Origin of the sequence: Sandarakinorhabdus sp. AAP62 (genome assembly GCF_000331225.1) — a bacterium.
Classification (GTDB): Bacteria; Pseudomonadota; Alphaproteobacteria; order Sphingomonadales; family Sphingomonadaceae; genus Sandarakinorhabdus.
In genome coordinates this window covers 162,982-209,125 of sequence record NZ_ANFY01000011.1, presented here as the reverse complement: position 1 = coordinate 209,125, position 46,144 = coordinate 162,982, and the positions used below count along the sequence as shown (strand labels likewise).

Genomic DNA, 46,144 nt, shown 5'->3' with positions numbered 1-46,144 from the left:
CCCCCCGCCTGCGCGAAGCCGAAGCCGCCGCCAGTGCCGCCGCCACGGCCGAGCGCACGGCGCGCCAGGCCCGCGATGCTGCTGCCCGCCTGCTGGGCGAAGCGCGCGGCCGGCTGGCCCAGGCCGAAACGGCCGCGGCCCGCGCCGCCGGCGAAGAAGCCAGCCTGAAGACCGCCACCGCGCAAGCACAGGCTGACCGGGAACGCCTGGTGGCAGAGGCCGAAACCGCCCGCGCCGCCGTGCCGGCCGACGATGCGCTGGCGGCTCTGTCGGCGGCGCTGATTGCGGCGCGTACCGGCAATGAACAGGCCCGCGCCGCGCTGGCCTCCGCCCGCGCCGCGGTGGATGGCGCCGCCCGCGACCTTGATGCCGGCCAGCGCCGCCGCAGCGCCATCGCGGCAGAGCAAGCCGATTGGCAGCGCCGCATCGACGCCAGCGCCGGCCAGCGCGCCGAACTCGCCCGCCGCCGTGAAGCCGCCGAAGAGGATCGCGCCGGCCTCGCCGCGCGCAGCCGCGCCATCACCGCCGATCTGGCCGGCCTTGCCAGCACCACGCAAACTGCTGATGCCGCCCGCGCCGCTGCGGCCGATCGGCTGGCCAGCGCGGAAGCGGCCATGAACCAGATTGCGGCGCGCGCCCGCGCTGCGGATGCCGATGTTGGCGAAGCCCGCGAGTTGCGCGCCACCGCCCGCGCCGAGGCCGAGCACCAGGATAGCGCCCGGCTCGATCTGGAACGACTGTGCGGTGAGCGTTTCCAATGCCCGCCGCCGCTGCTGCCCGGCCGTTTCGGTTTCGGCATCGAACCCGGCGATCCGACGGCACTGGCCGAATCCCTCGATGCCCTCACGGCCGAACGCGACCGATTGGGCCCGGTGAACCTGCGGGCCGATATCGAGCTGAAGGAACTTGAAGAACAGGCCCTGCTCACGGCATCGGAAAAGGCCGAACTCGATACCGCCATCGCCCGCCTGCGCGGCTCCATCGGCAGCCTCAACCGCGAAGGCAGGCAGCGGCTGCAGGCGGCGTTCACGGCGGTTGATGGCCATTTCCGCACCTTGTTCAGCGATCTGTTCGGCGGTGGCGAGGCGCAGTTGGCGCTGATCGAATCCGATGATCCACTCGAAGCCGGGCTGGAAATCATGGCGCAGCCGCCGGGCAAGAAGCTGCAGTCGCTCACGCTGCTTTCCGGCGGTGAACAGGCGCTCACCGCGACGGCTTTGATCTTCGCGCTGTTCCTCGCCAATCCGGCGCCGATCTGTGTGCTCGACGAAGTGGATGCGCCGCTGGATGATGCCAATGTCGAGCGTTTCTGCGACCTGCTCGACCGCATGGCTGCGCAGACCGCGACGCGCTTCCTGATCGTCACCCACAATGCGGTTTCGATGAGTCGCATGCACCGATTGTTCGGCGTCACCATGGGCGAACCCGGGGTCAGCCAGCTGGTGAGTGTCGACCTGCAGACCGCCGAGCGGCTGGTGGCCATGGCGTGACGGCGAGTGCTTCCTGCTTGAAGACCAGAAACCGCTCATGCCTTGTTCCAATGGGTGACTTGCCAAGGTTGCACTGCACAATAGTTTGGACCCGGGCGGTTGACATGCCCACCCCCCGCCTCTAGGACGCGCGCCATGTCTTGCCGGCTTCGCTGGTGGGGCCGTCTGCCATACCCGGCAGGCGAAAGTGACAACAGGGATTTGCGCCTTGGCCAAACCACCCACCGACGAGGACAGCCTCGCGCGCCGCATCGCTGCGGCCCGGGCGGCGGAACCAAGCCGGAAGGATGGCGCCAAGCTGCAGGAAAATCAGGGCTGGCAGGCCGCGTCGGAATTCATCGGCGCCATGCTGGCCGGCGGTTTCATCGGCTGGTTCATCGACCGGCAGGCCGGAACCGGCCCCTGGGGTCTGATACTGATGTTGATGCTGGGGTTTGTGACGGGCTTGACCCAGTCGCTGCGCCGGCAGAAGCGGCTGGATGACCAGCCCGCTGAACGCGATGAGGATTGAACGGCCGTGGCCAACCCGATGGAGCAGTTCAAGATCGAAACCATTGCGCCGCTGAGCGCCGGTGGTTTTGACCTGTCGTTCACGAACAGCTCGCTTTGGATGCTGATCTCGCTGCTGGCGATTTCGGCGTTCCTGTTCATCGGCACCGCCCGCCCGCAGCTGGTGCCGGGCCGCATGCAGGCCGCCGTCGAGCTGCTCTATGATTTCATTCGCGACATGCTGCGCGAGAATGTTGGCAAGGATGGCCTGCGCTATGCCCCGCTGATCTTCGCCATCTTCATCTTCGTGCTGTCGTGCAACCTGATCGGCATGGTGCCGTTCGTGCACAGTTTCACCCCCACCAGCCACATCGCCGTCACCTTCGGCCTGGCCATGATCGTCTTCGTTCTGGTCGTGATCGTCGGCTTTGCCCGTCATGGCCTGCACTTCTTCTCGCTGTTCCTGCCGGAAGGCACGCCGCTGTTCGTGGCGCCGCTGGTGGCCGCCATCGAATTCCTGTCCTTCCTGTCGCGCCCGTTCACGCTCGCCATCCGACTGTTTGCCAACATGACTGCCGGCCACGTGCTGATGAAGGTGTTTGGCGGCTTCGTGGTGTCGCTGGGTGCCGTCAACATCGGGCTGGGCATCATCCCGCTGGGCGTCAATGTTGCTTTGACCGCGCTGGAACTGCTGATCGCCGTCGTCCAGGCCTATGTGTTCGCACTGCTGGCCAGCATCTATCTCAACGACGCCGTCAATCTTCACTAATCAATCCAACCACTAGATCACCGTAGAGGACGAACAATGGAAACTGTTGCTGCTTACAAGCTGATCGGCGCCGGCCTGGCCGCCATGGGTGCTGGTTTCGCCGCCATCGGCGTCGGCATCATCTTCGGGATGTTCCTGCAGGGCGCGCTGCGCAATCCCGCCGCTGCCGACAAGCTCGGCGCCCGCCTGATCTTCGGCTTCGCCGTGACCGAAGCTCTGGGTCTGATCGCCGCCGTCGTCGCGCTCGCGCTGGCGTTCGGCTGATTTCGGTTCCGGCGCCCGGCGGTCCTCGCCGGGCGCTGAACCCTTCTTGGCTCAAGCCGGGGACGATCCGTGCCGCAATTTGATCCTGCCACTTTTGGTTCGCAGCTGTTCTGGTTCGGCGTGATTTTCACGCTGCTCTATTTCGTTGTGATCCGGCCAACCCTGCCCAAGGTGGGCAAGGTGATCGATGCGCGTGAAACCCAGGTCGCATCCGATCTTGATCGTGCCGAAGCGGCCAAGGGCAGCGCCGATGCGCTGCGCGCCGAGCACGAAGCTGCGATGAAGGCTGCCCGTGACGCGGCCCAGGCCACCGTGGCTCAGGCCCGCGAGGCCGCCGCCAAGGCGGCTGATTTGCAGCTGAAGGCGGTCACGGCCGGGCTTGATGCCGATGCCGAAACGGCTGCCGCGTCGCTGGCTCTGGCGATGACCAGCGCCCGCGCCGGTCTCGAATCGACGGTTGCCGAACTCACCAGCGAGGCCGTCGCCAGGCTGGCCGGCATTGCCGTCACCCCGGCTGACGTGTCGGCGGCGCTGGCCCAGAACTGAACCGGGGCGCTGAGGATTGACCAATGGCTGAAGATCAGGCTCACACTGCAACGACGGTGGCCGAAGGTGGCCATCATGCCGAACCCACGCTGCTTGGCCTGGGTGCCGAAAGCTGGGTCTATACCGGCGTTGCCATCTTCATGGTGCTCGCCGTGGTGGTGGGCAAGGTGCCCGGCCTGATCGCCAAGGCGCTGGACGAGCGTATTGCCGGCGTCCGCAAGGCTCTCGATGAAGCTGCCGCGCTGCGCAGCGAAGCCGAAGCCCTGCTCAGCCAGGCGCAGGCGGCCAAGGCTGCAGCCGAAAGCGACGCGGCCGCCATCCGTGCCCGCGCCGAAACCGAAGCCGCTGATCTGGTCAAGGCCAGCGAAGCCGCCGCTCGCGACGCCATCGCCCGCCGCACCGCCGCTGCCACCAGCCGCATCGCCGCCGCCGAACGCACCGCCGCGGCCGAACTGAAGGCCGAAGTCGCCGCGCAGGTGACGAAAGCCGCCGCAGCGATCATCGCCGCCCGTGCCGACAAGGAACTGCAGACCCGGCTGACCGACGAAGCCATCGCCGGCCTCGACCGCCGTCTGCACTGATTTCATCCCTTCATTGCATGTTCCGGAACCGGCTGATAAAACGCCGGTCATGATGCATCTGCTGAGACTTGGCCGACGAATCTGACACTGTGCCCTTGATGGTGCAGTGCCCGTTCGTGTTTGTTGTCCCGTCTGCAGAAAGTTTCCCCTTCCGTGTTCACGATCATTCCGCTGGTGCCATCGCATCAGCCCGCCATCGACTCCCTGCTGGATGACCGGTTCGGCCCGGCGCGGCGCAACCGCACCGCCTATCGCCTGCGTGACCGCACCGAGCTGCTGCCGGCTTACAGCTTTGTCGCGCTTGATGGCGATCAGCTGGTGGGCAGCCTGCAATGCTGGCCGATCCGGCTGAAGAGCGTGGGCGGTGCGCGCCTGCCGCTGATCCTGCTCGGCCCGGTGGCGGTGGCGGCCAATCGTGAGGGTGAGGGCATTGCCTCGGCGCTGATGCGCGCCAGCCTGGCGGCGCTTGATGCCGACGACAGCCCGCCGGTGCTGCTGATCGGCGATGCGCCCTTCTATGGGCGCTTCGGCTTTTCGGCGGCGGCAACGCGGCACTGGGAACTGCCCGGCCCGGTCGATCATGATCGGCTGCTGCTGCGCGGGCCGACCACCGGCCTGCCGCGCATCGCCTGGGTGGAGGCTGCTGCCAGCGGCAACCCGTCCCGCCCGGCCAAGGTTGCCTGAACCACCACTTGCCCTATCTAGGGCGCGTGACTGCCGAATCATCTGATCGCTTTGCCGAACTGCTGGCCCTGTCGCGGGCCGGCAAGCGGCTGCCCGTGGAACAATGGCACCCCAGCCATTGCGGCCACAGCGACATGCGCATCGCGGCCGATGGCACCTGGTTCCATGCGGGCACGCCCATCGGCCGCAAGGAACTGGTGAAGCTGTTTTCTTCGATCCTGCGCCGCGAGGCCGATGGCAGCCATGTGCTGGTGACGCCGGTGGAAAAGCTCGACATCGATGTGGAAGATGCGCCGTTCATCGCCGTCGATGCTGATTGGGAGGGTGAGGGCGAAGCAAGGCGCATCCTGTTCCGCCTGAACACCGATGATGTGGTGGCGGCCGGCCCGCACAACATGCTGGACGTGCAGATCGGTGGCGATGGCACCCCGCGGCCCTATCTGCACGTGCGGGGCGGGCTCCATGCGCTGGTCAACCGCGCCACCTTCTATCGCCTCGCCGATCTGGCGTTGGCCGAAGGTGGTGATCCGCCGGGTCTGTGGAGCGATGGGGCCTATTTTCCGTTCATGCAGGGCATCGACGATGCCGCTTGATCGCGTGCGCTCCCTGCTGAGCGGGCCGTTCACCCCGCACCCGCACGGTGATTGGGATCTGGACCGCGCCGGCCCGCCGCCGGTTGATGCGCTCACGCCCGCCTCCGTGTTGATGGCGATTTCGGACGAGGCCGCGCCGCAGTTGCTGTTCACCCGCCGCACCGCCAATCTGAAGCGCCACCCCGGGCAGGTCGCGTTTCCCGGCGGCCGACAGGATTCCGAGGATGCCGATGCCGTGGCCGCGGCGCTGCGCGAAGCCGAGGAGGAAGTGGCCCTGCCGCGCAGCCAAGTGGAGGTGTTGGGCACGCTTGATCCCTATCGCACCGGCACCGGCTATCTGGTGACGCCGGTGGTGGGCGTGGTGCCGCCCGGCCTGACTCTGCGCGCCCATCCGGATGAGGTGGACGAATTGTTCCATGTGCCCCTTGCCCATGTGCTCGATCCCGCCAATCATCTGCGCCAATCCGGCCAATGGCAGGGCCAGACCCGCCATTACTGGTCGATCCGCCACGATCGCCATTATATCTGGGGTGCGACTGCCGGTATGATCGTGGCGCTCTCGCGCCGGCTGGAGACGCTGTGAGCTTGCCCGAACATTTGCCAGCACAGGCCTGGACCACCACGTCTGCCGGCGCGGCACTGCTGACGGCACTGGAGGCTGATGCGGGCGAGACTCGGCTGGTGGGCGGCGCGGTGCGCGATGCGCTGCTGGGGCTGGATGGGGCGGACATTGATCTGGCAACGCGTTTTGCGCCCGAAGAAGTGATGAAGCGGGTGAAGGCCGCCGGGCTGAAGGCCGTGCCGACCGGGATCGCCCATGGTACGGTGACGGTGGTGGGCCATGATCTGGTCGCCGAAGTCACCACGCTGCGTCGCGACGTGCAAAGCTTTGGCCGCCACGCGCAGGTCGCCTTTACCGATGACTGGCGCGCGGATGCGGCGCGGCGGGATTTCACCGTGAACGCCCTCTATGCCGATCTGCCCGGTGGCGCACTGCATGATTACTGGGGCGGGCTGGATGATCTGTCGGCGCGCCGCGTCCGCTTCATCGGCGATCCGTTGCAGCGCATTGCCGAGGATCATTTGCGCATCCTCAGGTTCTTCCGCTTTTCCGCGCGTTTTGCCGCCGCGATCGATGCCGATGGACTGGCGGCCTGCACCGCCCGCGCCAATGATCTGATGGCGCTGTCGCGCGAGCGGATCGCGATGGAATTGCGGCTTCTGCTCGGCTTGCACGATCCGGTGGCGACACTCGCGCTGATGCTGGAAGCCGGCATTTTCCGCCCGGTCTTGCCGGAGCTGGCGGCAAGCCGCCTGCCGGTGCTGGCGGGGATGATTGCCGCGGAAGCCAGCGCTGGCCTGGCGCCGGCGTGGGAGCGGCGACTGGCGGCCCTGCTGCCGGCGGCCGACACGCGTGTCGCCTATGAAGTCGGCGCGCGGCTGAAGCTGTCCAACGCGCAGCGCATGCGGCTGGTGGCAGCGGCGCAGCCGACTGGCCCGGCACCGCATTGGAGCGCCGCCTGGCGCGACGGCAGTGAGGCGGTGATCGACCGACTGCTTGTTGCAGGCGATGCGGCGGCGGCTGTGCCATTGATCGGCTGGCAGCGCCCGAAACTGCCGGCGAGCGGCAAGGACATCATCGCCCGCGGCGTGGCGCCCGGGCCGGAGGTGGCGAAGCGGCTCGGCGCGTTTGAGCGCAGCTGGGTGGCGGCGGGCTTCCCCGATGATGCGGGCACGGTCGCCGCGTTGCTGGATGCCGCCGTTCAGTCTTGAGTTGGCGGCCGCCCGCGCCTGGGCCCCGGCGTCACCGCCACCTTCACGCCGCGTCTGGCCAGCGCCTCGCGCAGCAGCACTTCGATCTGCGCGTTGAGGCTGCGCAGATCGGCCGCTGCGGCCCGTTCCAGCGCCTCGTGCAGAGCCGGATCAAGCCGCAGCGGGAAGGGCTTCTTCGCCGTCATCACCGCATCAATAGAGGCTGCCGGCGTTGACGATGGGCTGGGTCTCGCGTTCGCCGCACAGCACCACCATCAGGTTGGACACCATGGCCGCCTTGCGCTCGTCGTCGAGCTCGACGACGTTCTTTTCGGAAAGCTGCGCCAGCGCCATTTCGACCATGCCGACCGCGCCAGCCACCAGCGTTTCGCGGGCAGCGACCACGGCGGCGGCCTGCTGTCGGCGCAGCATGGCGCCAGCGATTTCAGGGGCATAGGCAAGATGGGTGAAGCCGCACTCATCCACCGTGATGCCTGCCACGCTGAGCCGGTTGATCAGTTCGGCGCGCAGTTCGCCTGACACGCGTTCGTGATCGCCGCGCAGCGTGACTTCCTTGTGCTCGAAATCGTCATAGGGATAACGTGCGCCGATGGTGCGCACCGCCACTTCCACCTGGGCGGTGACGAAGCCGCGATAATCATCGACGTCGAACAGCGCCTGCGCCGTATCGGTGACGCGCCACACCAATTGGGCGGCGATCTCGATCGGGTTGCCACGCAGATCGTTGACCTTGATCTGCTGCGAAATCAGGTTGTTGGCGCGCAAGCTGATCTTCTGCTTGCCCATCCACGGCCAGGTCCAGCGCAGGCCGTTGACCCGGTCGGTTCCCTTGTAGTCGCCGAACAGGGTGATGGCCGCACCTTCATTGGGCTGCAGCATGTAGAAGCCTGTGGCGATGAAAGCGAAGGTGAGCGACAGCGCGATCACGCCCAGCACCGCCGACGGCTCGCCGCCGACCAGCGCCAGCAAGGCTGCGCCCAATGTCACCAGATTGATCAGCAACAGGAACAGCATGGCGATGCCATTGCTGCCAACGCCGGCCCGTTCAAGGCTGGGCTGGCGCGCCGGATCGTGGGTCGTCACATCGGTCTCCTCGGTTTAAATACGATATCATAATTATATCGATTCGAACCGAACGGGCAAGCGGAATCAGTCGTTGCTGCTGTCGCTGCCGGCATCGCTGCTGTCGTCATCCCAGTCGCCGCTGGCGCCGCCGCCGCCGAAATCGCCACCTCCGGGCGCGAACGGCGCTTCGTCACTCATCCGTTCGTCGGAACGCTCTCGCTCTGGCAGCGAGTCCGGCCACGGCAAGATCAGGGGGTCAAGGCCCGGGTCGATCATCCGATCAATCGGGGGGTCCCGGGGCAGCCGCTCAGGTGGGCTGGACGGGCGGCTGGCAACGACGATCAGGATCAGCAGCAACAGGCCGCCAATGATCAGCAGCGCGGTCACTGTGTCAGCGCCGCCCGTTCACGGCCAGGTAGCCGCCGCGTCAATCGCCCCCACCACCGCCATCGCCATCACTGCCAGCATCATTGACCACGCTGTCGCTGGCGCGCTGCTCCAGCCGCTTCAGGCTGGTGTCCTTGCGGGAATCGGTGAGCATGATGAAGCCGGCGACGCCCAGCGACAACAGGATGAGGATGACCACCACCATGCGCGTCAGGCCTGCGGCGGCTGGTCATCGCCAGCCGGCGGATTATCGGCCGGGCGCCGCCGCTTGAACACGTTCGAAGGGTCCTTCGCCGCCAGGTAGAAGAACCAGCTGAACATGGCGACGTTGAGCACGGCGATGAGGATGACACCAATCATGGTGCCTCCTTAACCTGCCGGGCCGAAGCTGGCCATGCGTCAGGCACTGAACTTGTTGTCACGGGGGAAGCCGTTGGGCGGCATGCGGCCCGCGCTGGCGCGGGTGCCCTTCCAGAAGGTCAGATCGGCTTCGGTGCGGGTGCGGCCACTGTCGCCACCCATCGGCCAGCTCAGGCCATCGGCCATCAGGAACGTGCGCACGTCGGCCATGCCGCCATCCTTGTATTTCTGCAGCGCCACCCCCTGGCCTTTCTGCATCTGCGGCAGTTCGTCGAGCGGGAAGACCAGCAGTTTGCGGTTCTCGCCGATCACCGCCACCATGTCGTCGGCGGGCGCGATCCAGCGCACCACGGCCAGGCGGGCGCCTTCGCGTGGGTTCATCACGGCCTTGCCCTTGCGGGTTTCGGCCAGCAGTTCGGCGCTGTCGATCTGGAAGCCGCGGCCGTCGCTGGCGGCGAGCAGCAGGCGGCGATCGGGCTGGTGGGTAAACAGGCTGACAATCTCCGTCCCCTCGGCCAGATCGATCATCAGCCGCACCGGTTCCCCCAACCCCCGCCCGCCGGGCAGGCGATCGGGCGACAGCGTGTAGAAACGGCCATCGCTGGCCGCCAGCACCAGCCGATCCGTGGTCTGCGCGTGGAAGGCATAGGCCGGGCCATCGCCTTCCTTGAACTTCAGCGCTTCGGTGCTGGCCAGATCGACATGGCCCTTCATCGCCCGGATCCAGCCCTTGGCCGAACAGATGATGGTCAGCGGTTCCTTCTCGATCATCGCCTCGATCGGCACGAAGGTCACTTGCGGCGCATCCGCAATGCTGGTGCGGCGGCGGCCGAGCAAGGTCGCCGGGCCATAGGCGGCGCGCAACGCGGCCAGATCGGTGGCCAGCCGCTCGGTCTGCTCGGCTTCGCTGCTGATCAGGCCGCGCAGGCCCTTGGCTTCCTCGGTCAGCGCCTTGTTCTCGCGGGTGATCTCGATCTCTTCCAGCCGCCGCAAGCTGCGCAGCCGCATGTTGAGAATGGCTTCGGCCTGCACGGCCGTCAGATCGAAGGCGGCGATCAGTTCTTCCTTGGCGTCGTCGGCCTCGCGGATGATGCGGATCACCTCATCCAGGTTCAGATAGGCCTTCAAGAGCCCGCCAAGCACTTCCAGCCGCGCATCGATGCGGCCGAGGCGATAGCGGGAGCGTGCAACCAGTACTTCGCGTTGGTGCATCAGCCACTTGGCGATCACCGGCTTCAGGCCCAGCACGCCCGGCCGGCCTTCATCCAGCACGTTCATGTTGAGCGGGATGCGCACTTCCAGATCGGTCAGCTTGAACAGGCTTTCCATCAGCACATCGGCATCAACATTGCGCGATTTGGGTGTGATGACGATGCGCAGCTGTTCGTCGCTTTCGTCGGCGACGTCAGCGAGGATCGGCAGCTTCTTTTCGGTGATCAGTTCGGCCAACTGCTCGATCAGCTTGCCCTTCAGCACCTGATAGGGGATCTCGCTGATGATGATCGTCCAGGTGCCGCGGCCCTGGTCTTCCACGCTCCAGCGCGCGCGCAGGCGGAAACTGCCGCGGCCCGTCAGATAGGATTCGGCGATGCTTGTCCGAGGTTCGACCAGCACGCCGCCAGTGGGGAAATCCGGCCCGGTGACGAACTGCAGCAATTCGGTGTCCGCCGCGTCAGGCGTGCGCAGCAGGTGCAGGGCGGCATCGACGATCTCGACCGGGTTGTGCGGCGGGATGCTGGTCGCCATGCCGACCGCAATGCCGGCGGCGCCATTGACCAGCAGGTTGGGGAACAGGCCGGGGAACACCTCCGGCTCTTCCTCCTCGCCATTATAGGTGGTGCGGAAGGGGACGGATTCTTCGTCCAGTCCGTCCATCAGGCGGATGGCGGCATCGGTCAGCCGCGCCTCGGTATAGCGCATGGCCGCCGCATTATCGCCGTCGATATTGCCGAAATTGCCCTGGCCATCGACCAGCGGCACCCGAAGCGCAAAACTCTGCGCCAGGCGCACCATCGCGTCATAGACCGACTGATCGCCGTGCGGGTGATATTTGCCGATCACGTCGCCGACGACGCGGGCGCATTTCTTGTAGCCCTGATCCGGGTTCAGCTTCAGCAGCCGCATCGCCCACAGCAGGCGGCGGTGGACGGGCTTGAGGCCATCACGCAGATCGGGCAAGGATCGCGCCGTGATGGTGGAGAGGGCATAGACCAGATAGCGTTCGCCCAGCGCGGCGCCGAACGGGGCTTCGAGGATATTGTCGCTCTCGGGAAGTGTGGCCATGGCGCTGGGTTAGCGATGGCGGCGAATGCCCGCAAGCGGTTCAGCGCAGCAGCAGACCCAGCAGCCGCTCGCGCGCCGTCCAGCAGCGTTTGGCCGCCGCGCTGTCCCGCAAGACGTCGCGGCCCAGGAAATGACCGGTCAGCGCCAGGCCGTCGGCGATGGCGGCGGCGTCGGCCTCACCCAACCCGAGCAGAAAGGCCGGCAACGGCAACAATCTGTCGGCCCAGGGCAGGCCGGCGCCGCGCGACACGGCCTGCCTTGATTTGGGGGAGACGTAGGCGAGATCGCTGGTGGCGCCAGTGGCGGCGCAACTGGCCAGATCAAGCCCGGTGCCCAGTTCCGCCAGCAGCGCCAGTTCCAGCCGCACCAGGGCCGGGCCGATGTCGGCGACGCCGGCCCCGGCGGCGGCGCCGCCAAACAGGGCATCGAACAGCGGGAACAGCCGCGACTGGGCCTCGCCCTCGGGCAAGGTGGCGGCGGCCAGGCTGGCGAGATAATCAACCAGCGCCAACGCTGCGGACCCATGCAGCATCGCCATGTTGGTGCTGAGCGGGTGGATGGTGGCAAAGGCCAGTTGCCCGGCGCTCCTGCTGACCAGATCGAGCGCGACGCGATTGCCGATCTGCAGCACCGGCCGCAGCTTGCGCCCGCGCCCGCCCTGCACATAGGCCGCTACAAGCCCCTGATCTGCCGACAGGAATCGTGCCACCACGGCATGTTCGCCGTGGGGAGCCAAGGCCACCACCAATGCCGGTTCAACGCGGATCATGGTCGCCATCATAGTGGCAAGAGGGCCGGCTGCAGCAAGGAAGTGCGTTAACCGAAAAATTGCAATGGATTCAGAGACGCGAATCGATTATCACTTCATTAGTAATGAGGTGTTAATGATTATGAACATTTTTGCGTTCGCTTTGGCTCTGGCCCTTGTGGCAACTCCGGCTTTTGCTGCCGTGTCCGTGCCGACCACGCCTGCGCAGTTCGCCGCGCTGAACGACAGTGTGTCGCTGAATTTCGGGGATGGTTATCTCAGTGGTGTGCAGCAGCCCGGCCTGGAGGCCGCCGCCACGTTCCGGCTGAGCAGTCTGTCGGGCGGCGACGGCACCAGCAACTGGACCAGCTGGACCTTCACCATCGACAATCTCGCCAACAACAGCAGTGGATCGGTGACGGCCTCGCGCCTGTCGTCGTTCGGCTTTGACGTGAACCCCAATGTGTCGGGCGCGTCAGCAACCGGCATGTTCGATCTGAGCACCCGCAACAGCAATATCTCGAATGGCATCAGTGTCGAAGTCTGCTTCCGCGATAGCGGCGGCCAATGCAACGGTGGCGGCAGTGGCGGCCTCGAGCTCGGCCAGTCCATCCCCAACGGCGCGTTCCCGAACAACACGTTCACCCTGCTGTTCTCGCAGGCTCAATCGTCGATCAACCTCGATCGCTTCGTGGTGCGCTACCAGAGCATCAACACCCTCGGCGGTGTGATGGGTGGATCGGGTGTCGGCATCGTAGGCGAGGGTCCGATCGATCCGTTCGGCAATCCGGTGCCAGAGCCTGCCAGCTGGGTCATGCTGATTGCCGGTTTTGGCCTGGTGGGCGCGGTCGCCCGTCGTCAGAAGCCGGCGCTGGCGCGCGTGACAGCCTGATCGGCATCATGCCGACGAAAAAGGCCGGGCGGTGGTGAGCCCACTGCCCGGCCTTTTCGTTTCGCAGCCACTTCGATTCCCGGCCGGCTTCAGTCGACGAAGTCCAGCCCGACTGCATTGTACAAGCTGCGATCATCGCCCCAATCGGCGCGCACCTTGATGTGCAGGAACAGATGAACCTTGCGGCCCATCAGTTCGGCCATGCCGGCGCGCGCCGCGGCGCCGATTTCCTTGATGCGGCTGCCGCCCTTGCCCAGCACGATGGCCTTCTGGCTGTCCCGTTCGATGATGATCTGCTGGTGGATGGCAACACTGCCATCGCGCCGCTCTTCCCATTTTTCGGTTTCGACGGTGGCGGCATAAGGCAGTTCGGCGTGCAATTGCAGATACAGTTGCTCACGCGTCAGTTCGGCTGCCATCAGGCGGGTGGTGGCATCGCTCAGCTGGTCTTCGGGATAATGCCAGGCGCTCAGCGGCAGGCGGTTCGCCAGCGCCGCCTTCAGTTCCGGTACGCCGTCACCGGTGCTGGCCGAAATGAAGAAAATCTCCTCGAACGGCAGCAGCGCGTTGCAGCGGCTGGCCAGATCGAGCAGCCGCTCCTTGACGCAGATATCGACCTTGTTGAGCACCAGCAATTTCGGCTCGCGGCGGTTCGCCAGCGCTGCGATGATGTCGGGCACATCGCCCTTCAACCCGGCCTTGGCATCCAGCACCAGCACGATCACATCGGCATCGGTGGCGCCATCCCAGGCGGCCTTCACCATCGCCCGGTCCAGCCGGCGGCGCGGGGCGAAGATGCCGGGCGTATCCACAAGCAGCATCTGGGCAGACTCGTGCACCGCGATCCCCACCAGTCGCTGACGGGTCGTCTGCACCTTGGGCGAGACGATGGCGACCTTCTGGCCCACCAGCGCGTTGACCAACGTGGACTTGCCGGCATTGGGGGCGCCGACCACGGCGATGCTGCCGCAGCGGGTAGTGATGGGGGTGCATTCGGTAGTCATGATTCCAGGCTCTTCAACAACAGGGTGGCGGCGGCCTTTTCGGCTTCCTGCCGGGATTTGCCGCTGGCTTCGGCCGGCGGTTGGCCACGCACCATCACTTCCACGGTGAACACCGGCGCATGATCAGGGCCATCGCGGCCCACCACCAGATATTCGGGCATGCCGAGCCGGCGTTTCAGCGCCCATTGTTGCAGGGCGCTCTTGGGGTCGTTCAGGAATGGCTGGTCCGATTGCATCATCGGGCCCCAATGGCGGGTGACAAACGCCGCCGCCGCCGCCCAGCCGCCATCGATGAACACCGCTGCCGTCACCGCTTCGGCCACATCGCCCAGCACATTGTCACTGTCGGCCAGGCCCTTGCCGCGGCTCACCGGCTCCATCGCGATCAGCGGGCCGGCATTCCAGCCACGCGCCACGCGGGCATTGGCCGGGCCTTCCACCATGGCATGCAGCCGCGCCGTCAGCCGGCCTTCGGCTTCGTCGTGCTGGCCATAGAGCAGGCTGGCGACCACGCAGCCCAGCACGCGATCGCCCAGGAATTCCAGCCGTTGGTAACTGGCGCCGGGCTGCCGAGTGGCGCTGCCGTGGGTAAGCGCGCGATCGAGCAGCGCCAGATCGGCAAATTCATGGCCAAGCACGTCGCGCGCGAACGTCGCCAGCCGCTCCATTCGGTTGGCACGGGCCAGTTCGGGGCCGGGCCCCGGATCGGGCATTGCCTTGCGCTTGCGAGTCATCGGCTTCGCCGTGGGCCGATTGCGCCAGCCGGTCAAGCCTGACGCGGAGATAGAGGCTGGACTCCGCGCGCCCAAGGCAGGAAAACGGCGCCCATGGACCATCTTGCTGCCATTCGCGCCGCCGGGGCTGCCCCGGTCGATATCCGCGCCCTGTTCGCGGATGAGCCTGACCGGCTGGCCCGCCTGACCGCCAGCGCCTGCGGCCTGGCGCTGGATCTGTCCCGCCTCGCGCTGCCGCTGCCGGTGCTCGATCAATTGCTCGTCGCCTGCACGGCCGCCGATCTGCCCGGCTGGCGGGCGCGGCTGCTGGCTGGCGAAATGGTGAACCCATCCGAAGGCCGCGCCGCCACCCATTGCGCCGAACGCGGCGTGGGCAGCCCCGCCGATGTTGCCGTGGCGCAGGCCGCTGCCCATGATGGTAATCGCATCGCCAGCCAGTTACGCGCCGAAGGCGTCACCGATGTGATCCTGATCGGCATCGGCGGCTCGGCGCTGGGCCCAGCGCTGCTGAACGATGCGCTGGGCCGCGATGGTGACGGGCCGACAGTGCATGTCGTCGCCAACATCGATGGCGAAGCGCTGCACCGGGCGCTGGCCGCCTGCACACCGGCGACAACGCGCCTGCTGGTCGTCTCCAAGACCTTCACCACCGCCGAAACCATGACCAACGCGCAGACCTCGCTGGAGGCGCTGGCCGCCGCCACCGGGCGCGATCCGGCCGCAGTGAAGGCTGAAGCCGTCGCCATCACCGCCCGCCCCGACCGTGCCGCCACCTGGGGCGCCAGCCACATATTGCCCTTCGCGGAAAGCGTGGGCGGGCGTTACTCGCTCTGGTCTGCCGTCGGCCTGCCGCTCGCCATCCGCTGCGGGCCAGAGGCGCTCAGCCAGTTGCGCGCCGGCGCTGCTGCCATGGACGCGCATTTCCGCGACACCCCGCTGGCGCAAAACCTGCCGGTGCTGGCCGCGCTGGCCGATGTGTGGGCCGCCCATGGCCAGGGCCAGCAGACGCGCGGCATCTTCGCCTATGACGAGCGGCTGCGGCTGCTGCCGGCCTATCTGCAGCAGCTGGAAATGGAATCGAACGGCAAGGGCGTTGGCCGCGATGGCAGCGCGTTGGCCGGGCCAACCGCCGCCATCACCTGGGGCGGCACCGGCACCGATGCCCAGCACGCGGTTTTCCAGCTGATCCACCAGGGCACGTGCGTGGGCCCGGTGGAGTTCGTCGCCGTGCTGGAACCCGCGCATGATTTGCCCGCCACCCACCATCGCCAGCTGCTGGCCAATTGCTTCGCGCAAGGGGCGGCATTGCTGAAGGGCCGCAGTTTCGAGGCGGCGCTATCGCAATCGGGTGGCGATGCCGCCCTGGCCCACGCCAAGACGTTCAGCGGCAACCGGCCATCATCGACGCTGCTGCTCGATCGCCTTGATCCGGCCACGCTGGGGGCACTGATCGCCTTTTACGAACATCGCACCTTCACGGCCGCCGTGCTGCTCGGCATCAACCCGTTCGATCAATGGGGCGTGGAACTGGGCAAGGAACTGGCCAATGCCCTGCTGGCCGGCGAGGATCTGGGCTTTGATCCCTCCACCGCTGCCCTGGTGGCGCGGGCAGGGTTGTAAACGAAAAACGGCGGCCACCCTGGGGCAAGGGTGGCCGCCGCAAGACCTGCCGGTGGATGAGGGGCCGGCAGGCGGGTTTCAGCCCGGGATCTCAGCGACGCTCGGCAAGCTGGACGGTGCTGCCCAGCTGGGCACGGGCGGCGGCGAACTTCCTGGCCGCTTCGTGGGTGTTGCCTTCCGCGCAGATCATCTCGGCCGTCTTCACGGTGCGCAGCACCTTGGCGGCATCCTTGGACTGCGCCGCGCTGATTTCCGTGCGCAGCTGCTGGGCTTCAACGGCGCACTGGGCGGTGCCGGCCTGGGCCGGGCTCAGCGCTGCGAAGGGCAGGATGGCGGTCAGTGCCAGGGCGGCGATGGTCAGGCGGTCGATGGCGAAACGGGTGATCATGGTCTGGGTCCTTTCAGTGGTCGGCGGCAGTGGCTTGCCGATGACTGGGTTTTAAGTCACACTCAGACCCAAGTTAATCCACGCAATGATTGTTGCCCCATGAAGAACAGCTACACAATCCCGCGCAACCTGCTCGATGGCCTCGAAGCCTTCCTGCGCGTTGCCGAACGCAAGTCCTTCCGCGAAGCCGCCGAGGATCTCGGCGTCTCCCCCTCCGCCATCAGCCAGACCGTGCGCCAGCTGGAAGACCGCATCGGCGTGCCGCTGTTCATCCGCACCACACGCTCGGTGGGCCTCACCGAAGCCGGCGCGCTGTTCCACGCCCAGGCCGCCCCGGCCTTCGCCAGCCTGGTGAACGCCTGGGAAGGCGCACGCACCTACGGCGGCCGCCCGGCCGGGCTGCTCCGGCTCAACATGCCGCGCTCCGTTGTGCCGCTGCTGATCGAACCCATCATTGCCGATTTCTGCGACCAATATCCCGATGTGGATGTGGAAGTGACCGGCGAAGACGCCCTGATCGATCTGGCCGCCAGCGGGCACGACGCGGGCATCAGGGTGGGCGAACTGCTCGAAGCCGACATGATCAGCGTCCGCCTCTCCCCACCCTTCCGCTTCGTGGTGGTCGCCACCCCCGATTATCTGAACCAGTACGGCCGGCCCCAAAGCGCCGCCGATCTGAAAAGCCACAACTGCATCCGCCAGCGCATCTCCAACGGATCGGTGATGCCGTGGCGCCTGATCGACGGCAACCGCATGGTGGAAATCGCCATCAAGGGCCGCGTGATCGTCAACGAAAACACCGCCGTGGTCTCGCTGACCAAACGCGGTCTTGGCCTCGCGCAAGTGAGCGAACCGCTGGTGATCGACGACATCCGCAGCGGCGCCCTCGAAGTGGTGCTCGGCCCGCTCTCCCCCTCCAGCCCGGGCCTCTTCCTGCACTACCCCGGCCACGCCCAGGTGCTGCCCAAACTGCGCGCCTTCATCGATCATGTGAAAGCGGCACTGGCGACGGGAATGCTTGATCGGCTGATTCCGCCGGAGGCCCCTTCTACTCCACGTCCCGCCACTGGCCGCCGATCAGCGCTTCGACCGGCTTGAACTTCGTCTTGTAGGCCATGCGCGAACAGCCTTCGATCCAGTAGCCCAGATACACGAACGCCAGCCCGGCGCGGGCGGCGCGGGTGATGTGATCGAGGATGATGAAATTGCCGAGCCCCGAGCGGTCGGCGAGATCGGGGTCGTAGAAGCTGTAGATCATCGACAGGCCGTCGGCTTGCTTGTCGGTGAGACAGCAGCCGACGAGGCGGCCGAGGCGGCCATCGGTGCTGGGCTCGCGATATTCGACCATCACCGTGTCCACCGGCGATTGTTCCACCATGTCGGCGAAATCATGGCTGTCCATCGCGGCCATGCCGCCATCAGGGTGGCGGGTGGCGAGGTAGCGGCGGAGCAGTGCCCATTGTTCCTCGGTGGCCCAGGGTTCGCAGGCGTGCACGTCCAGATCGGCATGCTGAGCGAGCAGTTTCTTCTGGCTACGGCCAGGTTTGAAGCGCGCCGTGGGCACGCGCACCGAGATGCAGGCGTTGCAGCCATCGCAGCTGGGGCGATAGACGACATTCTGGCTGCGGCGAAAGCCGATGCGGCCCAGCGCTTCGGCCATGGCGGGGGCGTCATCGCCTTTCAGTTCGGCAAAGACCTTGCGTTCGGTGCGGCCCGGCAGATAGGGGCAGGCCGAAGGCGCCGTCACGAAAAAGCGCGGAAACCGATAGCTTTGATCCGTCACCCGTGAACGCCCTTACCTCGCCAGTGCCCAGCGGCACCTTGTGGACCGCGCTACCCCCCGATAACGGCGATGCTAGCGCGGGATTGCGCGGCTGGCCAGTCCGGTTGAGGGTAAATCAGTCCGCTTCGACCAGTCGCGTTTCATAGCCGGCGGCGCGCAGGGCTTCGACCAGCCGATCGAGGTGATCGCGATCGCGGGTTTCGCATTCGATGTCGGTGATCAGGCCCTTGGCCGGCAGATTGGTGAACACGCGCTGGTGATAGACTTCCAGGATGTTGACCTGCTGCTGATCGAAGATGCGAGCGACTTCGAACAGCTGGCCGGGCCGATCCTTGAGGCGGATGCGCAGGCGCGCCAGCCGCCCGGAACGGGCCAGATCGCGCAGCAGCACGTTGGCGAGCAGGCGCGTATCGATATTGCCGCCGCACAGCACCAGGCCAACCTTGGCCCCCTTGAAGCGGCGCGGGTGGGCGAGCAGCGCCGCAAGGCCAGCGGCGCCGGCGCCTTCCACCACGGTCTTTTCAATGGTGAGCAGCAGCGAGACGGCGCGTTCCAGATCGCGCTCACCCACCAGCACGATATCATCGACCAGCGCGCGCACCACTTGGCTCGTGAGCACACCGGGGTTCTTGACGGCAATGCCTTCAGCCAGCGTGTCGCCATCGCAGGCCGCCGATTGCCCTTTCATCGCGGCATACATCGATGGGTAAAGCTCGGCCTGCACGCCGATGACGCTGATATCCGGGTTGCGCGCCTTGGCGATGGTGGAGATGCCGGAAATCAGCCCGCCGCCGCCGATCGGCACCACCAGCGTATCCAGTTCCGGCACGTCCTCCAGCATTTCCAGGCCCACCGTGCCCTGGCCTGCCATCACCTGGGCATCGTCGAACGGGTGGACGTAGATAAGCCCCTTCTTGACGGCCAGTTCCAGCGCGTGGGCGCTGGCATCATCATATTTCTCGCCGAACAGCACGACATTGGCATCGTGACTTTCGGTCTGCTGCACCTTCACGATCGGGGTGAAGCGCGGCATCACGATGGTGGCCGGGATGCCGAGGCGGCGGGCGTGATAGGCCAGGCCCTGCGCATGGTTGCCGGCCGAGGCCGCGATCACGCCGCGGGCGCGCTCTTCGGCGTTCAGGCTGAGCAGGCGGTTCAATGCACCGCGTTCCTTGTAGGCGGCGGTGAACTGGAGATTCTCGAACTTGAGCCACACCTGCGCGCCGGTCAGCGTGCTCAGCGTTTCCGATTTCAGGCAGGGCGTGCGGATCACCTTGCCATGAATGTTGGCCGCGGCGGCCTCCACATCGGCATGGGTGATCGGCAAAGCCTGCAGGGATTGCAGTGCCGGCGAAACAGGAGTGGTGGCGTTCATCCCTGCTCCATAACGCCGCAGGGCGGGCTGCGCTACCCGTAGAAGGGGGCGAGATAGCGGATGATGAGGTCGATCACTTCGCGGGTGGTGGCGGGCAGGGCGGTGTCGCGATCGGGGCCGGCGGCGGCCAGGGTGAGCAGGGCCTGGGCGGTTTCCACCACGACATGGGCGTGGCGGTCCCGATCGGCGGCCGGCACCTTGGGGGCACGGGCGGCAAAGATGGCGGCGAAGTGCGCCGCGCCGCCGTCCAGCATGGCTGCCGCCGAACCGCCGCCGGCGCGGGCGGCCAGATAAAGCTGCGGGAAGGCAGGGTGGGCGGCCATGAAGTCGGCCAGCGCCGTGACGCCGCGTGCCACTTCCTCGCCCAGGCTCCAGCGGGCGGGATCGGGATCGGCCGGCATCACCAGCGTGGCTTCGAAGGCGGCGACCTGGGCCTGGGCCAGCGCCGTGAGCAGGGCGGTCTTGTCAGGAAAATATTGATAGACGCTGCCAACCGCTATGCCGGCGCGGGCTGCGAGATGATTGGTGTTGAGCGCAGCAGCGCCGGCTTCGGCCACCATGTCGGCGGCCGTGGCCAGGATCAGATCAAACCGGGCCTGGCTGCGGGCCTGCGTGGGCAGGCGTCGCAATGGCGAATGCTGTTGGCGTGATTGACCCATCGGGCTGCCGCATTGGGCGCAGGGTTGGCCGCCGTCAAGACTTGACCAAAGGCCAGGAACATGAGCAATTCATCATGTTTCTTGCGAAGGGATTCGTGTTCGATGTACCGGCATGACGTAGCGGTGGTGCCGGCAGACATTGACCATATGGGGCATGTCAATAATGCCGTGTATCTGCGTTGGGTGCAGGATGCGGTGGTTGCTTATTGGCAGAACACCGCGCCGGCTGACGCGGTGGCCGCCCATCTGTGGGTCGCGCTGAATCACAACATCAGCTACCGGGCGCCGGCGTTCCTGGACGATGATGTTGTGGCCAGCGTGGTCGCCGAAGGCGTGCAGGGCGCGCGCGCCTTTTTCACCACCATGTTCAGGCGTGGTGAACAGGTGATCGCCGAAGTGAAGAGCACCTGGTGCTGCATTGATGTCGCCACCATGCGTCCGGCGCGTCTGGCCCGCGACGTGGTGTCGTTGTTCCTTCCCGGCTGATTGCGCCGCTGCGGTGCTGGCGGTAGAGCCGGCCCATGGGCAGAAACATCGCATATCTGGGGCTGGGCGTGATGGGCGGGCCGATGGCGCGCCATCTGGCGGCGGCCGGGCACAGCCTCACCGTTTACAACCGCACCGCCGAAAAGGCCGCCGCCTGGGTGGCTGCCCATGGTGGCCGCGCCGCGCCAACGCCGGCGGCGGCGGCAGACGGCGCCGATGTGGTGATCGCCTGCGTGGGGGCCGATGCTGATCTGGAGGCGGTGACGCTGGGCCCAGATGGCGCCTTTGCCGCCATGGCGCCGGGCACGCTGTTCATCGATCACACCACGGTTTCCGCCGCGATCGCCCGCCGGCTGGCCAGTGAGGGCGACGCGCACGGCCTGCACGTGGTGGATGCGCCGGTTTCTGGCGGCCAGGCCGGGGCGGAAAATGGCAAGCTCACCATCATGGTGGGCGGCACGGAGGCGGCATTTGCGGCGGCCGAACCGGTGATGAGCGCATATGCCCAGCGCATCGGCCACATGGGCCCGGCGGGCAGTGGCCAGCTCACCAAGATGGTCAACCAGCTGTGCATCGCCGGCATATTGCAGGGGCTTTCCGAAGGCCTGGCGCTGGGCATGAAGGCCGGGCTGGACATGGATGCGGTGGTGGACGTGATCTCCAAGGGCGCCGCGCAAAGCTGGCAGATGGACAATCGCGCCCGCACCATGACGCGCGGCCAGTTCGATTTCGGTTTCGCGGTGGACTGGATGCGCAAGGATCTGGGCCTCGCGCTGGACGAAGCCCGCCGGCTGGGCGTGCCGCTGCCGATGGGCGCGCTGGTCGATCAATTCTATGCCGACGTGCAGGCGCTTGGCGGCAACCGCAACGACACCAGCAGCCTGATCCGGCGGTTGGTGAAATGAGCGTCTACTATCGCCCGGCCCGCCTGCCGGATGATGAAGCCCTGCTGATCGACCTCAACGAAGAATATTTGCGCTTCGTGTTCGAAGGCGTCGCCGCACGCTTTGGCGTCCCACTGGCCGACATTTTCCCCGGCGGTGACATCCGCGCCTATCTGCCGGCTGTTCTCCCCAAAACGCTCGGCCCCGGCCCGCCCGAAAGCTGCTTCCATATCCTCGAACAGCAGGGCCAGCCCATCGGCATGGGCGGTGTGCGGCGGGTGCGCGACGGCGTGTGCGAGATGAAGCGCGTCTATGTGCGCGATGCTGCCAAGGGCCAGGGGCTGGGCCGCGCGCTGGCGGAGCGGTTGATCGCTGATGCGCGCGGCTTTGGCTATCGCACCATGTTCCTTGATACCTCGCCCACGCTGGCAACGGCGATTGGCCTTTATGAGCGGCTGGGATTCGCGCGCATTTCGGCCTATCCGGAAGTGGAAGTGCCGGAAATCATGTTCCCGCACTGGGTGTTCATGGCCAGAGACCTTTGAAAACAGGGGAAAACCCGAAATGAAGAAACTGATCCTTGCCGCACTGCTGGCCACTGCCGCGCCAGCGCTGGCCGATACGCTCTACACCAACGCCAATGGCTACACGCTCGACAGCAAGGGCGAACTGCAGCGCTTTCAAACGCTGGTGGTGGATGATGCCGGCAAGGTGAAAGCGACGCTGAAGGCTGGTGCCGCGCTGCCCGCCGGTGCAAAGGTGGACATGGCCGGCGCCACGCTGTGGCCGGGCCTGATCGATGCGCACGGCCATGTGATGCGGCTGGGCGAGCTGAAACTGGTGGTCGATCTGCGCGACACCGCCTCCATCCCCGAAGCGCTGGGCCGGATCAAGGCCGGCATTCCGGCGGCTGGCTGGATCATGGGCCGCGGCTGGAACCAGGAACGCTGGTACGCCGATGGCAAATTGATCAACCGCTTTCCCACCGCTGCCGAGCTGGATGCCGTCACCGGTGATCGTCCGGCGTGGTTTGCCCGCGTCGATGGCCACGCCGGCTGGGCCAACAGCGCCGCCTTGAAAGCCGCCGGCATCACCAAGGATACCAAGGCGCCCGATGGCGGCGAGATCATCCGCGATGCCGCCGGCAACCCCACCGGCGTGTTCGTGGACAAGGCGATGGCGCTGATCACCCGCGTCATTCCGCAAGATGACGAGCAGCGGCTCGACCTGGTGCTGGAAAAGTCGCTGGAAACCATGGCCGAGGTCGGCCTGACCGGCGCGCATGATGCCGGCATGGACAAGCCCACCTGGGATCGCTACGTCCGCTTCGCCAAGGCCGGCAAGCTGACGGCGCGCATCTATGCGATGGCTGGCGGACCCGATAACCGCAAGGCGATCGCGCCGGGTGGCCCGATCCCGTGGAGCCACGGCGACCTGGTGGCCATGCAGTCGATGAAGCTGGTTTCCGATGGCGCGCTCGGCAGCCGCGGCGCCTATCTGATCGCGCCTTATGCCGATATGCCGAATACGCGCGGACTGGAAATCACCCCGGCCGACAAGCTCAAGACCTTTGTCACCGAAGCCAGCCGCGAAGGCTTCCAGGTCAACACCCATGCCATCGGTGACCAGGCCAACCGCTCGACCATGGATGCCTATGCCGCCGTGCCGCTGGCCGAGCGCCTGGCCCGCCGCCACCGCAACGAACATGCCCAGATTGTCGACATGGCCGATCTCGGGCGCTTTGCCGATCTCAAGGTCATCGCTTCCATGCAGCCCACCCACGCCACGTCTGACAAGGGCATGGCCGAAGCCCGCGTCGGCGAAGCGCGGCTCAAGGGCGCCTATGCGTGGCAGCAGATCAAGAAGAGCGGCGCCGAACTCGCCTTCGGCAGCGATTTTCCGGTCGAACCGCCCGATCCGATGTTCGGCCTGCACGCCGCCGTCACCCGCCAATCGCGCGACGGCTTGCCGGCTGGCGGCTGGCGCCCGTGGGAAAAGGTCAGCCTTGTCGATGCCTTCGCCGGCTTCACCACCTGGGCGGCTCGTGCTGGCCACAATGAAACCAAGGTCGGCACGCTGGAACCGGGCAAATATGCCGATTTCATCACCCTGGAACGCGATCCCTTCACCGCGCCTGAAGGCGATCTGTGGAAGATCAAGGTGACGGCAACCTGGCTGGCGGGCCGTCAAGTGTTCAAGCGGAAGTAGAGCCTCTGGCGGACTGGGTCGCAGACCCTGCACCCGTTGGATTTCGGGCCGCTCTTCTCCAAAATGCCTTCGTCATGCTGGCGCAGGCCAGCATCCACTGTGGCATGGATACCAGTTGCGGCGCGATGGATGCTGGCCTGCGCCAGCATGGCCAGACTGTTGCCGGCGAGCCCAGACTGAATCGAACGGGTGCAGGGTCTGCGACCCTGCCCACGTCATCCCGGACTTGATCCGGGACGGAGGCAATTTCCTCCCTTGCTCCCGCCTTTCTGCACTGCCGACCTCTCTACCCGCAGCGCGCTGATTCAATCTTGCATAATTTCCTAAGAAAGCGTTAACTTTCTTCGATCGGGTGTGCGAGTCGCCTGTAGTTGCCGATTGGTGGCTTTTTGAAGGGGGTTTGTGATGCGCAGTGGGGTTATTGCCGTCGCCGTGGCCGCGTTGATGTCCACATCAGCCAGTGCCGCAATTCAATGGACCGACTGGACCAGCGTCGCCGGCGGCACTGCCACCGGCACGATCGCCGGTGCCACGGTCACCATGAACGGCCCGTTCGACACCTTCCAGGTTTCCGGCGGAACCGATTACTGGCGTACCGGCGGCAATCCCTGGGCGGCCTATGACGCGCTGTCCAACCTGCCCGGCAACAATGATTTCGTCGCGCCGTCGGGCGATGGTGTGGTGCACACCATCAATTTCTCCAAGGCGGTGCGCAATCCCTACATCGCCATCATCAGCTTGGGCCGACCCAACATCCAGACCAGCTGGACCTTCGGCGCGCCCTTCACCCTGATCGATCAGGGCCAGGGATTCTGGGGCAATGGTGTTTTCACCATCAACGGCAACACGATCAGTGCTGGCGAAGCCCATGGCGTGATTCAGTTCACCGGCAATTTCACCAGCCTGACCCTGACCACCAACCGGACAGAGAACTGGTCTGGGCTGACCATCGGCACTTCGGGCGTCGTCCCTGAACCGTCGAGCTGGGCGATGCTGATCGCCGGCTTCGGCCTTGTCGGCGCTGCCGCACGCCGCCGTCGCCAGACCGTTTCGGCCTGATCTGAACTGATCGCAGGCGGGCAGGGGCGTGGCCTCTGCCCTCCGGCCATTCGCGCACGGCAACGAAAGCCGGTGCAGGGGCTCAGCCCCTGCCCGCCGGAGGCTCCTTCTTTCCTCTTCCCCGCCCATCGCTCCCATGCCAACCTTGGTGAAACGACAAGGGAAGCACAGCCATGGCCGATTTCACCCTGAACCGCCGGCATTTGCTGGCCGGCGCCGTGGCAGCGACCGCCTTGCCGGCGCGTACGGCCGCGGCTGCGCCTGATGATGCCATGGGCCTCGCCGCGCGCATCCGCAGTGGGGAGGTGAGTGCGCGCGAAACGGTGCTGGCGGCGCTGGAGTGGGCCGAGGCGGCGCAGGCGAAGCTGAATTTTGCCACCCTGATCGATCGGCCGCGGGCGATCAGTGCGCTGCCCGCGGATGACCGCAAGCCGGTCATACCCACCTTCATCAAGGACTTGAACGACTACAAGGGCTGGCCGACCCGCAACGGCAGCCGGGCGTTTGAGAAAGCACCACCGGCGACCGTCAACGAACGTTTTGTCGATGCCTTTGCCCAGATGAACACCCTGCCGCTGGGCAAGACGGCGACGCCGGAATTCGGCCTGATGTGCGTGACCGAGCCGTTAAGCCACGGCGCCACCCGCAACCCGTGGAATCCGGATTTCTCGCCGGGCGGCTCGTCGGGCGGCAGTGCGGCGGCGGTCGCGGCCGGCGTGGTGCCGATTGCCCACGCCAATGATGGCGGCGGCTCGATCCGCATTCCGGCGGCGCTCTGCGGCCTGTTCGGTTTCAAGCCCAGTCGGGGCCGCATGGCGGGGCAGAAGACGGCGGATGATCCCGGCGAGATCGCGGTGGATCATGTGCTCACCCGGTCCGTGCGCGATGCGGCGCTCACCATGGCGGCGCTGCAGGGCCCCGGGGCCGACGGGCTGGGCGCTGCGGTGCCGCGCCTGGCTGGCCCGGTGGGAGAGCGCCTGCGGATCGGAGTGATTACCGTCACCGCCGATGGCAGCCAGCCAGATCAGGAAGTGCTGGCCGGCATTGCCCGCACCCGCACGCTGCTTTCCGGCATGGGGCACACGGTTTCCGATGCCCGCTGGCCGTTCAACGCGGCGGATTTCGGCCGGGATTTCCTCAGTTTCTGGGCGTTCAGTGCGGCGCAGTCGGTCGCGTTCGTCAGCAAGGCGCTGGGGTCCGATGGCGTCGCCCAGCTGGAACCGCTCACCCGCCACCTGGCGGCGCAGGGTGCCGCCTTGTCGCCCGCCGATTTCCAGGCCCTGATCGGCCGGCTGCTGGCCTATCGCGCGGCCTATGATGCCAGTTTCCGCGATTATGATGTGCTGCTTACACCGGTGCTGAGCCGCCATGCCGTGCCGATCGGCACTTTGTCGCACAGCCGCCCGCCCGCCGATGTGGTGGCCGACATGATGCGGCTGGTGGCCTACACACCAGTGCAGAACATGGCTGGTGCCGCCGCGATGAGCGTGCCGATCATGACTGCCACCAACGGGCTGCCCTTGGGCATGCATTTTGCCGGGCGGCGCGGCGATGATGCGCGGTTGTTGGATCTGGCATTCCAGCTCGAAGCAGCGGCCCCGTGGGCGCAGCGGTTACCGCCAATCTGGTTTGGTAACCGCCGCTGATACCGCCATGATGGACCCGGTCTGCCGCGCTGGCGGCGGGCCGGTGTGGCACATTCTGCCCTGTGAGCAAGGGTTGAGGTGTCGGCGTGGCGAGGGATTGGGCTTCGGGGCAGGGTGGTTCATTGGCTGCGGCGCGCCCGCGCTCGGATGCGCCACCAAAACCCGCTGTGAAACGGTCCGATCTGGTGTTTTCCGTGCGTCCGCGCTCGCCGCTGGATGCGCCCGTCACCAACAGCGGTGTGGCGCTTGGCCTGGGGCCGCCGCCGCCGCCGGGCAGTGACCGCATTGCCCGCCGCCTTGGCCTCGGGGTGATCGGCATACTGGCCACCTTCTTGTGGATGTGGAGCCTGGTGCCGCCCCCGCTCTGAGCCATCCACCTCGATTGGTGGCTGCCCCGCGCCCCTGCATGCGGCAGCCACCAAGGCCCTGAAGCCGGCGGACCGGAAGCCGCCCGCTTCAGGCGCTTGCACCCTGCGGCCCGGCGAATGTTTCCGCCGGGCCGCAGGGCCACTTGCCAATACCCGCCCGCCGCGCTTGATGGGCGCAGGAAAGGGCTGGCCATGTGCAATCTCTATGCGCTCACCAAGGGCCAGCAGGCCCTGCGCGATCTCGCCCGCGCGCTGGACCTGGGCGCGGTGCACGATCGGCTGGGCAATCTGCCAGTGCTGAGCGGCCTTTATCCCGATGCCGAAGCGCCGATCATCGGCCTGGCCCGCGGTGAAGCCCCCGGCCCCACGCTCAGCCTCGCCCGCTGGGGCATGCCCAGCCCGGCCTTTGCCCTGGAAGGCAAGACGGTGGATCGCGGCATCACCAATATCCGCAACACCGCCAGCCCGCACTGGCGCCGATGGCTGGCGCCACAATATCGCTGCCTGGTGCCGTTCACCTCGTTTGCGGAGCATGTGAAGACAGATACGGGCTTCCAGCCGTTGTGGTTCGCGCCCACCGATGACAGCCTCACCTGCTTCGCCGGCCTCGCCACCCGCTGGACCGGGGTGCGCAAAAGGGCCGAAGGCGAAGTGACCCTCACCGTCTTCGGCTTCCTCACCTGCGAGCCCAACGCCGATGTCGCCCCGCATCATCCCAAGGCGATGCCGGTGATCCTGACCACGCCCGATGATCAGCGGCGCTGGCTCACCGCCGATTGGGCCAAAGCCGCCGCCCTGCAACGCCCGCTGCCCGATGGCGCCCTGCGCATGCTGGGTTTTGCGGGGGAGGCCTGAACAGCCTCTTGCCACCCCACCCGCGAACGGCGCACAATTCGTCCATGGGTCGCACCAGCGGCAGCGCCAACCGGCCTGCCGTAACCGGGGATGTTGCGGCCATGGCGCAGTTCAAGATCAGCAGCTGGAACATCAAGCACATGCACGACGCGATCGCGCCGGGCGGCAAGGATGCGGCGCGGCTGCCCTTCATCCGCGAACAGATTGCGCAGATGGACCCGGACATCCTGTGCATCACCGAGGCGACGCCCGATCTGCCGCTGCTGCGGCAATGGGCGGCGACGCTGCACGTGCCCTATGTGGTGCCCACCATCCCCGGCACCGATGCGGCGCTGGCAGCGCTGCCGCACAATCCGCGCAAGGCGCTGTGCGGCCTGTATGGCTATCCAGATAATGTGCTGTCGGGCAGCCAGTGGATCTGGTTCCTGGTCAAGGCCGGGCACAATCTGGGCGCCGAACTGCAGGACCCGAAGATCTGGCGCCGCTTTGCCGCCAGCCAATATACCGATGCCGCCGATCAGGCGCGCAGCGACGGCAAATGGGGCCTGTTCTACTGGGCGGAGCGCAAGGCCGGCACGTGGGGCCACGTCCGCCAGCCGCAGGTGCTGGTGGCGACGATCGGTGGCGCGCGGGTGGAGCTCATCGGCGCGCACCTGCGCTCAAAGCTCAACCGCACCAACCCGAAAGACGTGTGGACCGACGACACAAGCAGCGAATTTGCCGATCCCTTCCTGCGGGAGGTGATGAACGACCGCATCAAGCTCGCCACCGAAGCCGAGAATATCCGCAAATATGTCGACGCCCGCTTCGCCCAGGATGCAGCACCGGCGGTGATGCTGATGGGCGATCTCAATGACGGGCCGGGCCGCGAGGTGTTCGAACGCAAGCATCTCTATTTCGATCTGATCGGCAATCTGCAGGGCAGCATCTTCGAGGCCGAACGCTTCCTCAATCACGCCCTGTTCGATTATGGCGCGCCCGCCAGCGGGACAGGGGCCGGGCTGCGCTGGAGCTACAAACTCTCCGGCAAGGACCCGGTGGACCCCACCCGCGATCCGCACCTGCTGCTCGATCACATCATGTTCACCCAGCGGCTGGTGGCGAAAGACCAGTTCCCGCGCATCCGCAGCGGCGCCGGCCTGGTGGAACACGCCATCCATGAACGCGTGAACGCCCTGCGGCCGAAGAAAGTGCCGGAAACCAGCGACCACCGGCCGGTGTCGGTTGTGCTGTCACTGGCCTGAGGAAAAAGAAGGGGCCTCCGGCGGGCAGGGGCTGAGCCCCTGCACCCACTTTCGTTTTCGGGCGGCCCTGCCTCACAATGCGCCCGTCATGCTGGCGCAGGCCAGCATCCACCTTGCCGTCATGCGAAGATATCATCGTCCACGCAGCGCCATGGATCTCGGCCTGCGCCAGCATGACGCTCACGCTTGGAAAAGGGCTGTCCAAAATCAAACGGGTGCAGGGACTGCGTCCCTGCCCGCCGGAGGCATTCTTCTGTTGGCCTTAAACCTTCAACGCCGTCAGCGCGTCCACCGTCAAAATCTGCGGCAGTTCCGTCTCGCCGCCGGCCGGGTCGTAATAGACATAGACCGGCACGCCGGCGCGCTTATGTTCGGCCAGCCAGGCCGAGATAGTGGGATCGTTACGGGTCCAGTCGCCTTCCATCACGGTGATGCCCTTGGCCTTGAAGGCCTCGGCGACGGCCGGATCGGCCATGGCGCCTTTCTCGTTGACCTTGCAGGTCAGGCACCAGTCGGCGGTCATGTAGAGGAACACCGGCTTGTTGGCGCTGCGCAATTCGGCGAGCGCGGCGGGGGTGAATTTCACCGCGTTCAGTTCGCTGGCGGCAGTGGTGGTGGCTTTCGCGGCGCCTTCGGGGGCAGCGGTGGGCACCAGCAGCACGGCGGCGACGATGGTGGCGAGGCTGGCAATGCCGGGGATGGCGAGGCTCTTGCCGCCATGCTGGCGGCTGCCCAGCCACCACAGGAACAGGCCAAACACCAGCGTACCGGCCAGGCCGAGCGCCATGCCGTTGACGCCGACCTGTTGCCCCAGCACCCAGGCCAGCGCCAGCGCGGTCAGGAACATCGGGACGGACAGGATGGCGCGCAGGCGGACCATCCACGCACCGGGCTTGGGCAGGCGGCGGCGCAGGGCGGGGCTGAAGCCGATCAACAGGAAGGGCAGGGCGAGGCCGAGGCCCAGCCCGGCGAAGACGGAGAGCGCCTGCACCGTGGGCAGCACCAGCGCCGCGCCCAGCGCGCCGGCCATGAACGGCCCGGTGCAGGGGGTGGCGACGAAGGCGGCGAGCGCGCCGGTGAAGAAGGCGCCCGACGCGCCGCCGGAACGGGCCTTGTCCTGCCCGAGGTTGCCGGTGGTCAGCGTGATCTCGAACAGGCCGGCGAGATTGAGCGCAATGCCGGTGACGAGCAGCAGCAGGAAAGCGATCACGCGCGGATCCTGCAACTGGAAGGCCCAGCCGACCTGTGAACCGGCGGCGCGCAGCGCCAGCACCAGGCCGCCCAGCGCGGTGACGACCAGCACGACGCCCGCCGTGTAGGCCAGCGCTTCGGCGCGGGCTTCGCGGGCATCGACATTGCCCTTGGCCAGCGCCAGCGCCTTCAGCGACAGGATCGGGAACACGCAGGGCATGACGTTGAGGATGAGGCCGCCCAGCACCGCGCCCAAGAGGATCAGGGGCAAGCCGGGGCCGTCGCCGCCACCCGCCGCATCATCGCTGACGCCGGTGGCGGCCAGCGCGGCACCGGGGCCAGGCACGCTGCCTTCCTTGGCGGTGATGGCAAAGCCCATCGGCGCCTCGCCTTCCATCTCGACGCGCAGCACGCCGGTCACCTCGCCTTCGGGGCCTGGGGTGCCGGCGTCCGTCTCGATGCGCAGGGCGTCGCCGGCGATGGTCACCTGCTGCGGCGTCACGTGGGTGATCACGGCATCGCCGGTGGAGAAGAACCAGGCCTTGCGCACCTTGTCGAGGCCCGCCATCGGCACGCTCAGCACGAAGCGGGTGCCGGCTTTCGCCCAGGTGGCGGTGGCGGCCAGCGGGCGCGGCAGCGCAGCGCGGCCTTCGGCGATCTGCGGCGCCATGGTGGCATCGTCGACCCCGTCACCCACCACCAGCGGCAGCGAGAGCGTGGCCTGTTCCGGCACGCATTGTTCGTGGCTGCACACCAGCCAATCGACCTGCACTTCAATCGGGAAGGCGCTGCCCGGCGCGACACCCGCGGGCACCGCCAGCTCGGTCAGGAGGATGTTCCGCTTTTCATAGACATGGTTCATCAGCCCCGACACGACCAGCGTGCCCGGCACCGGATATTGCAGTTCCGGTGGCGCACTCACACCGGCTGGCAGCCGCCATTCGGCCCGCGTCGGCGCGCCGGCATCGCCGGGGTTCAGCCAATAGGTGTGCCAGCCGGCCTTGGGCGTGAGCACGATGCCGAGCTGCAACGGCTTGCCAGGCGCGGGCGCGCTGCTCTGCGCGATCAGTTCGACCCGCGTGTGCGGCTGGTCACTGACCGGAGCCGCCAGGGCCGGCAGGGCCAGCAGGGCAAGGACGAAGGAGAGAAGGCTGCGAATCATGATCGGCCTTTTGACAGCCTGCGCGCCAGAGGGGAAGGCCAGCGCCGATTGGCCGCCCCCAAGCAAAAGTTGGTGTAACGAAAAACGCCGGGGCATCGCTGCCCCGGCGTTGATCTTGAACCGGCTCTCCGGATCAGCGCTTGCTGAACTGGAAGCTGCGGCGGGCCTTGGCCTTGCCGTACTTCTTGCGTTCGACAACGCGCGGGTCGCGGGTCAGGAATCCGGCCTGCTTCACCGGGGTGCGCAGCACGGGCTCATACTTGGTCAGCGCCTGGGCGATGCCGTGCTTCACGGCGCCGGCCTGGCCCGAAAGGCCACCACCAACCACGGTGCAGACCACGTCATACTGGTCACGGCGTTCGGCGACGTCGAACGGCTGGTTGATCACCAGGCGCAGCGACGGACGCGCGAAATACACGGTCTGATCGCGGCCATTGACCGTGATCTTGCCGGTGCCGGGCTTCAGCCACACGCGGGCGATGGCGTTCTTGCGCTTGCCGGTGGCATAGGCGCGGCCCTGCGCATCGATTTCCTGCTCCCGCAGCGGGGCGGGCGGGCCGCCGCCACCAGTGTGGGCGGTGTTGACGGGGCCTTCGGCATCCATGGTGCCGAGATCAGACAGGGACTGGCGATTGTCAGACATTTCTTATCCCTCAACCAGCAAGCGTGGTGTTTTTGCGGTTCATCGACTTGACGTCGAGCACTTCCGGCGACTGCGCGGCGTGCGGATGCTCGGCGCCGCCGAACACGCGCAGGTTGCGCATCTGATCGCGACCCAGCGGGCCGCGCGGCACCATGCGTTCCACGGCCTTGATCAGCACGCGTTCCGGATAGCGACCTTCCAGGATCTTGGCCGGGGTGGTTTCCTTGATGCCGCCGGGGTGACCGGTGTGGCGATAGTAAACCTTGTCGGTCGTCTTCTTGCCGGTGAAGCGCACCTTGTCGGCGTTGATGACAATCACGTTGTCACCGCAATCGACGTGCGGGGTGTAATTGGCCTTGTGCTTGCCGCGCAGGCGGTTGGCGATGATCGAAGCAAGACGGCCAACGACGAGGCCTTCGGCATCGATCAGCAGCCACTTCTTTTCGACTTCGGCCGGTTTGGCCGAGGCGGTGGTCCGGGTGAGCATGGCGTTGATTCCATTCTTCAAAATGCGAAACGGCCGAGGTTTTGGCCCCGGCGTCGATGCGGCGTATCGATGAAACACCCGCGCAGGTCAAGGAAAAACCGGGGTTTTTGGCATGTGGTATTATGATACCGCGCTCTTTTACGACGTCTCCAGCACCAGGCGCAGGCGCTGTTGCAGGGGCCCGATCGCGTCATGCGCAGCCAGAAAATCATCAACCCCAAGCAGTTGCGGGGAATGGCCTTCATTGCCGAAGCGGATCGACTCCACTTCGCGCCGGGTGATCGCGGCGGCGAGGAACCAGCCGATGCCGCCGACCGGATGCAGGGACGGAAAGGGGCGAGCCCACCAGAGCCGGGATTCGGGCAGGTGCAGGCCGAATTCCTCGTGCAATTCCCTGAGCACGCAGGCGCCAGGGCTTTCATTGCCTTCCCGCCCGCCGCCGGGCAGGTCGATCAGGCCGGGCCAGGGGATGCCGGGCTTCATGTCGCGGCGGTAGGTGAGGATGTGGCCGTCAACCAGCGCCGCCAGTTTGGCCCCGGCGAAATCGGCGCCGTCCCACGGGGTGATCACACTCTATATGCCTGCAAATGCCCGAGCATGGTCACCTCCAGAGTCTTGGTGTGTGTCGCTTCCAGCACCACTTCCGGTGCAAAGCCGGCGACACGCGCTTCCTCCCAGCGGCCAGCGCACAGGCACCAGCGGTCGCCTGGATTGAGGCCGGGAAAGCCAAACTCCGGCCGTGGCGTGGACAGATCATTGCCCACGGATTTGCTGAAGGCGAGGAACTCCTCGGTCATCACGGCGCACACCGTGTGCAGGCCGGTATCGGCCGCATCAGTGTTGCAGCAGCCGTCGCGATACCAGCCGGTGAGCGGCTCCATCGAGCAGGGGACCAATGGGCCGCCCAGAACATTCCTTGCGGTCATGCCTTGCGTCTCTGGCTCCAGTGCGCGGCCCACACGGTGGCAGCGACCAGCAGGGCCGCCACGCCCTGATGGGCAACGCCCAGCGGGATCGGCACATGATTGATGATGACCAGCACGCCGAGCAGGAATTGCAGCAGCACCAGGCAGCCCAAGGCCAGCGCGCGCATGCCGGCGCCAGCGCGCCACAGCCGCCAGGCAGCGATCAGAACGGCCGTCGCAACCACATAGGCGAGGCTGCGGTGCAGGAACTGCACGCTCACCGGATCGGCGATGGCATCGCGGGCGCTGCCCAATATGCCGGGCGGCACCATCGCGCCGAGCATAAGCGGCCAGCTGTCACTGGCATGGCCGGCGCGCAGGCCCGCGGTGAAGGCGCCCCAGACGATCTGCACCGACAGCAGCAGCGTCACCGGCCAGACCCAGGTGCGTGGGCGGTCGTGTCTGGCCCTGTCGCCGTCGATCAGATCGAGCGCGGTCCAGATGCAGCCGGCCATGATGATCAGCGCGTTGCTCAAATGCACGGCGAGTCGTTCGGGTGCCACTTCGGTGCGGTCAACCAGGCCAGAGGCAACCATCCACCAGCCGATGGCGCCCTGCAGCCCACCCAGCGCAAACAGCGCCAGCAACCGCGGCTTGTAGCCGGCCGGGATCTGCCGGCGAAGCCAGAACCACGCCAGCGGCAGCGCAAAGGCCAGCCCGATCAGGCGGCCCAACAGCCGGTGCACATATTCCCAGAAGAAAATGCCCTTGAAGGCGGCGAGGCTCATGCCGGTGTTCATCAGCTTGTATTGGCTGGACTGGCGATAGAGATCGAACTGGCGCTGCCATTCGGCATCGGCGAGCGGCGGCAGCGTGCCGGAAACCACATCCCAGCGCGTGATCGACAGGCCACTTTCGGTCAGCCGCGTGATGCCGCCGACCACCACCATCACGAACACCAGCGCCGCCACGCCCAACAGCCACACGGCGATGGCGTGCGGTCGCGCAGCGGCCTGGCTGTCGACTGTGCCGGGGGAAGCAACGAGGGTGGTCATGGCGCCTCCCTAATCCTTCCCATGCGGCTGGCCAAGCCTGCGCGCTGTCGCATCAATCCTTCTTGTCCGGATCCTCATAACGGAAGGGATCGGTCATTTTCGGCTTGGTCGGCAAGGGCTTGGCGGGCAGCGGCTTGTCGGCATTGGCGGCTTCCCACAATAGCGACGCCAGGATCACGCTGGCCTGGCGCAGGTCAGCCGGGCGCAGGTGATCGAAGGTGTCGACACTGCTGTGGTGCACGGTGGTTTCATAATCCAGCGGGTCCTGGATGAACTGGAAGGCCGGCAGACCCATCGCGGCCATGAATTCATGATCGGTGCCGCCGGTCGGGCTGGCAACCACGGTGCTGGCCCCCATGCTGGCAAAGGGTGACAGCCACTCCTGCAGGATCGGCACGGCGGCGAAATTGCCTTCAGCGTGGATGCCGCGCAGCTTGCCGCCGCCGTTGTCCATGTTGAAATAGGCTGCCATCAGGTTGTAATCGGCTTTCTTTTCAATCGGATACTGGTTCATCCGGAAGTCATAGGAAAGCCGGGCCTTCACCGGATCCGGGTTGGCCGGCCGGCTGGCAAGGTGACGCTCGATATAGTTGGACGAGCCATAAAGCCCCTGTTCCTCGCCCGACCACAGCGCAAAGCGGATGGTGCGCTTGGGCTTCACCTTCAGGGCGGCGAGGATGCGGGCGGCTTCCATCACCACGGCGGAACCGGCGCCATTGTCTGCCGCGCCATCGGCCGCCACCCAGCTGTCGAGATGGGCGCCGGCCATCACGTAACCGGCCTTGGCGTCGCTGCCGGGGATATCAGCCAACACATTGTAACCATTGGTATCGCTGTCGTCGAACTTCACCTGCGAATCGATTGTCAGCACGACTTCGCCCTGCTTGGCCAGCCGTGCCAGCCGGCGATAATCCTCGGCCGTCAGCTCAAGGCCGGGCAGCTTGGGCGTGTCACGGTGCTGATAGCCTTCACCGTGCAGCAGGCCATTGTCGCGGTAGCTCATGCGCACCCAGCCCACGGCGCCTTCCCTGGCGAGGAATTCATCGAGCTGCTTGCCGAACTGCAGATATTTGAACCAGCCTTCGCCATCATCCGGAGCGGTCACCGGCTGCTGATATTCGTCCAGCTCGCCGATCGCCTTGTCGTCCAGTCGCTTGAAGGCCGGCTTGGTGGCGTCGGCTGGCGGGCGCGGGAGGCTGACGGCCACGATCTTGCTCTTCAGCTTGCCGGCCCATTCGGCAAAATGGCCGGGCTTGCTCATCGGGGCCACTACCACCGGCGCGGTGATGCCGCCGGCCGGCGTGGCCGGTGTCCAGGCCACGGGCAAGGTGCGCATGCGCATCAGGCGGGGCGATTGCATCACCACACTGGCCCGCTCGACCGACCAGCCGCGGCCGAAATCAAAGCTTTCGGTGCGCACATTGCTGAGGCCCCAGGCCTTGAACCTGTCCTGCGTCCAACGTTCGGCGACCCGCATGCCGGGGGAGTTTGTCAGCCGTGGGCCGATGCGGTCGCTCAGCCAGGCCGCCGTCTCCACCACTTCGCCGCGGTTCATGGCTTCATCGGTGATGCGGGCCACCATGGCCAGATCGGGGGAAGCGAGTGCCGGGCTGGCGGCAGAAAGCAGGAACAGGGCGGCAAGGGTGCGCATCGGTCAAGGTCTCCAGCGAGAATTGGACCCTAGGTGGACGGTGACGGCAAGGCAATGCCGGGCCCTCAACCGTGCCAGCTGAACACATCCTCCACGCCGACCTGAAAGAAGCGGGCAATGCGAAAGGCGCTTTCCAGGCTGGGCGAATATTTTCCCTGTTCGATGGCGATGATGGTGTGGCGAGTGACACCGATGGCATCACCAAGCGCGGCCTGGCTGATATTGCCCTGGGCCTCGCGCAGCTCGCGCACACGGTTGCTGATCGGGGGGGGCGGCGGCATGGCCGGTCAGAAACCGCGCCGCAACAGCCAGGCAGTGCCCCAGTGCACCACGGTCTGGCTGGCCAGCAGGCCGGCAAACAGCGAGTGGAACAGCATCATCCCGTCGCGGTGGGCCATGAACCACAGCAACGCGCCGGCGATCACCGCTGTCAGCACATGGCCCGCCCAGGCGACAGCACGCGCCGATGCCGCATTTTCCCGCTCATCGGGTGCCGCGCCGGCTTCGCCGCGGTTGGCAATGGCCAGCAGGACCTGCACCACGATGCTGCCGGTTATGGTGAGGAACAGATAGGCCACCAGATCCCCCATCGGCAGCGAATGGCCGGGCAGCCAGGCGGAAACGCCCAGCCGGCCAAAATACCAGACCGCCATGGCGACCATGAGGGTTCCCATTGCCCAGGCGGATTTCTCCCGTACCGACATGCTTGACCAGGCGATTGTCATCATCGACTCCCTATGTTGAAAATCTTTTACATTGGTGCCTGATTCGGCTGGTCATGTAAAGAATTTTCGACACCTTGCATTCCGGCATGAATCGGCTTGCGGACAGGATGTGATAATGTTACATCGCAACCATGTCGGAACCTCCCGCCAGCCTGCTTGATCGAATCGCCATCGGTCTGTCCGGCCTGTGCCTGCTGCATTGCATGGCCGGGTTCGTCCTGCTCAGCCTGTTCGCCCTCTCCGGTGACTGGCTTGATCACCGTGTCCATGTGGTGGGTCTGGTGATGGCCATGCCGCTGGCGGCGGTGGCCTTGTGGCGCGGCTGGCGTCGGCATGGGCGCTTGCCAATCGGTCTGCTTGGTGCGGCCGGGTTGGTGGTAATGGCGGCATCCTTGCTGGTGGTGCATGGCGACGTGTCCGAAATGCTGGCGTCGATGGTGGGCGTGTCGCTGCTGGCGTTCGCGCACTGGCAGAACATGAAGGCGCTGCGCACCGCCTGAACGCTGCCCTTGCTCAGGCGCTTGCACCGTCGCGCACAAAGTTCAATATGATCGCCATGGCTCACACCGCTCATGTTCACGGCCAGCATTACAGCCGGGCAGATCTTGCTGCCGCCGCAAGAAACCGCCTTGTCAGCGTTGGCGAACAATGGACGCCGCTGCGCTCCACGGTGTTTCAGGCGCTGGCCGATTTCGACCGGCCGGTCTCGGCCTATGATGTGACCGACGCCGTGTCGGCCGCGTCGGGCCGGCGCATCGCCGCCAACAGCGTTTACCGTATTCTCGATCTGTTTGTGGCCAACAACGTGGCCAGCCGCGTGGAGAGCGCCAACGCCTTCATCGCCAATGCCCACCCCGATTGCCCACATGATTGCATCTTCCTGGTTTGCGATCGTTGTGGCCGGGCGACTCACGTCGATGATGATCGCATTACCGGTGATGTGCGCAGCGCCGCGATGGCAGCGGGCTTCACCCCGGTGCGCCCGGTGATCGAAGTGCGCGGCATCTGCGCCAACTGTGCGTGAAATCAGGCACATGCCGTGCTGCGGCAACGAATCTGTCATCCGGGGCAGACAGTCCGGGTGACAGGCCCTGCCATAATCGCTAAGGGCAATCCCTTAAGATTCAGCCACTGCGAGCCGTTCATATGACGCTTGAAACCCCGCTTCTCGACCAGGTCAACATCCCGGCGGATCTGCGCCGGCTGGAACCTGGGCAGTTGCGGCAGCTGGCAGATGAATTGCGTCAGGAGATGATCCACGCCGTTTCGGTGACGGGTGGCCATCTTGGTGCCGGCCTTGGCGTGGTCGAGCTGACTGTCGCGCTCCACTATGTGTTCAACACGCCGGACGACAAGCTGGTGTGGGACGTGGGCCACCAGGCCTATCCGCACAAGATCATCACCGGCCGCCGCAGCCGGATCCGTACCCTGCGCCAGGGTGGCGGCCTGAGCGGCTTCACCAAGCGCAGCGAGAGCGAATATGATCCGTTCGGCGCTGCGCACAGCAGCACCTCGATCTCGGCGGCGCTGGGTTTTGCCGTCGCCAACAAGATGATGAACAAGCCGGGCAAGGGCATCGCGGTGATCGGCGATGGCGCCATGTCGGCCGGCATGGCCTATGAGGCGATGAACAATGCCCGCGAGGCCGGCAACCGGCTCGTGGTCATCCTGAACGACAACGATATGTCGATCGCGCCGCCGGTGGGGGCGCTGTCGTCGTATCTGTCGCGCCTGTTGTCCGGCCGCAAGTTCCTGGAACTGCGTGAATATCTGAAGCAGGTTTCCGGCAAGGTGCTGCCGCCGCCGTTGCAGAAGGCGGCCGCGCGCATCGATGAATATGCCCGCGGTTTCGCCCAGGGGGGTGGCACGCTGTTCGAGGAACTGGGCTTCTATTATGTCGGCCCGATCGATGGCCATAATCTCGATCATCTGCTGCCGGTGCTCGAGAATGTCCGCGATGCCGCCGAAGGCCCGATGCTGATCCATGTCGTCACGCAGAAGGGCAAGGGCTATGCCCCGGCCGAAGCTTCGGCTGACAAATATCATGGCGTGGTGAAGTTCGACGTGGTGTCGGGCACCCAGCACAAGCCGCAGCCCAAGGCACCGGCCTATCAGAACGTCTTTGGCGACATGCTGATCGAAGAAGCCAGGCGCGATCCCAACATCGTCGCCATCACCGCCGCCATGCCGTCGGGCACGGGCGTGGACCGTTTTGCCAAGGCCTTCCCGGAACGCAGCTTCGATGTCGGCATCGCCGAACAGCACGCCGTCACCTTCGCTGCTGGCCTCGCCGCGCAGGGCATGCGGCCGTTCTGCGCCATCTATTCCACCTTCCTGCAGCGCGCTTATGACCAGGTGGTGCACGATGTGGCGCTGCAGAATCTCCCCGTGCGCTTTGCCATTGATCGTGCTGGGCTTGTCGGTGCCGATGGCGCCACCCATGCCGGCTCTTTCGATGTCACCTACCTTGCCACCCTGCCCAACATGGTGGTGATGGCCGCGGCCGACGAGGCCGAACTGGCCGACATGGTGCACACCGCCGCCCTGTATGACGACGGCCCGATTGCGCTGCGTTATCCGCGTGGTGAGGGCACCGGCGTCGCCATTCCGGAAAGCCGCACCCGCCTTGAAATCGGCAAGGGCCGCATCGTGCGGCAGGGCAGCAAGGTTGCCATCCTGTCGCTCGGCACCCGCCTCGCCGAAGCGCTGGCCGCCGCCGACACCCTCGACGCCAAGGGCCTTTCCACCACGGTCGCCGACATGCGCTTTGCCAAGCCGCTCGACATGGCGCTGATCCGCAAGCTGGCCGCCACCCACGAGGTGCTGATCACCATCGAGGAAGGCGCCATCGGCGGCTTTGGCAGCCATGTGCTGACCCTGGCCAGTGACGAAGGCCTGACCGATGCAGGCCTGAAGGTGCGCACGCTGCGCCTGCCCGATCTCTACCAGGATCATGATAATCCGGCCAAGCAATATGCCGAAGCCGGGCTGGATGCCGCCGCCATCGTGCGCAGCGTACTCGACGCGCTGCGCCACAATAGCGTCAACGCTGTCGACGCCAATGATCTTGGAGGCACCGCGCGGGCGTGATCCGCGCTGCGGCCCTGGCTCTGCTGCTGGCCACTCCGGCGGCCGGGCAGGTGGGCCGCACCTGGCACTACAGCCGCAGCAACGGCGATGGCAGCCTGGCCGAAGCGGTGCATGTGCACGTGCCAGCCGCCGGCCAGTTGGCGGTGATGAAGGCGCAAGCGCGCTGCACGCAGGCGGCGCTGGTCACGGCGCGGATCGATCCCGCCACCGGGCAGGCCAGCGAACTGGTGGGTGGGCAGCTGCGCCGCGATGGCGGGCAACAGGCCTTTGCGTGGTTCCGTGAGGATGGCAGCGGCCAGCTCACGGCCCGTGCCGCCTTGCCCGAGGGCGAATTGAAACTGGTCACGCCCGTCGGCACGCGGCCCTGGCATCTTTATGATTTCGATTTCGCCAGCCTCACCCTGTGGCTCGCCAACCGACCCGACCGGCGCGCGGATTTCCGCATCGGCCTGCCGCTGCTGCTGATTGGGCCGCAAGGGCCAACGCTGACCGACCTCGGCGCGCTCGACGGTCGCTTCTTGGCGGAAACGCACTGGATGGGAAAGCCGGCGCTGGTGTTTCAGCTGCATGGCCCGGCGCTGGGCGGCAAGTCCGGCTCATTGGTGATGGATGCCATTGCCGGCCACATCCTCGAAGCGCGCCTGCCCATCCCCAATCATGATGGCTACCGCGATTTCCGGCTGCGGCTGACCGGCATCAGCGACGGGGCCGCCGCCTGGGCCGAAGCGCGTGCGGCGCACTGGCGCGGCTGCAGGGGCGGTTGAACTTCCCCTCGACCGCCGCGCGTTGAGCCCCTACACGCTGCGCCGTGCACGCCCCGTCTGCCTCCCGTCAGCCCAGCCTGGGCGAGATCCTGTTGCTGGGGTCACTCACCGGCTTTGGTGCGGTCACCATCGATCTTTATCTGCCCACGCTGCCGGCGATTGCGCGCGATTATGGCACGTCGGCGGCCGCGGTGCAGCTCACCCTGTCAACCTTCTTCGTCGGCATGGCGATTGGCCAGCTGTTCTTTGGGCCGCTCAGTGACCGGATCGGCCGGCGGCCGACGGTTCTGATTGGCTGCGCGGTCTATGTCGTGGCCAGCCTGTTCTGTGCGTTGGCGCCCAATATCGAAGCGCTGGTCGCAGGGCGCTTCTTCCAGGCGCTGGGCTGCTGTGCTGCCATGGTCACCTGCCGTGCCATTGTGCGCGATCGTTATGACCACCGCGATTCTGCCCGCATTTTCAGCCTGTTGATGCTGGTGCTGGCGATTGCGCCGCTGCTGGCGCCCACCATTGGCGGCTGGATCGCCATGGCGGCAGGCTGGCACGCGGTGTTTTATGCCTTTGTCGCGGTCGGCGTTGCCGTGGCCGGTGCCGTCGCCTGGCGGCTGGAGGAAAGCCGCTCTGCCGCCACCGCCCAGGCGGCGCGCGGGAATGATGTACTGAGCACCTATGCCCGTCTGCTCGGCCATCGCCGGCTGATCGGCTATCTGCTGGTGGGTGCGGCCAATGGGGCGACACTGTTCAGCTATATCGCGGCATCGCCGGATCTGGTGGTCAATGTCTGGGGATTTTCCGAAGGCCAGTTCGGGCTGGTGTTCGCCGCCATCGCGGTGGGCATCGTGGGTTCGAGCCAGATCAACCGCGCCTTGCTGAGGCACCGATCGCCCGACGCGATTCTGGCCTGGGCCACCCTTGGTGCCGCCATGGCCGGGCTGGCGCTGTGGCTGGCGACGCAGGCCGATGCGCCGCTGTTGATCTTCATGCCGATCCTGTTTGTGGCGCTGTCATCCAACGGCCTGATCGCGGCCAACGCTTCGGCCGGGGCGCTGAATGTCGATCCGCTGCGCGCCGGGGCGATTTCCGGGCTGATGGGCGGCGTGAATTTCGGTGTCGGCGCGCTGGCTTCTGCGCTGGCGGCGGCGTTGCACGATGGCACGGCGCGGCCCTTGGCGCTGAACGTGGCGGTGGCGCTGCTGGTGGCCGCCACGGCCTTTCACCTGCTCGCCAAACCGCGATGAACGCCGCGGCATTGACACCCCGCGCCCTGTTGCTGGCGCTGGCCGTGGTAACGGTGTGGGGCAGCAACTTTGCCGTGATCGGTGCCACCCTGCAGAGCTTGCCGCCGCTGCTGTTTGCGGCGCTGCGCTTTACCGTCGTGGTGTTCCCGCTGATCTTCTTCGTGCGCCGTCCGGCCGTGTCGTGGCGCATCCTGGCCTTCTATGGGCTGGCCATCGGTGTCGGCCAGTTCGGCCTCTTGTTCATTGCCATCAACGGCCATATCGCCGCCGGCCTCGCCAGCCTGCTGATGCAGAGCCAGGTGGTGTTCACCATCGGCATGGCGATGGTGGGCGGCAACGAGCGATTGAAGCCCCTGCAATATGCCGCGCTGGCGCTGGCCCTGGGCGGCGTCGCGGTGATCGCCGGCCAGACGGGAGGCGAAGTGACCGCCACCGGCATCGCCCTCGTGCTGGGCGCATCCTTTGGCTGGTCGCTCGGCAACATGGCCCAGCGCGCCGCCGGCAAGGTGGACATGCTCGGCTTCATCACCTGGTCGTCATTGTTCGCCGTGCCGCCGCTCGCCGGCCTGGCGCTGTGGTTCGAGGGCTGGCCGGCGATTGAAACGGCGCTGCGTTCCACCACGCCGGCGATCTGGCTGGCGGTGGCGTGGCAGGCGGTGGGCAACACATTGTTCGGCTATGGCGCCTGGGGCTGGCTGCTCGCCCGCTACCCGGCAACCAGCGTCGCGCCCACGTCGCTGCTGGTCCCGGTGTTCGGCATGGCCTCCACGGCGATCTGGCTGGGTGAAGCCCTGCCGCCGTGGAAACTGCTGGCCGCCGCGCTGATCATCAGCGGCCTGGCATTCAATCTGCTGGCCTCGCGTCAGGCCGGAATGCGGAAATTGTAAGGCTCGGTCTGCTCGGCGGCCTTGATCCACGCCGGGCGTGCCTGCAGGCGCCTGGCATAGGCCGCGACATTGGGGAAATGGGCCCCCAGCCCCTGCATGGTGGCGATTTCGGCGATGAAGCTCATCATGATGTCCGCGCCGGAAAGCGCGTTGTTCACCAGCCAGTCGTTATCCCCCAGGCACTGGCTGAAATAGGCCACATGCGCACCAATCTGTTCCTGGATGCGCGGCGCCAGCGGTGCTGCGGCCTCGCCCAGGCGGGCGGTGTAGAGTGCGAGCAGGAAGGGCGTCATCGCCGAACCTTCGGCGAAATGCAGCCACATCAGATAATCCTCGTGCGCATCGGTTCCCGGCGCCGGCATCAGGCGGCCGCCACCGTGCTTGCGGATGATCCAGTCGGTGATGGCGCCGCTTTCAAAGATGATCTTGCCATCCGCCTCGATCACCGGGCTCTTGCCGAGCGGGTGCACGGCCTTCAGATCCGGTGGGGCGAGATTGGTCACGGCATCGCGGCTGTAATGCTTGATTTCATAGGGCGTGCCCAGTTCCTCCAGCAGCCACAGGATACGCTGCGAGCGGCTGTTGTTGAGATGATGAACGATGATCATTTTGTTCCCCCAATTGTTCGCATGATGCTGATTCGGTATGGCACATCATGGCCATTTCCATTCCCGAAGACGAACTGATTGAATCGTTTGTCCGCTCCAGCGGGCCGGGCGGCCAGAACGTCAACAAGGTCTCCTCGGCGGTGCAGTTGCGGTTCGACGTGGTGGCATCGCCCAGCCTGCCCGACGAGGTGAAGGAACGGCTGCTGAAGCTGGCCGGCCGGCGTGCCACGGGCGACGGCGTCATCATCATCAGCGCCAACCGCTTCCGCGATCAGGTGCAGAACCGGGCCGATGCGCGGGCGCGGCTGGCCGAACTTGTGGCGCAGGCCTGTATCCGGCCGATCAAGCGCCGGGCAACGCGGCCGACCCTGGGATCAAGGCAGCGCCGGCTGGATGCCAAGACCAGCCGGTCTGGCGTCAAGGCAGGCCGAGGCCGGGTTCGCACGGACGAGTGAGTTATGTGGTCAATACGGACTCGAAATTCTGCCACAGGCACATTATCTCTGATGAAGACCGGATTCCCCGAAAGGACGCGACCATGACCGATACGCCCGAAACCCTGCCGACCGTGACCGATGCCGCCGAAACCGCGGCCAGCAAGCTGGAAAAGCTGAAGGTCGATCTGAAGGATCAGGCCGACAAGGCCATTGGCAAGGCCAAAGATGCCGCCAACGCCGCTTATGACAAGGCCGCCGCCAAGGCCAAGGAACTCGCCGACGCGGCGCCGGAAAAGGCCCGCGAAGTCAGGGAGCGCGCCCAGAAGGTGGCTGAAGAAGGCACTGCCAAGGTGCGCACCACGGTGCAGGAACAGCCGCTGGCCGCGCTGGGGGCCGGCATTGCGCTGGGCTTCGTGGTTGGCTGGCTGCTGAGCGGCCGCAAGAAGGACTGAGTGAGCGGGCTTCGGCCCGTTGCCGACAATTACAGCCCCGCTCGTGCCGCGCTTGTCGAGGCAGGCACCACAGTTCGTGCGTGCCTCGACAAGCTCAGCATGAGCGGGTTTTCAGTTGCAACTGGACTCAGTGATGCCCTTCCGGGGGCTCCTGCATCAGTTCCACCAGCACGCCGCCCGTATCGCGCGGGTGCACGAAGATTACCGGCACCCCGTGCGCGCCCATGCGCGGCTCGCCGGTGCCCAGCACGGTGGCCCCCCGTGCCCGCATTGCATCGCGCGCGGCAATGATGTCCTTCACTTCGAAACACACATGATGCTGCCCGCCACTGGGGTTCTTCTTCAGGAAGCCGTGGATGGGGCTGTCGTCGCCCAGCGGCTCGATCAGTTCCAGCTGGCTGTTGGCGACATCGATGAAGGCGACGCGCACGCCCTGGGCTGGCAGATCAAACGCGGCCTTCGAAACGGTCGCGCCAAACAGCCGGCCATACATGGCCACGGTGTCGTCAATCGACACGCAGGCGATGCCGACATGGTTCAATCGGCCCAGAAGCAGGGGGGGAAGGTCGCTCATTTCATGTCCTCCTGAAGTCGGCTCCCCCTTGCATGGGGCGCGAAAGCCGGCAAGCTGGCGCAATGATCTATATCGTCATCAATGCCGTTCCGATTGCGCTGGCGACCCTGATGGGACTGCTCATCGCCCAGTTCGTCGATCGGCCCAAGGGCATCACCGGCTGGCTGGTGGCGCTGCTGGCCACGGCCTGGCTGTGCGCCATATTGGCCGGCGCGCTGATCCTGGCGCCGCCACGCGCACCGCCGTGGGTGATGACCATCGCCACCGCCTGGGTGATCTGGGTGGGCTTTGTGGTGCCGGCGCTGGCCGCCTCGCTGCTGATGGCCGGGCAGCGTTGGGGCCGCATTGGCCGGGCCTGCCTGTGGTGGCTGGTGGTGATGCTGGTGCAGGTAGTGGTGATGAAACTGGTGGGGCTCACGCCGCCGCCGGTCTGAGTGGTCACTCGGGCAGATGCACCACATCGGCCTTTGACGCGGGCCGCCGCGGCCGGCGCAACACCAGCAGCAGTGGCAGCATGGCAAGCGCCATGAACGCCATCGCTCGATAGACATCGATATAGGCAATCATCAGGGCCTGCTTGTTCACCGCGCCATCCAGCATGGCGACCACGCTGCCGGCACCGGCTGCAGCCAGGGTGGCCGGATCGGCCCAGGGCAGGTTGAACGGGGTGATGCCGCCGCCCAGATCGGCGTGCGCGGTCTGGGTCTGGCGTTCCAGCAGGGCGACCGCCAGGCTGATCCCGATCGAACCGCCGATGTTCCGCAGCAGCATGTAAATGGCCGATGCGTCAGCGCGCAGCCGCATCGGCAGGCTGGCAAAGGCCATCGTGTTCAATGGCACGAAGATCAGGCCAAGGCCGGCGCCCTGGAAAAACCCGGTGATCACGAACAGCGAAGCGCCTTGCACCGGGGAGAACAGGCTCATGCCCCACAGGGCCGCACCGGTGATGGTGAAGCCGGCGGCCAGCATCACGCGCGGATCAATGCCACGCCCGACCAGTTGCCCGGCGGCCATCATCGCCATCATCATGCCGATGCC

General features: G+C 66.3%; 55 protein-coding genes and 1 pseudogene (1 of these 56 cut by a window edge). 31 read left to right on the top strand and 25 right to left on the bottom strand.

Going from position 1 to position 46,144, the window contains the following annotated elements; all coding sequences use genetic code 11:
• From D619_RS0112705 to D619_RS0112660, 10 genes and pseudogenes are all read left to right on the top strand, one after another.
• A pseudogene (locus D619_RS0112705) lies at positions 1 to 1,490 on the top strand (chromosome segregation protein); the annotation flags it as partial.
• A 208-nt stretch (positions 1,491 to 1,698) separates the two neighbouring features.
• On the top strand, positions 1,699 to 2,001 hold the full coding sequence (locus tag D619_RS18230) for an AtpZ/AtpI family protein (protein ID WP_017668978.1): 303 nt from the start codon (positions 1,699 to 1,701) through the stop codon (positions 1,999 to 2,001).
• 6 nt (positions 2,002 to 2,007) lie between these two features.
• Positions 2,008 to 2,748, top strand: coding sequence for a F0F1 ATP synthase subunit A (locus D619_RS0112695; protein ID WP_026091031.1), 741 nt, complete (start codon positions 2,008 to 2,010; stop codon positions 2,746 to 2,748).
• A 36-nt stretch (positions 2,749 to 2,784) separates the two neighbouring features.
• A complete protein-coding gene (locus D619_RS0112690) occupies positions 2,785 to 3,012 on the top strand; it encodes a hypothetical protein (protein ID WP_017668976.1) in 228 nt (75 codons plus the stop codon).
• Between the two features lie 69 nt (positions 3,013 to 3,081).
• Entirely contained in the window at positions 3,082 to 3,558 is a 477-nt protein-coding gene (locus tag D619_RS0112685) for a hypothetical protein (protein ID WP_017668975.1), read from the top strand.
• Positions 3,559 to 3,581: 23 nt separating this feature from the next.
• On the top strand, positions 3,582 to 4,139 hold the full coding sequence (locus D619_RS0112680) for a hypothetical protein (RefSeq protein WP_017668974.1): 558 nt from the start codon (positions 3,582 to 3,584) through the stop codon (positions 4,137 to 4,139).
• A gap of 153 nt (positions 4,140 to 4,292) precedes the next feature.
• Positions 4,293 to 4,823 (top strand): N-acetyltransferase, encoded by a 531-nt coding sequence (locus D619_RS0112675; protein ID WP_017668973.1) that lies wholly within the window; start codon positions 4,293 to 4,295, stop codon positions 4,821 to 4,823.
• 26 nt (positions 4,824 to 4,849) lie between these two features.
• Complete coding sequence (locus tag D619_RS0112670) at positions 4,850 to 5,416, top strand: DUF1285 domain-containing protein (protein ID WP_017668972.1); 567 nt, start codon at positions 4,850 to 4,852, stop codon at positions 5,414 to 5,416.
• Positions 5,406 to 5,999, top strand: a complete 594-nt coding sequence (locus tag D619_RS0112665; protein ID WP_017668971.1) for a CoA pyrophosphatase — start codon at positions 5,406 to 5,408, stop codon at positions 5,997 to 5,999. Before D619_RS0112670 ends, D619_RS0112665 begins: the two co-directional genes overlap by 11 nt.
• A complete protein-coding gene (locus tag D619_RS0112660; RefSeq protein WP_017668970.1) occupies positions 5,996 to 7,189 on the top strand; it encodes a CCA tRNA nucleotidyltransferase in 1,194 nt (397 codons plus the stop codon). Before D619_RS0112665 ends, D619_RS0112660 begins: the two co-directional genes overlap by 4 nt.
• On the opposite strand, the gene D619_RS0112655 is transcribed toward D619_RS0112660, so the two are convergent.
• The 7 genes from D619_RS0112655 to recO all read right to left on the bottom strand — a co-directional run bounded on the left by D619_RS0112655 (position 7,180) and on the right by recO (position 12,053).
• Complete coding sequence (locus D619_RS0112655) at positions 7,180 to 7,374, bottom strand: toxin-antitoxin system HicB family antitoxin (protein WP_017668969.1); 195 nt, start codon at positions 7,372 to 7,374, stop codon at positions 7,180 to 7,182. The genes D619_RS0112660 and D619_RS0112655 overlap by 10 nt on opposite strands.
• A 7-nt stretch (positions 7,375 to 7,381) precedes the next feature.
• Complete coding sequence (locus D619_RS0112650; RefSeq protein WP_017668968.1) at positions 7,382 to 8,272, bottom strand: SPFH domain-containing protein; 891 nt, start codon at positions 8,270 to 8,272, stop codon at positions 7,382 to 7,384.
• A gap of 66 nt (positions 8,273 to 8,338) precedes the next feature.
• Positions 8,339 to 8,641: a hypothetical protein gene (locus D619_RS0112645; RefSeq protein WP_017668967.1), complete on the bottom strand. Its 303-nt coding sequence runs from the start codon at positions 8,639 to 8,641 to the stop codon at positions 8,339 to 8,341.
• 40 nt (positions 8,642 to 8,681) lie between these two features.
• Positions 8,682 to 8,846, bottom strand: a complete 165-nt coding sequence (locus D619_RS18140) for a hypothetical protein (RefSeq protein ID WP_017668966.1) — start codon at positions 8,844 to 8,846, stop codon at positions 8,682 to 8,684.
• A gap of 5 nt (positions 8,847 to 8,851) precedes the next feature.
• Complete coding sequence (locus D619_RS18135; RefSeq protein WP_017668965.1) at positions 8,852 to 9,001, bottom strand: hypothetical protein; 150 nt, start codon at positions 8,999 to 9,001, stop codon at positions 8,852 to 8,854.
• Between the two features lie 39 nt (positions 9,002 to 9,040).
• Positions 9,041 to 11,284 carry a DNA topoisomerase IV subunit A gene (parC, locus tag D619_RS0112630; RefSeq protein WP_017668964.1) on the bottom strand — a complete coding sequence of 748 codons (2,244 nt, stop codon included), beginning with the start codon at positions 11,282 to 11,284 and terminating at the stop codon, positions 9,041 to 9,043.
• 40 nt (positions 11,285 to 11,324) lie between these two features.
• Positions 11,325 to 12,053: a DNA repair protein RecO gene (recO, locus tag D619_RS0112625; RefSeq protein WP_051033503.1), complete on the bottom strand. Its 729-nt coding sequence runs from the start codon at positions 12,051 to 12,053 to the stop codon at positions 11,325 to 11,327.
• Between the two features lie 187 nt (positions 12,054 to 12,240).
• On the opposite strand from recO, the gene D619_RS16620 reads away from it, so the two are divergent.
• On the top strand, positions 12,241 to 12,924 hold the full coding sequence (locus D619_RS16620) for a cistern family PEP-CTERM protein (RefSeq protein WP_193743311.1): 684 nt from the start codon (positions 12,241 to 12,243) through the stop codon (positions 12,922 to 12,924).
• Positions 12,925 to 13,013: 89 nt separating this feature from the next.
• On the opposite strand, the gene era is transcribed toward D619_RS16620, so the two are convergent.
• Together era and rnc are read right to left on the bottom strand one after the other, a co-directional pair.
• Positions 13,014 to 13,928, bottom strand: a complete 915-nt coding sequence (era, locus tag D619_RS0112615; protein WP_017668961.1) for a GTPase Era — start codon at positions 13,926 to 13,928, stop codon at positions 13,014 to 13,016.
• Positions 13,925 to 14,662: a ribonuclease III gene (gene rnc, locus D619_RS0112610; RefSeq protein WP_020480484.1), complete on the bottom strand. Its 738-nt coding sequence runs from the start codon at positions 14,660 to 14,662 to the stop codon at positions 13,925 to 13,927. The genes era and rnc overlap by 4 nt, the downstream gene beginning before the upstream one ends.
• Before the next feature lie 93 nt (positions 14,663 to 14,755).
• Between rnc and pgi the strand changes: the two genes are divergently transcribed.
• A complete protein-coding gene (gene pgi, locus D619_RS0112605; protein WP_017668959.1) occupies positions 14,756 to 16,282 on the top strand; it encodes a glucose-6-phosphate isomerase in 1,527 nt (508 codons plus the stop codon).
• A 91-nt stretch (positions 16,283 to 16,373) separates the two neighbouring features.
• Here the strand turns inward: pgi and D619_RS0112600 are convergent, their stop codons facing one another.
• The gene (locus tag D619_RS0112600; protein WP_017668958.1) at positions 16,374 to 16,670 is read right to left on the bottom strand and encodes a hypothetical protein; all 297 of its coding nucleotides are present in this window, start codon (positions 16,668 to 16,670) and stop codon (positions 16,374 to 16,376) included.
• Positions 16,671 to 16,769: 99 nt separating this feature from the next.
• Here D619_RS0112600 and D619_RS0112595 point away from each other — a divergent pair, with 99 nt between their 5' ends.
• Positions 16,770 to 17,768 carry a LysR family transcriptional regulator gene (locus tag D619_RS0112595; protein WP_017668957.1) on the top strand — a complete coding sequence of 333 codons (999 nt, stop codon included), beginning with the start codon at positions 16,770 to 16,772 and terminating at the stop codon, positions 17,766 to 17,768.
• Here the strand turns inward: D619_RS0112595 and D619_RS0112590 are convergent.
• From D619_RS0112590 to D619_RS17415, 3 genes are all read right to left on the bottom strand, one after another.
• Positions 17,719 to 18,453, bottom strand: coding sequence for an arginyltransferase (locus D619_RS0112590; RefSeq protein WP_017668956.1), 735 nt, complete (start codon positions 18,451 to 18,453; stop codon positions 17,719 to 17,721). The genes D619_RS0112595 and D619_RS0112590 overlap by 50 nt on opposite strands.
• Before the next feature lie 115 nt (positions 18,454 to 18,568).
• Entirely contained in the window at positions 18,569 to 19,828 is a 1,260-nt protein-coding gene (locus D619_RS0112585) for a threonine ammonia-lyase (protein ID WP_017668955.1), read from the bottom strand.
• A gap of 32 nt (positions 19,829 to 19,860) precedes the next feature.
• Positions 19,861 to 20,457: a helix-turn-helix domain-containing protein gene (locus D619_RS17415; RefSeq protein ID WP_017668954.1), complete on the bottom strand. Its 597-nt coding sequence runs from the start codon at positions 20,455 to 20,457 to the stop codon at positions 19,861 to 19,863.
• A gap of 132 nt (positions 20,458 to 20,589) precedes the next feature.
• Here D619_RS17415 and D619_RS0112575 point away from each other — a divergent pair, with 132 nt between their 5' ends.
• The 9 genes from D619_RS0112575 to D619_RS17405 all read left to right on the top strand — a co-directional run bounded on the left by D619_RS0112575 (position 20,590) and on the right by D619_RS17405 (position 29,237).
• Positions 20,590 to 20,973 carry a thioesterase family protein gene (locus D619_RS0112575; protein WP_026091026.1) on the top strand — a complete coding sequence of 128 codons (384 nt, stop codon included), beginning with the start codon at positions 20,590 to 20,592 and terminating at the stop codon, positions 20,971 to 20,973.
• A 35-nt stretch (positions 20,974 to 21,008) separates the two neighbouring features.
• On the top strand, positions 21,009 to 21,878 hold the full coding sequence (locus D619_RS0112570; protein ID WP_017668952.1) for an NAD(P)-dependent oxidoreductase: 870 nt from the start codon (positions 21,009 to 21,011) through the stop codon (positions 21,876 to 21,878).
• Positions 21,875 to 22,402, top strand: coding sequence for a GNAT family N-acetyltransferase (locus tag D619_RS17410; protein ID WP_017668951.1), 528 nt, complete (start codon positions 21,875 to 21,877; stop codon positions 22,400 to 22,402). Before D619_RS0112570 ends, D619_RS17410 begins: the two co-directional genes overlap by 4 nt.
• Before the next feature lie 19 nt (positions 22,403 to 22,421).
• Positions 22,422 to 24,065 (top strand): amidohydrolase, encoded by a 1,644-nt coding sequence (locus tag D619_RS0112560; RefSeq protein WP_017668950.1) that lies wholly within the window; start codon positions 22,422 to 22,424, stop codon positions 24,063 to 24,065.
• Between the two features lie 405 nt (positions 24,066 to 24,470).
• Complete coding sequence (locus D619_RS18370) at positions 24,471 to 25,124, top strand: PEPxxWA-CTERM sorting domain-containing protein (protein ID WP_017668949.1); 654 nt, start codon at positions 24,471 to 24,473, stop codon at positions 25,122 to 25,124.
• A gap of 173 nt (positions 25,125 to 25,297) precedes the next feature.
• Positions 25,298 to 26,770, top strand: coding sequence for an amidase family protein (locus D619_RS0112550; RefSeq protein WP_017668948.1), 1,473 nt, complete (start codon positions 25,298 to 25,300; stop codon positions 26,768 to 26,770).
• Between the two features lie 167 nt (positions 26,771 to 26,937).
• Positions 26,938 to 27,138 carry a hypothetical protein gene (locus D619_RS0112545; protein WP_020480482.1) on the top strand — a complete coding sequence of 67 codons (201 nt, stop codon included), beginning with the start codon at positions 26,938 to 26,940 and terminating at the stop codon, positions 27,136 to 27,138.
• 192 nt (positions 27,139 to 27,330) lie between these two features.
• On the top strand, positions 27,331 to 27,993 hold the full coding sequence (locus tag D619_RS0112540) for an SOS response-associated peptidase family protein (RefSeq protein ID WP_017668946.1): 663 nt from the start codon (positions 27,331 to 27,333) through the stop codon (positions 27,991 to 27,993).
• A 44-nt stretch (positions 27,994 to 28,037) separates the two neighbouring features.
• A complete protein-coding gene (locus tag D619_RS17405; protein WP_017668945.1) occupies positions 28,038 to 29,237 on the top strand; it encodes an endonuclease/exonuclease/phosphatase family protein in 1,200 nt (399 codons plus the stop codon).
• Positions 29,238 to 29,499: 262 nt separating this feature from the next.
• On the opposite strand, the gene D619_RS0112530 is transcribed toward D619_RS17405, so the two are convergent.
• The 9 genes from D619_RS0112530 to D619_RS0112490 form a co-directional block, all read right to left on the bottom strand.
• A complete protein-coding gene (locus D619_RS0112530) occupies positions 29,500 to 31,590 on the bottom strand; it encodes a thioredoxin family protein (RefSeq protein WP_017668944.1) in 2,091 nt (696 codons plus the stop codon).
• A 133-nt stretch (positions 31,591 to 31,723) separates the two neighbouring features.
• A complete protein-coding gene (rpsI, locus tag D619_RS0112525; protein WP_017668943.1) occupies positions 31,724 to 32,233 on the bottom strand; it encodes a 30S ribosomal protein S9 in 510 nt (169 codons plus the stop codon).
• Between the two features lie 10 nt (positions 32,234 to 32,243).
• Complete coding sequence (gene rplM, locus D619_RS0112520) at positions 32,244 to 32,720, bottom strand: 50S ribosomal protein L13 (protein ID WP_017668942.1); 477 nt, start codon at positions 32,718 to 32,720, stop codon at positions 32,244 to 32,246.
• Between the two features lie 138 nt (positions 32,721 to 32,858).
• Positions 32,859 to 33,290 carry an NUDIX hydrolase gene (locus D619_RS0112515; RefSeq protein ID WP_017668941.1) on the bottom strand — a complete coding sequence of 144 codons (432 nt, stop codon included), beginning with the start codon at positions 33,288 to 33,290 and terminating at the stop codon, positions 32,859 to 32,861.
• Positions 33,287 to 33,646, bottom strand: a complete 360-nt coding sequence (locus tag D619_RS0112510) for a DUF2237 domain-containing protein (protein WP_026091023.1) — start codon at positions 33,644 to 33,646, stop codon at positions 33,287 to 33,289. The genes D619_RS0112515 and D619_RS0112510 overlap by 4 nt, the downstream gene beginning before the upstream one ends.
• Positions 33,643 to 34,680, bottom strand: coding sequence for a COX15/CtaA family protein (locus tag D619_RS0112505; protein WP_017668939.1), 1,038 nt, complete (start codon positions 34,678 to 34,680; stop codon positions 33,643 to 33,645). Before D619_RS0112505 ends, D619_RS0112510 begins: the two co-directional genes overlap by 4 nt.
• A gap of 52 nt (positions 34,681 to 34,732) precedes the next feature.
• On the bottom strand, positions 34,733 to 36,331 hold the full coding sequence (locus tag D619_RS0112500; RefSeq protein ID WP_017668938.1) for a M20/M25/M40 family metallo-hydrolase: 1,599 nt from the start codon (positions 36,329 to 36,331) through the stop codon (positions 34,733 to 34,735).
• Positions 36,332 to 36,396: 65 nt separating this feature from the next.
• Entirely contained in the window at positions 36,397 to 36,612 is a 216-nt protein-coding gene (locus D619_RS0112495; RefSeq protein ID WP_017668937.1) for a helix-turn-helix transcriptional regulator, read from the bottom strand.
• A gap of 6 nt (positions 36,613 to 36,618) precedes the next feature.
• Complete coding sequence (locus D619_RS0112490; RefSeq protein ID WP_152417438.1) at positions 36,619 to 37,005, bottom strand: hypothetical protein; 387 nt, start codon at positions 37,003 to 37,005, stop codon at positions 36,619 to 36,621.
• A 182-nt stretch (positions 37,006 to 37,187) separates the two neighbouring features.
• Here D619_RS0112490 and D619_RS0112480 point away from each other — a divergent pair, with 182 nt between their 5' ends.
• From D619_RS0112480 to D619_RS0112455, 6 genes are all read left to right on the top strand, one after another.
• Positions 37,188 to 37,556, top strand: coding sequence for a MerC domain-containing protein (locus D619_RS0112480; RefSeq protein ID WP_017668935.1), 369 nt, complete (start codon positions 37,188 to 37,190; stop codon positions 37,554 to 37,556).
• Between the two features lie 56 nt (positions 37,557 to 37,612).
• The gene (locus D619_RS0112475; RefSeq protein ID WP_026091022.1) at positions 37,613 to 38,080 is read left to right on the top strand and encodes a transcriptional repressor; all 468 of its coding nucleotides are present in this window, start codon (positions 37,613 to 37,615) and stop codon (positions 38,078 to 38,080) included.
• A 122-nt stretch (positions 38,081 to 38,202) separates the two neighbouring features.
• On the top strand, positions 38,203 to 40,146 hold the full coding sequence (dxs, locus tag D619_RS0112470) for a 1-deoxy-D-xylulose-5-phosphate synthase (RefSeq protein WP_017668933.1): 1,944 nt from the start codon (positions 38,203 to 38,205) through the stop codon (positions 40,144 to 40,146).
• The gene (locus D619_RS0112465) at positions 40,143 to 40,910 is read left to right on the top strand and encodes a hypothetical protein (RefSeq protein WP_017668932.1); all 768 of its coding nucleotides are present in this window, start codon (positions 40,143 to 40,145) and stop codon (positions 40,908 to 40,910) included. Before dxs ends, D619_RS0112465 begins: the two co-directional genes overlap by 4 nt.
• 44 nt (positions 40,911 to 40,954) lie before the next feature.
• The gene (locus tag D619_RS0112460; RefSeq protein ID WP_026091021.1) at positions 40,955 to 42,148 is read left to right on the top strand and encodes a multidrug effflux MFS transporter; all 1,194 of its coding nucleotides are present in this window, start codon (positions 40,955 to 40,957) and stop codon (positions 42,146 to 42,148) included.
• Positions 42,145 to 43,035, top strand: coding sequence for an EamA family transporter (locus tag D619_RS0112455; protein ID WP_026091020.1), 891 nt, complete (start codon positions 42,145 to 42,147; stop codon positions 43,033 to 43,035). Before D619_RS0112460 ends, D619_RS0112455 begins: the two co-directional genes overlap by 4 nt.
• On the opposite strand, the gene D619_RS0112450 is transcribed toward D619_RS0112455, so the two are convergent.
• A complete protein-coding gene (locus tag D619_RS0112450; RefSeq protein WP_017668930.1) occupies positions 43,011 to 43,643 on the bottom strand; it encodes a glutathione S-transferase family protein in 633 nt (210 codons plus the stop codon). The two genes, D619_RS0112455 and D619_RS0112450, sit on opposite strands and share 25 nt — an antisense overlap.
• 47 nt (positions 43,644 to 43,690) lie before the next feature.
• Between D619_RS0112450 and arfB the strand changes: the two genes are divergently transcribed.
• Positions 43,691 to 44,098: an alternative ribosome rescue aminoacyl-tRNA hydrolase ArfB gene (gene arfB / locus D619_RS0112445; protein WP_017668929.1), complete on the top strand. Its 408-nt coding sequence runs from the start codon at positions 43,691 to 43,693 to the stop codon at positions 44,096 to 44,098.
• Between the two features lie 83 nt (positions 44,099 to 44,181).
• The gene (locus D619_RS0112440; RefSeq protein WP_017668928.1) at positions 44,182 to 44,532 is read left to right on the top strand and encodes a DUF883 family protein; all 351 of its coding nucleotides are present in this window, start codon (positions 44,182 to 44,184) and stop codon (positions 44,530 to 44,532) included.
• A gap of 127 nt (positions 44,533 to 44,659) precedes the next feature.
• Here the strand turns inward: D619_RS0112440 and mce are convergent, their stop codons facing one another.
• The gene (mce, locus tag D619_RS0112435) at positions 44,660 to 45,088 is read right to left on the bottom strand and encodes a methylmalonyl-CoA epimerase (RefSeq protein ID WP_026091019.1); all 429 of its coding nucleotides are present in this window, start codon (positions 45,086 to 45,088) and stop codon (positions 44,660 to 44,662) included.
• An 80-nt stretch (positions 45,089 to 45,168) separates the two neighbouring features.
• Between mce and D619_RS0112430 the strand changes: the two genes are divergently transcribed.
• A complete protein-coding gene (locus tag D619_RS0112430) occupies positions 45,169 to 45,540 on the top strand; it encodes a hypothetical protein (protein WP_026091018.1) in 372 nt (123 codons plus the stop codon).
• A gap of 4 nt (positions 45,541 to 45,544) precedes the next feature.
• Here D619_RS0112430 and D619_RS0112425 read toward each other — a convergent pair whose 3' ends face one another.
• Positions 45,545 to 46,144: the final stretch of a DHA2 family efflux MFS transporter permease subunit gene (locus tag D619_RS0112425; RefSeq protein ID WP_017668925.1), read on the bottom strand. Its footprint extends 945 nt past the window's final position; only the last 600 of its 1,545 coding nucleotides appear in the window; its start codon lies off the right edge, out of view; its stop codon occupies positions 45,545 to 45,547.

Excerpts from the sequence above, each read along its gene's own strand:
- D619_RS0112690 (WP_017668976.1), top strand. The coding sequence starts at position 2,785 with ATGGAAACTGTTGCTGCTTACAAGCTGATCGGCGCCGGCCTGGCCGCC.
- D619_RS0112680 (WP_017668974.1), top strand. The coding sequence starts at position 3,582 with ATGGCTGAAGATCAGGCTCACACTGCAACGACGGTGGCCGAAGGTGGC.
- D619_RS0112665 (WP_017668971.1), top strand. The coding sequence starts at position 5,406 with ATGCCGCTTGATCGCGTGCGCTCCCTGCTGAGCGGGCCGTTCACCCCG.
- D619_RS0112655 (WP_017668969.1), bottom strand. The coding sequence starts at position 7,374 with ATGACGGCGAAGAAGCCCTTCCCGCTGCGGCTTGATCCGGCTCTGCAC.
- D619_RS18140 (WP_017668966.1), bottom strand. The coding sequence starts at position 8,846 with ATGGTGGTGGTCATCCTCATCCTGTTGTCGCTGGGCGTCGCCGGCTTC.
- D619_RS18135 (WP_017668965.1), bottom strand. The coding sequence starts at position 9,001 with ATGATTGGTGTCATCCTCATCGCCGTGCTCAACGTCGCCATGTTCAGC.
- parC (WP_017668964.1), bottom strand. The coding sequence starts at position 11,284 with ATGGCCACACTTCCCGAGAGCGACAATATCCTCGAAGCCCCGTTCGGC.
- recO (WP_051033503.1), bottom strand. The coding sequence starts at position 12,053 with ATGATCCGCGTTGAACCGGCATTGGTGGTGGCCTTGGCTCCCCACGGC.
- era (WP_017668961.1), bottom strand. The coding sequence starts at position 13,928 with ATGACTACCGAATGCACCCCCATCACTACCCGCTGCGGCAGCATCGCC.
- rnc (WP_020480484.1), bottom strand. The coding sequence starts at position 14,662 with ATGACTCGCAAGCGCAAGGCAATGCCCGATCCGGGGCCCGGCCCCGAA.
- pgi (WP_017668959.1), top strand. The coding sequence starts at position 14,756 with ATGGACCATCTTGCTGCCATTCGCGCCGCCGGGGCTGCCCCGGTCGAT.
- D619_RS0112600 (WP_017668958.1), bottom strand. The coding sequence starts at position 16,670 with ATGATCACCCGTTTCGCCATCGACCGCCTGACCATCGCCGCCCTGGCA.
- D619_RS0112595 (WP_017668957.1), top strand. The coding sequence starts at position 16,770 with ATGAAGAACAGCTACACAATCCCGCGCAACCTGCTCGATGGCCTCGAA.
- D619_RS0112585 (WP_017668955.1), bottom strand. The coding sequence starts at position 19,828 with ATGAACGCCACCACTCCTGTTTCGCCGGCACTGCAATCCCTGCAGGCT.
- D619_RS0112575 (WP_026091026.1), top strand. The coding sequence starts at position 20,590 with ATGTACCGGCATGACGTAGCGGTGGTGCCGGCAGACATTGACCATATG.
- D619_RS0112570 (WP_017668952.1), top strand. The coding sequence starts at position 21,009 with ATGGGCAGAAACATCGCATATCTGGGGCTGGGCGTGATGGGCGGGCCG.
- D619_RS17410 (WP_017668951.1), top strand. The coding sequence starts at position 21,875 with ATGAGCGTCTACTATCGCCCGGCCCGCCTGCCGGATGATGAAGCCCTG.
- D619_RS0112560 (WP_017668950.1), top strand. The coding sequence starts at position 22,422 with ATGAAGAAACTGATCCTTGCCGCACTGCTGGCCACTGCCGCGCCAGCG.
- D619_RS18370 (WP_017668949.1), top strand. The coding sequence starts at position 24,471 with ATGCGCAGTGGGGTTATTGCCGTCGCCGTGGCCGCGTTGATGTCCACA.
- D619_RS0112550 (WP_017668948.1), top strand. The coding sequence starts at position 25,298 with ATGGCCGATTTCACCCTGAACCGCCGGCATTTGCTGGCCGGCGCCGTG.
- D619_RS0112540 (WP_017668946.1), top strand. The coding sequence starts at position 27,331 with ATGTGCAATCTCTATGCGCTCACCAAGGGCCAGCAGGCCCTGCGCGAT.
- D619_RS17405 (WP_017668945.1), top strand. The coding sequence starts at position 28,038 with ATGGGTCGCACCAGCGGCAGCGCCAACCGGCCTGCCGTAACCGGGGAT.
- D619_RS0112530 (WP_017668944.1), bottom strand. The coding sequence starts at position 31,590 with ATGATTCGCAGCCTTCTCTCCTTCGTCCTTGCCCTGCTGGCCCTGCCG.
- rpsI (WP_017668943.1), bottom strand. The coding sequence starts at position 32,233 with ATGTCTGACAATCGCCAGTCCCTGTCTGATCTCGGCACCATGGATGCC.
- rplM (WP_017668942.1), bottom strand. The coding sequence starts at position 32,720 with ATGCTCACCCGGACCACCGCCTCGGCCAAACCGGCCGAAGTCGAAAAG.
- D619_RS0112510 (WP_026091023.1), bottom strand. The coding sequence starts at position 33,646 with ATGACCGCAAGGAATGTTCTGGGCGGCCCATTGGTCCCCTGCTCGATG.
- D619_RS0112505 (WP_017668939.1), bottom strand. The coding sequence starts at position 34,680 with ATGACCACCCTCGTTGCTTCCCCCGGCACAGTCGACAGCCAGGCCGCT.
- D619_RS0112500 (WP_017668938.1), bottom strand. The coding sequence starts at position 36,331 with ATGCGCACCCTTGCCGCCCTGTTCCTGCTTTCTGCCGCCAGCCCGGCA.
- D619_RS0112495 (WP_017668937.1), bottom strand. The coding sequence starts at position 36,612 with ATGCCGCCGCCCCCCCCGATCAGCAACCGTGTGCGCGAGCTGCGCGAG.
- D619_RS0112490 (WP_152417438.1), bottom strand. The coding sequence starts at position 37,005 with ATGGGAACCCTCATGGTCGCCATGGCGGTCTGGTATTTTGGCCGGCTG.
- D619_RS0112480 (WP_017668935.1), top strand. The coding sequence starts at position 37,188 with ATGTCGGAACCTCCCGCCAGCCTGCTTGATCGAATCGCCATCGGTCTG.
- D619_RS0112475 (WP_026091022.1), top strand. The coding sequence starts at position 37,613 with ATGGCTCACACCGCTCATGTTCACGGCCAGCATTACAGCCGGGCAGAT.
- dxs (WP_017668933.1), top strand. The coding sequence starts at position 38,203 with ATGACGCTTGAAACCCCGCTTCTCGACCAGGTCAACATCCCGGCGGAT.
- D619_RS0112455 (WP_026091020.1), top strand. The coding sequence starts at position 42,145 with ATGAACGCCGCGGCATTGACACCCCGCGCCCTGTTGCTGGCGCTGGCC.
- D619_RS0112450 (WP_017668930.1), bottom strand. The coding sequence starts at position 43,643 with ATGATCATCGTTCATCATCTCAACAACAGCCGCTCGCAGCGTATCCTG.
- arfB (WP_017668929.1), top strand. The coding sequence starts at position 43,691 with ATGGCCATTTCCATTCCCGAAGACGAACTGATTGAATCGTTTGTCCGC.
- D619_RS0112440 (WP_017668928.1), top strand. The coding sequence starts at position 44,182 with ATGACCGATACGCCCGAAACCCTGCCGACCGTGACCGATGCCGCCGAA.
- D619_RS0112430 (WP_026091018.1), top strand. The coding sequence starts at position 45,169 with ATGATCTATATCGTCATCAATGCCGTTCCGATTGCGCTGGCGACCCTG.